The sequence below is a fragment of the Desulfuromonas thiophila genome (assembly GCF_900101955.1).
Classification (GTDB): domain Bacteria; phylum Desulfobacterota; class Desulfuromonadia; order Desulfuromonadales; family Desulfuromonadaceae; genus Pseudodesulfuromonas; species Pseudodesulfuromonas thiophila.
On sequence record NZ_FNAQ01000003.1, the window covers coordinates 1 to 57,477 of the forward strand.

A 57,477-nucleotide genomic window follows, 5' to 3' on the forward strand; every position below is an offset into this window, starting at 1 on the left:
CAGACCACTGTGGTCCGCGCGCCCGGCCGTCGAGGCAGCAAGAGCAGAGGAAGCCGAAGCCAGCGGCAGCACAGCGGTAAGGATCAGGGCTTTAAGGGCAGAGGATTTCATGGGGTTTCTCCGGGGGCTAAAGGCTGCCGCCGGTTCGCCGGCGGCAGCGGTTGTGTTATGGGGTCGCTTCAAGGGTTGGAGTTGTTGCTGACGGTGCCGTGCGATCAGGCCTTGCCGCTGACTTCCTTCGGGCTGGCCACCGCCTTGACGATGCCGAACATCACCAGAACCGCCGGGACCAGCTGGGCCACCAGGATCAGGCCACAGAAACCGAGGAACAACCAGACCAAAAGGCCACTGTGGTCAGCGCGCTGCGTGGCAGCGAACACCGGCGAGGCAAGCAGCAACGAGGTCAACGAGAGCAGGGTGGTTTTAAAGGTAGTTTTCATGGCGCCCTCCTGTGGTGAAACGTTTATGGGGGTTGAATCCTGAGGATTCGGAAATCCTGCGTTGTTCTTACCCAGATGCTATTGCGCAAGGCGTGCCAACCAGTGCCAATAAACACAGCCATCACGAACGAGTCCGCTCAAGCACCTGAAACAAAAAAGAAAATATCACAGGGAAAAATATCCGGCGCACGCCGGGGCAGCGTCTGCAGGCTGGCGTGGCAGCAAAAGCGGCCGCGAGCGGCGCAAACGTATGCTGGGGTTATACGATGAGAGGGGAAACCTGATCGGCAGAACCGACGGCAGCGCGAGGAATGGTTGGTTATCATCCTGAAATAACAAGGTTTAGCTGGCTGTATGCGGAGAATATCACCCGCGAAGGCTGGCTGCCTGCTGCGGACAGGCAGGGCTGAAGAGGAATGATGGCAAGACTTGGCGTAACACTTCTTGGAAGCAAAACAAAAAAGGCCCAGTCGCTAGACCGGGCCTTTATCTTTTTTTGGAGCGGGAAACGAGATTCGAACTCGCGACTTCAACCTTGGCAAGGTTGCACTCTACCACTGAGTTATTCCCGCATGTCGCGCCGGTTGATGCCCTGACGCGGAGCCTGTTGTAACAAAGGCGGCAGTCGAAGTCAACGGCTTTTTTTGCCTCCGTTATAAAGAAAGGGGCGTCGGACGCTGGTCAGTGTGTTTGTGGATCGGGATCGCTGCCGGCGCTGATCTTGACGAAGGCGGTTCGGCTGCGGGCCATGATCTGGCTGATCTGTTGAGCTTCATCGTTCTGGTAACTGTGCAGCAACTCGCGGTGGTATTCCAGCAGCAGGTTGTTGACGATGTCGACATCCGCGTCGTCCAGGGCGCTGAAGTGAACCTGCGCGCCCCATGCCAGCCGCTGACGCAGGGCCTCCTGGGTCAGGCCCAGGGCCGGATCCGTGTGGCAGTAGATGGTTCCGCCGGTCATGCCGGAACAGATCCACGGGCCGGGATCACCCAGCACCACCACGCGGCCGGCGGTCATGTATTCGAAGGCAAAGCCCTTGAGGTTGGCGCGAGTGGCCAGACCATCGCGGCGCTGTGACAGGGGTGTTTGCAGGCGGGCGCCGAGGACGACATCGGCGCCGGAAAGGCGGATGCAGGCGCGGCTGTCGGCGTTGCCCTGCACCAGGAACAGTCCGCCCTGGGCACCGTAGGCCAGCCCCTTGCCGACGCTGCCGCCGACGCGCTGGCCGCTGGCGGTTTCACCCTTGAGGATGACGATGCGACCACCTCGGGCGCTTTTGCCGACGCCATCCTGGGCGCCGCCTTCGACACAGATGCTGATGCCGTCGCTGTTGAAGGCGCCCAGGCCATTACCGGCGATGGCATCGCGGCCGAAATGCAGCAGTGCCTGAGGAGGGTGCGGATAACGGCCCTCCTGCCGTGCCTGACAGAGAGCTCCCGCCAGCCGGGTGCCGATGGCACGGTCGCAGCTGCCGATGCGGTCGTCGGAAAAACGGACGCGTTCGTCGCCCTGATCGAAGGCATCGGTTACCAGGGTTGACAGTTGGGCGGTCAGGTAATTGAGCGGCCGGCGCAGCTGGCGGGTGCGCAGGGGCGGTGCCGGCTGGCGTTCGCAGGCTTCCACCTGCAGCAGGGCAGTCAGGTCGAGCTGTTCGTGGCACTGGATCTGTTGCAGCAGGTTGGCCTGTCCGACCAGATCCTGGGTGCGGCTGAAGCCGAGTTTGGCAGTGAGCAGGCGGATCTCTTCGCCCAGAGCGCGGAAGAAGGTGGTTTCGTAAAGAATGCCATGCTCCAGCACGCGTGGCACGAAGCGCTTGAGACCTTTTTGCCGCGCTTCCTCCGTGTTTTCAATCTGACAGGCGATGCCGACATGGCAGGTGCCCAGATGGCAGTTGCGGCAGGCGGTGCAGCCAATGACGATCATCGGCAAGGTACCGAAGCCGACTCGGTTGGCGCCGAGCAGCATCAGCTTCACCAGGTCGCGACCGCTGCGGGCACCGCCGTCGGCCCAGAGCTCAACCCGCTCGCGCAGGCCGCTGCAGGCCAGTGCGCGGTGAGCTTCACGAACGCCGATTTCCGCTGGCAGGCCGACGAACTTGATGGCATGCTTGCGCGCCGCGCCGGTGCCGCCGTCGTAGCCGCTGATGGTGATGATGTCGGCGCCGGCCTTGGCGATGCCCATGGCGATGGTGCCGATGCCGGCCACTGCCGGCACCTTGACACCGATGCGGGCACGTGGGTTGGCGGTGCGCAGCTCCTCGATGATCTGGGCCAGATCCTCGATGGAATAGATGTCGTGGTTGTTTGAGGGCGAAATCAGGCTGACGCCGGGGCTGGCATTACGCGCGGCGGCGATCTTGGCGGTGACCTTGAAGCCCGGCAGATGGCCGCCCTCGCCGGGTTTGGCGCCCTGGCCGACCTTGATTTCGAGCACATCGGCAGAGTTGAGCAGATCAATGTGGACGCCGAAGCGGCCGGAAGCGATCTGCTGGCCGCGATGGGCGCGATACTGTCCCAGCATGTCAGGAATCTCGCCGCCTTCGCCGTTCATGCACAGGATGTTAAGTTTACGCGCCGCTTCGGCGTAGATGCGAAAGGCGGTTTCGCTTTGCGAGCCAAAACTCATGGCCGAGAACAGAAACGGATAGTCGTGCGTGCCGACGCGGGTGTCGACACTGTCGGGATCGATCCGCAGCTCACCGGGAAAGCGGAAATCGAGCAGGTGACGGATGGCCAGCGGGTGTTCGCGCTCGAATTCGCCGATGCGGCGTGACAGGTCGGGGTAGCTTTGCTCCATGCGGGCAACGGCGCTGACATCCTTCCAGATGCGGGGATACAGGCGGAACTGGACCGGAACCGGCTCGGCCTTGCGCCGCCGGGCGCTGGCGCGTCGCTGCCGCAACTGTTGTTCAAGTTGTGTCAGACTCAGACCGCCGGCAGTGCTGCCGCAGAAGTTGGCCATGGAAAATTGCCTGGCCAGATCGTCGGCCAGGCCGATGGCGGCGAAGAAGCGGCCGTAACCGCCGATTTCGTGGGTGCCCATGGTTGACAGCACGGTTTCGATGCCCTGGATCAGTACCGGCAGCAGGTTGGCCAGGCCATCAGGTTGTTCGGCGGAAAGCTCCCACAGCAGATAGGGGCAGAGGGCATCGGTGCCCAGGGCCAGGTGAAAGACCAGATCGTGCAGGTTGCGCAATGCCCCGCTGCGCAACACCAGACTGGTCTGGCGCCGCAGGGCGCTGCCATCACTGAGGGTTTCATGACACAGGGCCTGATGAATGGCGTTGACTGCCAGGGCCGGGTCGAGAAAATCCCAGCCGGAGCTGAAGGCGGCGCTGTCATCGAGCAGCAGTAGCGGGCAGCCGCTTTGGGCGGCGGTCAGGGCGCCAGTACACAGGCGCTGGAGGGCTTGTGGCAGGGTTTCATCGCGCCGCAGGGCACAGTCGAGCAGGCGGTAGCGCCGTCGCTGACCGGTGCGGAAGTGGCCCAGCAGTTGTTCAAGGGTACACAGGCCGTGGCGGCGGGCCTGTTCCTGTGGGTAGGTGCCGGTGTCACCCGTGCGCTGGCCACCGCAGAGCAGCGGGGCGGCCAGCGTCAGGCCGAGGGGCGGACGGCCGCGCCAGCCGGGCTTGGCGCCGAGGAATACCCGGGTTGAAAAATGCGCCTTTTCCCGTTCGTGATCAATCGCCGGGTTGGTGACCACCGCCACCTGCTCCTTGAAATAGTCGGCCAGATTCTGATGCGAGCGGGCCAATGCCGCCAGCGGACCATCGTAGCCCAGCGAGGCGATGGGCTCACGGCCGGTTTTGAGAATATCCTTGAGATTGAGCAGGTCGCTGCGTTTCCAGGCAAAGGCATCGAGCAGGTTATCGCGCTGTAGCTTGCGGCTGCGGCCGAAGTGGCGGCTTTCATCAGCGGGCGACGCCGTGCTGGCGGCGCCGTCGGTCAGCTGGCTGGCCAGGCGCTTGAGCGCTACGCGCCGGCCCAGCCGCTGGCCAACGCACTGGCGCAGGCTGTCCTGGTCGAGCAGGCGCAAGCCTTCGCCGGGCAGCAGTTCCAGGGCCAGCTTTTCGCCGGGGGCCAACACCTTCGGGTCGCTGAGTAGATCCTCCTGTGGCACGACCGCTACCTCCGACGAGACAAAACAGAACTTGTTGGTTTCGCCGAACCACAGGGGGCGCAGACCCATGGCGTCGACACTGAAGACACATTCATTGTGCCAGCGGCTGATGATGGCGGCCGGTCCCTGGGCGCTGGCCGGAAAAAAGCGGCGAATGAAGCTGTAGAGCGGTTGCAGTTGTGCCGGCAGCAGGTCCACTTCGCTGAAAATGGGTGGGAAGCAGATTTCCATGGCTTCGAACAGGCTCAGGCCGTGGCGGCAGATAAGGCCTTCGAGGGTGCGGTTGAGATCCTGCGAATCGCTGCCACCGCGGCTGAGGGGCAGGCCAAGCAAGCGGGCTTCCTCGCGCAGGCGCTCGATGGTGTTGATCTCGCCATTGTGGCCCAGTAGGCTGAAGGGTTGCGCTCGCAGCACCGTCGGCAGGGTGTTGGTGGAAAAGCGGCTGTGGCCGATGGTGTTGGCCGAGGTGAACTCCTTGCGCTTGAGCTCGGGATAATACAGCGTCAGCAGCTCCGGTGCGCCGTGAACCTTGTAGGCTGTCACTTGGTTAGACAGTGATGCAACATGGACATCAAATGTTTGTTCAATTTCTACAGCCAGTTCAAACAAAATGGAATCACGGTTTTCTCTGGGACACTCAAGGGCCAGTTGCCAGAACAACGGCTCACTGCTGCGCGCCAGAGCCGACAGGGTTTCGCTGCGCACCTGGCCGGGCCGCTGCAACAGGATACGGCAGCCGCGCTGGCCGATCAGGTTCTGAATGCGGGTAAGTAACTGGTCATCGCTGGCCAGGATCTGTTGGGGTACCAGCAGGTGGCCGACACTGAATGCCGGGCTGTCGGCCAGGGTCGGGGGCAGGCCCAGCTGTTGCAGGCTTTCCTGCCACAGCTGGCGCGGAATGTCGGTGAGGATGCCGCAGCCATCGCCTTCGCCGGCAATCTCGCCGGCACGATGGCCCATCTTGATCAGGCCTTCCAGGCTGCGCTGAACGTTCCCGTGGCTGGGGCGGCCGTTGGTGTTGAACATGCCGATAATGGCGCAGGCGTCCCGTTCTTCGGGCCAGCTGCTGGCGGTTTGTGGCTGCGGTTGCAGGGGGGCTGTGGTCATAGACTTCTCCCGGTCAAGCGGTGGGTATGGAGCGGGGCTGGTCAGAAATTTTATGGCTTCGTTGTTCTGTTCTCATTGTAAGATCTCGGCCGGCTGCGGGATGCATTCAGCGGTCGTGCCATGTTTTTGGTGTTTTTGCCGGGCGGGAACCTGTTTTTTGCAATGGCTTCAAGCATACGTCGGCCAGGGCTGCTGGCAAGGGGTAGCACTGTCCCTCAGGCTGAAAAGCAAAAAAAAGGCCCACCGCGCAAATTGCGGTGGGCGTTGGTTGTGGTTGCCAAACGGCGGGCAGGGTGATCCCCTGGGCTGTCAGCGCCGTTGTGTCAAAGCATGCCGATCAGGGTCTGGATGGTTTTGTCGATGCCCCTGGCAGCTTCGGTAATGGAACGGGCCAGCATGTAGGCGGGCGTGGTCACCAGTTTCAGTTGCGTATCCACCACGCAGTCGTCCACAGGGCAGGGGACATGTTCAGCGCCCATGGCGATCAGGGCGGCAGCGGTGGTGCTGTCGCTGCCGATGGTCAGACGTGGTTTGCGGCCGTCGCTGCCGAGGATGCGGGCCAGCAGAACCGGCGCGATGCAGATGGCGGCAATGGGTTTGCCGGCGGCGACCAGCGCGCGGACCAGCGCGGCGACCTCTTCATCGACATCGCAATCAGCACCCTTGATGGCAAAGTTGCACAGATTTTTGGCAGCGCCGAAGCCGCCGGGCAGCACCAAGGCGTCGAAGTCTTCGGCGCGGACGCGGCCCAGCGGCAGCACGTTGCCGCGGGCAATGCGGGCGGCTTCCACCAGTATCTGGCGACTTTCGCCCTCGGCGACATCGCCACTCTGGTGGTTGACCACATGCATCTGGGCCTTGTCCGGCGCCAGACACTGTACCTTGACGCCGGCTCGGTCGAGGGCCAGCAGCGCCAGCACCGCTTCATGGATTTCGCTGCCGTCGTAGACGCCGCAGCCGGCAAGAATCACACCAACAGTTGCCATGCTCTCCTCCTTCAGGTCGTGGTTGACTGCCCGCGGTCAGGGGGCGGGTCAGCTTTTCGAGTACAGAACGGCCAGGGCTCGCGGACGGATGTTGCCGATGGCGATGTAGCCGTGGGGTTCGCTCGAATCGTAGTAGACCGAATCGCCCGGCCGCAGGTGATAGGTCTGGTCGCCGTAGCGGAATTCCACCTCACCTTCGAGCAGATAGAGGAACTCCTCGCCTTCATGGCGCACCAGCAGGTCATCGTGCCACTGGCGGGCAAGAAACTCCACATCGAAGGGTTCCATATGGTGGCGGGTTTTGCCGTAGGCGCGTGAATGATAGGTGTACGGCTGCGGCCGGTGGCTGTGGGAAGGGCGCAGCTGGCGGCTGTGTTGCTGGCCGGCGCGGATGAGGATGCATTTGTTTTCGTCGCGCTCGTCCTCGAAAAAACAGTTGAGGGTGATGCCGAAGGCCTTGGCGATGCGCAACAGCGTGGCCAGGGGCGGAATCACCTGGTTGTTTTCGATCTGGGACAGCAGCGGCTTGGACAAGCCGGTGCGGTCGGCCACATCCTGCAGGGTCAGGCGCCGGTCCTGCCGCAGGTTGCGGATTTTCATGCCGATCTGCAGTTCCTTGACTTCGTCGCGCATGGGATCTGTTTCCTGTAACGGTCGGGTTGCCGCGTTGCTAGAGGTTCACGCCCAGCACCAGCCGTGCCAGATAGCCAAGCACGAAACTCAGGACAGCAACCCCGAGACTTAAGGTGACCATTTCGCGGAAACGGGCGGTGAAATCGAGATCCTGCGCTACGCACAGGTAGTAATTGAATCCGGCGATGATGGCGATCGCCATCAGCAGGCTTGCCAGCAGGCACAACAGGTAATGGCCCAGCAGGAAGAAGGGCGCCACCAGCAGAATCACGGTGACAATGTAGGCGCAGCCGGTGTAGAGCGCCGCCGTGCGGGGCTGACCATCCTGGCCCGGATCGTTTTTGGTTGAGAGATACTCCGAGCAGGCCATGGAAAGGGCGGCGCTGATGCCGGTGATCAGCCCGGTAAGGGCGATCAGGCGGGTATTCTGCAGGGCCAGGGTCAGGCCGGCCAGCACACCGGTGAGTTCCACCAGGGCATCGTTGAGGCCGAGGACAATGGAGCCGGTGTAGCGCAGGCGTTCTTCATCGAGCAGGTCGAGCACCTGACGTTCGTGGTTTTTTTCATCTAGGGCGATTTCGGTGGCTTCCGGAATCTGGGCAGCAAGGGACTCATAACGGCGGCGGGCGCGATCCTCGCCGCGTTCCATGTGCTTGAGGGTGAAGGTCAGACCGAACAGCAGCGCCAGGCTGCAGTACAGCCACACCCGCCAGCGTTGTGGCGCCACCTCGACCCCGGTGTGGCGGCGCAGGATGCTGTAATGACGCTGTTCCTCAGCTGCCATGCGTTCGAGGATGGTCCGGTTGTTGGCGTCCTTGAGGCGGCGCGCCAGATGCTGATAGATCTGCTGTTCGGTGATTTCGCCGCGTTGCAGGGTAAGCAGGTCATTGCGGAGGCTGGCGTCCATGGCGGGTTCCGATGTGCTCTAGAGGTTGTGGGTCGGGGACAGGGGATGGTCATTATACCCATCTGACCGGCTGGAGAAAAGGTTGAAAGGTCCGCCGCGCCGCCGCCGGCGCCAACTGCCTGTCGTTCGGTCTCTTTTGGCGGCGATTGCCGAAATCGGAATTGACAGGGCCCCGGCCTTCGCGGTAGAAGAGTGTGCTGGTCGTTCCCATTGAATTGTTATGGTTTTCCCGAGACAAGGAGTGAGGTGGATGAAAAATCTGTTGTTTGCGGTGCTGGCCGTGGTTGTCGCGTTTGTTCCGGTGTTCCTGGCCCAGCAGGATGGCACCAGTGCCCCCATCGTCAAGGTGGAGGTGCTGCCCGAGGGTGTCTACAAGTACAAGGGTGCCACCAAGGGCGATGTCAAGTTTGATCACAACATGCACATCGAAGCCGCCGAGAGCGACTGTAGTCTCTGTCATGAGGGTGAGCCGGCCAAGATCGATGTTTCCGACATGTCCGCTGGTCATGCCCTGTGCGGAACCTGCCATACCCAGGTTGAGGACATGAGCGCCTGTAATAAGTGTCACAGTAAATAGCCCCGGCACCGGCGGCCTGTTCCGGGCGGTCGGTTCCCTGTGTGGCCGAAACAGAGGCAGCTGCCGCGCGTGGCTGCCTCTTTTTGTGTCTGCTGTCGCTAAAGAGGCGCCACTTCGAGCAGTTGGCTATCGTTTGACGGTTTGACAAGCCTTTTGTTTTTCAGGTAGGCTCTGCACGATGCTGTTCGCGGTGGGCGCTTGCCGCTGCCCCTGCGTTTCCCTTCGTCCACAGGCTGCGGCCGGGAGAAACAAGGTTATGGCGAGACAGGTAGAGGATCCGGACCTGGCGTTCCGGCTGGCGCGGGCGATTGTGTCCGATATTGCGCTGTATAATCCGGAAAAGGTCGCCGAGGGCATCCGTAACGACAATATTTTTGATCTGCTGGCCGAAGAACTGCAGGAGGGGCGGGAACATTTTCACGAGCGGGTCAGTGCCGCCATTGCCGGCCGCGATGCCCTGTATGATCGGGCTATCGTTGATGTGATGATCAAGCAGGCCGGTAAAATTGAGAGCTCTATCTGGTAGATGAGCGATATCCGCGAATTTGTTTGTGAAAATAGTGCTGAGCGTCTCGATCAGCTGCTGGCGCGGCTGTGCCCGGATCTAAGCCGTTCCCAGATCAAGCGTCTGGTCGAGCGGCAGCGCGTGCGTGTCGATGGCCAGGTGGTCAAGGCCGGTTCGCGCCTTAAAGCGGGTCAGCGCATCTGTCTGCAACCGGAGGCGCCGGAGCCCTGTGAGGCCCGGCCGCAGGCCTTGCCGCTGGAAATCCTTTATGAGGATGACGCGCTGGTGGTGGTAAACAAAGCGGCTGGCATGGTGGTGCATCCGGCCTGCGGTCACGGTAGTGGCACCCTGGTTAATGCGCTGCTGCATCATTGTGGTGATCTGTCAGGTATTGGCGGTGTGCAGCGGCCCGGTATCGTCCACCGGCTTGACAAGGATACCTCCGGTATTCTGGTGGTGACCAAGGACGATGCCAGTCATCAGCATCTGGCGGCTCAGTTCAAGGACCATACGGTCAATCGCCGCTATCTGACCCTGGTGCATGGCATTGTCCAGCAGAGTGAGGGTAGCATCCGTTCGGCCATCGGTCGTCATCCACAGGACCGCAAGAAGATGAGCGGCCGGGTGCGCGAAGGCCGGCTGGCGGTGAGTCACTGGCAGGTGGTGCGGCGCTACGATCAACCGCGTCTGACCCTGCTGCGGATGCGGCTGGAAACCGGGCGGACGCACCAGATTCGTGTGCATCTGGCCGAAATGAATCTGCCGGTGGTCGGCGATCCGGTCTACGGCAATCCCGGTCGCGCCGCCGCTATTGGCGATACCGCCGTGCGGGCGCTGGTGCAGGGGCTGAAACGCCAGGCCCTGCATGCCTGTCTGCTGGGATTTATCCATCCGCGCACCGGCGCCTATCTGGAGTTTCACAGCCCGCTGCCGGCTGACATGGCGGCGCTGGTGGCACTGCTGGAGGAAAAATACGGCGAAACGTCGGCCGAGCCTGTGTTCTGACGACGCTTACGCCAGCTTTTTAACTATCTGCACGCCCGGAGGAAACCGTTCTCCGGGCGTTTCACTCGAATGCACGAGGGCTTTCCATGGAACTGGTTCGACAGGGCAAGATCAGCTATCTGCAGGCCGCCTGGGCCAAGCCGCCCCAGCTGTTTGCCGGGGTGACCACCCGCAATGGCGGTGTCAGCCGGCCGCCGTATAATTCGCTTAATCTTGGCAGCAATACCGACGACGCGCCCTACAATGTTGAAGGCAACCGTTCGACGTTGGCGCACAGTTTCGATATCGCGCTGCATGAGTTGCTGCTGGTCAAGCAGGTGCATGGCAACGACATCCTGCTGGTCGACGATGACAACCACGATGTCAGTCATTTCCAGAACGTCGAGGCCGATGCCATCATTACCGCCCGGCCTGGGCTGATGATCGGTGTCACGGTGGCGGACTGCTATCCGCTGTTGTTGGCCGATCCGCGCCGGCGGGTGGCGGCGGTGGCCCATCTGGGCTGGCGCGGCATGGCTGCGGGCCTGATCGGCAAGACCGTTGCCGCCATGGTCGAGGAATTCGGTTGTCAGCGCAGCCAGCTGCTGGCGGCCCTTGGACCGGGCATCAGCGCCCGCCATTATCGCGTTGGCAAGGAGGTGCGTGACGCCTTTCGCGCCAATCCGCTGGCTGGCGACTGGAGTGCCCTGGCCACGGAGGTTGCCTTGGGGCAGTGGCAGTTGGACCTGCAGAAAAGTGCCCTGCTGCAGCTGGCGGCTGCCGGCATCGACGGGCCGCGCTGTGATGCCAGCGACCTGTGCAGTTATCGCAACAAGGACATGCTGTTTTCCTATCGCCGCGATCAGGGGCAGACCGGCCGGCAGATGGGTTTTGTTCTGCTGCGCTGACAGGGGCTACAGGCCGCATTTGGTGGCAAACAGGCCGGTGGGCGCGCTCAGCGGCGCCAGAACGAGGGCAGCAGCAGCACCAGCACGGTGAACAGCTCCAGCCGGCCCAGCAGCATACACAGGATCAGCACCATCTTGCCGAGTGGCGCCACGTGGCCGAAGTTGTCCACCGGGCCAACGCTGCCCAGCCCCGGGCCGATGTTGCCGAGGGTGGCGATGACGGCGGCGCCGGCCGAGACCAGGTCGAGGCCGCAGGCTGCCAGCAGAAAGGATGCGACGACGAATACGCCCATGAACAGGGCGAAGAAGCCGAGAATGCCTTGCAGCACCTCGGCGGGCACCGGCTGGTTGCCGAGCTTGACCAGATAGACCCGTCGCGGGTGGATCAGGTGGTGCAACTGGCCGAAGCTCTGTTTGAGCAGCAGCAGAATGCGGGCGACCTTGATGCCGCCACCGGTGGAGCCGGCACAGCCGCCGATGAACATCAGAAACACCAGCAGGTATTGGCTCAACACCGGCCAGCCCTCGAAATCGGCAGTACCGAAACCGGTGGTGGTCATGATTGATGCCACCTGGAACAGGCTGTAGCGCAGATTGTCGGCCAGGCTGGTGTAGACCGCGCCCTGATTGAACAGCATGATCAGCAGCGTGGCGCCGCCGGTCAGCAGCAGGTAGAAGCGGAATTCCTCATTACGGAAATAGCTGTCGATGCGGCCGCGCAGAGCATAGTAGTGCAGGGAGAAGTTGACCCCGGCAAGGAACATGAACAGGGTGATGACCGCGTCGATATAGGCACTGTCATAGGCGGCGACCGATGCGTCACGGGTGGAAAAACCGCCGGTGGCGAGGGTGGCGAAGGCGTGACAGACGGCGTCGAAGGTGTTCATGCCTCCCGCCATCAGCAGCACCACCTCGGCGGCGGTGAGCAGCACATAAACCCCCCATAGCAGCTTGGCGGTGTCCTGGATGCGTGGTTTAAGGCGGTCGGCGGTTGGGCCAGGCACCTCGGCCTGAAACAGTTGCATGCCGCCAACACCGAGCAGAGGCAGGATGGCAAGGCTCAGCACGATGATGCCCATGCCGCCGAGCCAGTGGGTCAGGGCGCGCCAGAACAGCACGCTGTGGGGCAGGGGTTCGATGCGGCTGAGAATGGTTGAGCCGGTGGTGGTGAAGCCACTCATGGTCTCGAATATCGCGTCCACCGGTGCCGGAATGGCGTCGCTGAGCAGATAGGGCAGGGCGCCGAACAGGGCGTAGAGCAGCCAGCCGAAGCTGACCACGGCAAACCCTTCCCGCAGGCCCAGCTCCCGGCCGCCGGCAAAGCCCTTGAGCAGTGCCAGCCCGGCCAACAGGCTGATCAGGGCCGACTGCAAAAAGGCGCCGGCAGCGCCGTCGTCGAACCACAGGGCCACGGGCAGCGGCAGCAGCAGCGCTCCGGCCAGAAACAGCAGCAGGCCACCGAGGATGTGCAGAACGTCGGTGGCGCGCATCAGGCGAAGAACCTGTCAACGCGGGACTGGGCCTCGGGCAGGGCGAAGACGACCACCCGGTCGCCGGCTCTGAGCACCGAATCGCCGCTGGCGATTTCGTAGTGATCGCCACGGACGATGGCACCGATGATGGCATTGGCGGGAAAATCGAGTTTTTTAAGCGGAACCTCGCAGTGGCGGTTGCCTTCCCGTACGACGATCTCCATGGCTTCGGCGTTGCTGCCCTCAATGGTGGCCAGCGATACCACACCGCCGCGGCGGACGTATTTGAGAATGGCACCGGCCGCTGCCAGGCGGGGCGAGATGCAGGCGTCGATACCCAGACTCGGTGCCAGCGTCAGCAGCTCGGGCTTGTTGACCAGCGCCAGTGCGCGGCCCTGACAGTGTTGTTTATAGAGCAGGGCGCAGAGAATGTTGGTTTCATCGCGTTCGGTGGTGGTGATGAGCACGTCGGCCTGTTCCAGGCCTTCTTCCAGCAGGGCGTGGATGTCCGTGCCACTGGCCTGGAGCACGATGGTTTTTTTCAGCCGTGCCGCCAATTGCTGGCAGCGCAGCGGATCGCGGTCGATCAGGCGGATGTCGCAGCCCTGCTCTTCCAGCTGCAAGGCCACCCGCTGACCGACCTGGCCGCCACCGAGGACGAACACGCGTGGCCCGCGCCGGCTGCGGCTGGTCTTGCCCTGCAACAGGTACTGGATGGCCGGCAGATCCTGTTCGTGAGCGAAGAGATATAGATCATCACCGGCTTCGATGCCATCGTCACCGCGCGGGATGATGGTCTTGTCGCGCCGGCCGATAGCGGCGACGACGAAGCGGTACATGCCGCGCAGTTCGCCCAGTTCACGCAGGGTCAGGCCGCATAGCGGGCTGTCCTTGGTCATGTGGTAGCCGAGGAACTGGATCTTGCCCTCGACGAATTCGGCCACGTCAAAGGCGCCGCTGCGGCTGGCGATCTTGACCATTTCGTCGGCCACCTCGTCGGCCGGGTTGATCAGCAGATCAATGCCGAGCTTTTCCTTCGACAGCACCGCGCCGTGGCTGCGGTACTCAATGCTGCGGACACGGGCGATGCGGGTTCTGACCTCGTACTCGCGTGCCAGCAGGCAGGCGAGGATGTTGACCTCGTCGAGATCGGTGACGGCGATGAAGATGTCGGTCTGGCGGATGTTGGCCTGCTCAAGAATTTCAGCGCTGGCGCCGTTGCCGAGCAGGCCGAGCACATTAAGGCGATCCTGGGCGCGGCGCAGATGGGTTTCGTCGCGGTCGATGAGAACGACCTCGTGCCCTTCATGGCTGAGCCGCTCACACAGGAAGTAGCCGACCTGGCCGGCACCGACAATGAGGATTTTCATGGCGAATCCATGGCAAGGCAAACAAAAAGTGGGCCGCCGGCTGGCCTGCTGGCCCACAATTTCCACTGCGGCGTTGCCATTGATGCCACAGTTGCCGGCAATCTGCAATGCCGTGCGCGACCGGGTGGAAAGGATGCAAGAAGATGGAAGGGATAGAGGTGGCGCCGGAGCAGTTGCGGCGCGAGCGTGACAAGGCCCGCGAATTGCGTAAAAGCGCCTGGTGGAAAAACCGCATTGCCAGTGGCCGCTGTCATTATTGCGGCGCCCAGGTGCCGCCGGCAGAGCTGACGCTGGATCACATTGTGCCGCTGGTGCGCGGCGGTCGCAGTACGCGCGGCAACTGTGTGCCGGCCTGTAAGGCCTGCAACAGCAAAAAACAGGATCTGCTGCCCTGTGAATGGCAGGATTATCTCGATCGGCTGGCCGGCAACTAAAATAGCCGGTCGGCTTTGGCCTCCCTTGTCCAGGATCGTCCCAGCCGATGACCAAGCCCTACCGCCTGTACTCCGAAGCCCTCAAGCAGCAGTTCGGTTGCCGGGTACACAAGATTTCCATCGACGCCGGCTTTGCCTGCCCCAATCGCGGCGGCAGCCGCCAGCAGCCGGGCTGCCTGTTTTGTGACCCGCAGGGCTCGGGCGCCAGTGGTATCGCCCGGCGCCTGTCGATTGCCGGTCAACTCGAACAGGGCAAGGAGGTGATGCGGCGCAAGTACCGCGCCAGCCGCTTTATTGCCTATTTCCAGCCATTCAGTAACACCTTCGGTCCGGTTGAGAGGCTGCGTCACTGCTATGAGGAGGCTCTGGCGGTGGCCGATGTGGTTGGTCTGGCCATCGGTACCCGGCCCGATTGCGTGGCTGAGCCGGTGCTGGCGCTGTTGGCCGAACTGCAGCGGCGCACCGACCTGTGGCTGGAACTGGGTTTGCAAAGCTGTCATGACCGGACGCTGGCGTTTTTGCGGCGTGGCCACGATTATGGCTGTTTTCTCGATGCTGTGGCGCGCGTCCGCCGCTATGGCGTGCGGCTGTGCGTGCATGTGATTCTGGGGCTGCCGGGGGAGAGTCGGGACGAGATGCTGCAGCTGGCCGATGAAATGGCCCGATTGCATGTCGATGGCATCAAGATTCATCTGCTGCATGTGCTGCGCGGCACAGCGCTGGGTGATCTGTATGAGCAGGGTGCGATCCGGGTGCTGGAACAGGAGGCCTATGTGCAGCTGGCGGTGGATTTTCTGGAACGGCTGCAGCCGGATACGCTGATTCAGCGCCTGACCGGCGATGGCCCGCGCGAGACGCTGCTGGCACCGTTGTGGTCGCTGAACAAGTGGGAGGTGCTCAATGCCATCGAGCAGGAGATGGCCCGCCGTGGCAGCCTGCAGGGCTGCCGCTGCCGTTACCGCTGAACGGTGCTGGCCGGGGTCGCCGGGCCGCTGTCGGCGGTGCCTTCCCAGGAGACAAACACCAGGGAGGCCCACAGTAGACTGATCATGAGAAGAAGGACGCGAGACATGGCGGCGAAGATACTGCAAGACGGTAAAACAATGCAAGAGGCGATCTGTTGGTCGGAAAGATATTTCTGGCCTCGGTTGAACGTTGTGAGCCATGCCGCTTAATCCGCAGCAGCAGCAGGCCGTCGCGCATCGGCAAGGCGCTCTGCTGGTGCTGGCCGGCGCTGGCAGCGGCAAGACCCGCGTCATCACCCGCCGTATTGCCGCTCTGCTGCGCGACGTGCCGGCCGAGCAGATTGTGGCCCTGACCTTCACCAACAAGGCGGCACGCGAGATGCGCGAGCGGGTGATCGATCAGGTGGGCCGCGCGGCGGCCAAGGGGCTGATTGTCGCCACCTTCCATTCCCTGGGAGTACGCATCCTGCGCCAGCACATCGACCGGCTGGGCTACAAGACCAATTTCTCCATTTTCGCCACCGGAGACCAGCTGCGGCTGGTACGCGATCTGCTGGCGCGGCACCAGCCGGGCTGCTCCGCCAGCATTGCTGAACAGGTGCTGGCACGCATCGGCCGGGCCAAGAACGAGCTGCAGCGGCCGGCCCAGTTTCAACCCCGGATCGATGATCCCGTTGATGCCCTGACGGCGCAGCTCTATCCGCGCTACCAACAGGCCCTCAAGGCCTGTAATGTCATCGATTTCGACGATATCCTGCTGCTGACGCTGCAGCTGTTCGAGCAGGCGGCGGACGTGGCGCGCCATTACCGGCAGCAGCTGCGCTATGTGCTGGTTGACGAATACCAGGACACCAATGCCGTGCAGTACCGCCTGTTGCGCGAACTCTGTGCCGAACACGGCAATCTGTGCGTGGTGGGCGACGATGATCAGTCGATCTACGGCTGGCGCGGTGCCGTGGCCGGAAACATTCTTGATTTCGGTCGTGATTTTCCCGGTGCCTGTATCATCAAGCTGGAACAGAACTACCGCTCCAGCGGCCGGATTCTGGCGGTGGCCAACGCCTTGATCCGCCACAATCCTGACCGTCACGACAAGCGGCTGTGGAGTGCCGGCGCGCCTGGGGCGCCGGTGGTTTACCGGTTGTGTGATGATGGCGAGGACGAGGCCATGGCGGTGGTCGAGACCATTCACCAGGAACGCTACGCCCGCCAGCGGGCCTATCGCGATTTTGCGATTCTGTATCGCACCAATGGTCAGTCGCGGGCCTTCGAGGAGCAGCTGCGCTATGAAAATATTCCCTATGTGCTGATCGGCGGCCAGCAGTTCTTTGACCGCAAGGAGGTACGCGACGCCCTGGCCTATTTCAAGGTATTGGCCAACCCCCTCGACGAGATCAATTTGCTGCGCATTCTCAACTATCCCCGGCGGGGCATCGGCGAGCAGAGCGCCGAAAAACTGATTGCGCTGTCCCTTGAATGGCAGCAGTCTCTCTGGCAGGTGCTGCAGCGGCCGGATTTGCCTGACCACCTGGGTGACAAGGTGGCACAGGCGGTGCATGATTTTGTCAGCCTGCTGCAGCGGTACCGGCGCCTGCTTGGCCGGGGCGGCCAACTGGTGCCTGATGCCCAGGCCCTGTTTGCAGAAATCGGCTTCGAGGATGAGCTGTGCCGCCAGGCCGAAGATCCGAAACAGGCGCGCCGCCGCATCGACAACCTGCACGAGGTGTTCAACGCCCTGTCGGCCTATGTCGAGCGCGAGGGCGTGGCCACCCTGGAGGGTTTTCTTGAAAAGGTTTCCCTGCTCGACCGCGATGAACCGGTGCGCGGCAGCAAGGAGGAGAAGCTCAAGCAGGATGCCGTGGTGCTGATGAGTCTGCATTCGAGCAAGGGGCTGGAGTTTCCCTGCGTTTTTCTGGTGGGGCTCGAAGAGGGCAGTCTGCCTCATGGCAAGGTGCTGGAGGAGGGGGGCGATGTGCGCGAGGAGCGCCGCCTGTGTTATGTTGGTATCACCCGCGCGCGCGAGCGTCTGCTGCTGCTGGGGGCAGCGCGGCGGCGCCGTTACGGCCGACTGCAGCCCCAGGTGCCTAGCCGTTTTCTGGCGGAAATTCCGCCGGAGCTGCTCGAAAATCAGGCAGCGGAGCCTGCGCCGGTCGATCCACAGCAGCAGGCGGTGCGGGCGGCGGATTTCTTCAGCCGGATTCAGACCCTGCTCAAGACCGATAACGGGTAATTTTTTGTTTTCGCGCTTGAAAAATGTCGCTTCGCTGTTTTAATGATGCGTCCTGTTGCATGGTTTCATGAGGGCCGAGCCGTGTCTTCTGTCCAGCGCTCGGGTGGTGGCGAGCGTTAACGGGCAGCGAGGGAGGTCATTCTGCGATTTCTGAAACGTCGAGGAAGGCACGGCCGCCACGTTCTGGGCCTGAGCCTGATGGCCGATGGTGTGGCTCTGGCCTGTGTGGAACAAACGCCGGCAGGGGCACGTCTGTGTTGGTTGGAGGCGCTGGCGGGGCCGCCTGAACAGCAGGGCGCGTTGCTGTGCGCCTGTGTCGAACGGCGACAGGCGGCCGGCTTGCCGACGGTGCTACTGTTGGCGCGGGGCAGCTATAACCTGATTCAGACCGAACGTCCCGAGGTGCCCGATAATGAGCTGTCCGAGGCGTTGCGCTGGCAGCTGCGCGATCTGTTCGATTTTCCGGCCGAACAGGCCATCATCGAGGCAGTGACCTTCGACCAGGCCGCCGCCGGCCAGCCCCTCACCTTCGCCGTGGCGGCTTCGAGTGCCCGTTTGCGGCCGTTGGTGGCGCAGGTGCGTGATCAGGCCGGACTGGATCTGCGGGTCATCGATATTCCCGAACTGGTGCTGCGCGAACTGTTGCGCGATGAACAATCGAGTCAGCGCGGCGTGGCGTTGTTGTGCCTGTGGCCCGGCAGCGGTCTGGTGCTGGTCAGCCGTGCCGGCGAGCTGTGCATGGCGCGGCGTTTCAATATCGGTCTCGATGAACTGACCGCCCTGGCCGAACCGGTGACCGACGGCATTGAAATCTCTGCCGCCCAGCAGGAGATGCTCGATGCTTTGGTGCTGGAGGTGCAACGCAGTCTCGATTATTATGAAAGCCATATCACCCGCCAGCCGGTCAGCCGGGTGCTGGTGGCGCCCCTGCGTCAGCCGCTGCCAGGCCTGATCGACTATCTCAACAGCTATCTCACGCCCGAAACCCTGTTTATTCCCTTGCAATCCTATCTGGCCGATCTGCCCGAGGATGAGGCCCTGTGCGCCTTTGGTTTCACCGCTCTGGCGGCGGCCTTGCGCGCTCTGCGGGAGACGTCATGAGTGAGACGCCCTACCGCCAGATCAATCTCTACCACCCGTCGCTGCGACCACGCCGCCGGTCGCTGGTGTTGCGGCTGGCGCGCTTGCTGCTGCCGCTTGTGCTGGTGCTGGCATTGCTTGCGCTGGTTGTGCATGGGCGCCAGCAGCGGCTGATGCGGCAGCAGTTGGTGGCCGAACAGCAGCTGCAGCAGCAGCTGCAGGATCAGCTGGAGCGCCTGGGCCTGCAACTGCAGCAGCGTCAGCCCGATGCGGCCCTGCTGCGGAGCCTTGCTGGTCTGCGTCAGCAGTTGCACGACCGCCAGCCGCTGCTGGATCTGCTGGTACGCTTTCGGCAGCAGCACCCACCGCTGGCGCCCGTGCTGGAGGCCCTGGCACGGCAGCCGCTGCCACAGCTGTGGCTGACCCGCCTGCAGCTGGGTGAGGGGGGGCAGCGGCTCGAACTCGAGGGGGTGGCGGCCACAGCGGCGGCGGTAACGGAGATGGTCAGCCTGCTGACCCGCCAGCCGGAACTGGCTGGCCGTCATTTCAATCATCTGCAGCTGCAGCGGCAGGACGATGGCCGTTATCGCTTCGTGCTGGCCAGCCAGGCTGGCGAGGAGGCGCCATGAAATGGACCGCCGTTGGCGCGCGTCTGACCGACTGGTATGGCCAGCTGAGCCGGCGTGAGCAGGTACTGGTGGCGACAGCGGTCCTGCTGGTGCCGCTGGTGCTGCTGGCGCAACTGCTGGTAGTGCCGGCGCTGCAGCGGCAGCGGTTGCTGCAGGGCCAGCTGACGCAGCTGCGAGCGGCCAACGGCGAAATCCGCCAGCAGCTGGCGGCCATTGAGGCTCAGCTCGGGCAAGATCCCGATGCCGCGTCGCGCGCTGAACTGCAGCGCCTGCAGCGGCAGTTGCAACAGATCGACAGCCGCTTTGACGGCCAGCTGGCCGGGCTGGTCGAACCGGCACAGATGCCGGCATTGGTGCGGCAGCTGTTGGCGCAGCGACCCGATCTGCATTTGCGGCAGCTGGTTACCCGGCCGGTCGCGCCGCTGCAGCTGCCCGCCGCGCCGGCAGAGGGCAGCCAGGAGCTTTTGTACCGTCATCCCCTGCAGCTTCAGATGTGCGGGGATTATCTGGCGCTGCTGGCCTATGTGCGCCAGCTCGAAGCCCTGCCGCAGCAGGTGCTGATCGAACAGGTGCGCTTTGTCCGCGAGATTGCGGCCGCGCCGGACGCGACGCAGCCGGCCTGCCCGGCGGGTGCGCTGCAGGCCGAGCTGCAGCTGGTGACCCTGAGCCTGACGCCGGAGTGGCTGCTGTTGGCCGCACCGGCCATGGAGGAGCGACCATGAGTGGCGTGACCGGGCGGTGGTTTGGTGCCAGCCTGCTGATTTTGCTGCTGGCACCGGCGGGCACCCTGGCGGCATCGCTGTATGATCCGATGCGGCCGCCGCCGCAGAGTGCTCCGCCGTCAGCGACACCGGCCGTCGAGGCGCTGCCGCAACTGCGGGCACTGCTGCATTCGCCACGTGGCCGGCTGGCCCTGTTTGATGGCGGGCCGGTGGCGGTTGGTGCTTCTGTCGCTGGCTACCAGCTTGAACGGATTGACCAGAACGGGGTCTGGCTGCGGCGCGAGGGTCGCCGCTGGTGGCTGCGTCTGCATCCCGAAACCGTAACCCGGCCAAGCGGCCGCCCGATAAAGGAAAAGTGAACGCCATGCATCCAGCTTGCCCTGTCGTTTCCGATCGTCAGCGCCGTGGCCGGTGGCGCGTTCTTGGCCTGTTGCTCGTGCTGTTGGGGCTGACCGCCTGCACCCCGGCCTGGCGTGAACAGCCCCAGCGCCAGACGCTGCTGGAGCAGAGTCTGGCCGAAGATCCGGCCGCGACCGCCGAGGCCGCGCCGGCGGCCTTGCCGGAGGCGGTGCGCCAGGCTTTGCTGCCGCCCTTGCCCCAGGCCGAGGCCCTGGCTGCTCCGCGGTTTGACGTGGCCGCCGAGCAGGTGCCGGCGCGCAGCTTCTTTGCTGCCCTGGCCGCCGACACGGGCGCCAACATGGTGGTACATCCGGCACTGGAGGGCGATATCAGCCTGCATCTGCAGCAGGTGACCCTGGAGGAGGCCCTTGAGCTGGTCAGTCAGCTCTATGGTTATGAATACCGACCGATTCCCGGTGGCTACCAGGTTCTGCCCGACCGGCCGCAGACGCGCATCTTCCAGATCGACTATCTGACCCTCCGGCGAATCGGAAAATCCTTGACGCGGGTTAGTTCTGGACAGGTGAGTGAGGACTCACGCCGGAGCGATAATGCCAGCGACAGTGGCAGCGACCCCTATAACAGCCAGAAGACGAGCCAAAGTGGCAGTTGGATAGAAACCAACAGTGATGCCGATTTCTGGCCGGTGCTGCAGCAGACCCTGGAGGCGTTGCTGGCCGGCGAGGACGGCGCCTCGGTGGTGGTGCAGCCCCATGCCGGACTGGTGGTGGTGCGGGCGCGCCCGCGTCAGCTGGCACTGGTGGCCGATTATCTGCAGCAGACCCAGGGCAGCCTGCAGCGCCAGGTGATTCTGGAGGCCAAGATTCTGGAGGTCGAACTCAGCGAAGGCTACCAGACCGGCATCAACTGGGGTTCGCTGGTTCACAACGGCCAGAATCTGGCCCGCATCGGTCAGGTGGGCGGTGGTACCAGCCTGGCCAAAGGCCAGAGCGAGATTGCCGGTGCGCCGGTAATCTTTGCGCCACAGACCAATCCCGAGGGGTTGCCCGTCGATGGTCTGGTCAGTTCGGCCTTTGGTGGCGTGTTCAGTGCCGTGCTCAGTTTCGATGATTTCGAGGCCTTTATCGAGGCGGTGCGCAGCCAGGGCGACGTGCAGGTGCTCTCCAGCCCGCGGGTGGCCACGGTCAATAACCAGAAGGCGGTGATCAAGGTTGGCACCGACGAGTTTTTTGTCACCGATGTTTCGAGCGATACCGTGACCGGCACCACCACCACGACCACGCCGGATATCACCCTGACGCCGTTTTTCTCCGGCATCGCGCTGGATGTTACCCCGCAGATCGGTGCCAGCGGCAGCGTTACCCTGCATGTTCATCCCACCGTCAGCGAGGTGGTTGATCAGACCAAGGTCATTACCGTGGCCGGGCAGGAACAGACCCTGCCACTGGCCTTCAGCAGTGTGCGGGAATCCGACACCATCGTCCACGCCCGCAGCGGCCAGGTGGTGGTGATCGGTGGCCTGATGAAAAACCGGCTGGTGCAAAATCGGGCCGGTGTACCCTTTCTGGCCGAGGTGCCCCTGTTGGGCCACCTGTTCCGCCACCAGAAGGAAGAACTGGTCAAAAGCGAACTGGTGATTTTGTTGCGGCCTCAGGTGGTTGAAGATGCCCGGGGCTGGCATGACGATCTGCAGGACAGCCGCGTTCGCCTGCAGCGGTTGCTGCCCGGAGCGCGTTGATGGCGCAGGCAGCGGCCGCCCGCCTGTGTTATGGCGACCATTTCGGGCTGCGTGAAGCGCCCTTTGCCCTGACACCCGACACCGGATTCTATTACCAGACCCTGTCGAGTCAGGAAGCACTGAACGTGCTGCTGGTGGCCTTGTCCCATGACGAGGGTCTGGTCAAGATCAGCGGTGAGGTGGGGACCGGCAAGACCCTGCTGTGCCGCAAGCTGCTGGCCGAGCTGGAGGCCGACGGCCGCGTGACGACCGCCTATCTGCCCAATCCGCTGCTGACCCCGGCGCAACTCTATGCCAGCGTGGCCAGCGAACTTGGCCTGCCGGCCGGCGACGGTCAGGCCGCCGGGCTGGTCGAGGCTTTGCAGCAGCACCTGATCGCCCTGCGGGCGGCGGGTCAGAGGGTGGTGGTCTGTGTCGACGAGGCCCAGTCGATGCCGGACGCCAGTCTCGAAGCCTTGCGGCTGCTGAGCAATGTCGAAACCGAAAAACGCAAGCTGCTGCAGATTGTGCTGTTCGCCCAGCCGGAACTGGACGAACGCCTGGCGGGCAAGGCCCTGCGCCAGTTGCGCCAGCGTATCGGGTTTTCCTACGTTCTGCAGCCGATGGATTATCCCACCTTCTGTGGCTATGTGCGGCACCGGCTGCATCTGGCCGGGCAGCGGGGCGCGGCCCTGTTTCGTCCCGCTGCTCTGCGGCTGCTGTTCCGTGCCAGTGGCGGCGTACCGCGCTTGGTCAACATTCTGGCCCACAAGGCGTTGCTGGCCAGCTACGGTGCCGGCCTGACACAGGTTGGCAGGCGTCAGGCCCTGGCCGCGATTGTCGATACCGAGGGGGTGCGCCGGCCGCTGCCGCTGTGGCAGTGCCTGGTGCTGCTTTTGGCGGTGGTGCTGCTCTGTGGTCTGTGTTTCTGGGCTGGTCAGTGCCTGCGGGGGTCGCTGTGAGTCTGATCAACCAGATGCTGCGCGATCTGGAGGCACGGCGACCGGCCCAGCCGGTAAGCGCCGCTTCACAGTCAGGGCGGCGCCGGCCCTGGCGGTCGGTCGGGTGGGCACTGGTTCTGGTGCTGCTGGGGTTGGCTGGCGGCCTGTTGCTGGGTCTTGGGTTGCGGCCGCAGCCGCAGCCGCCGGCGTCATCTCAGGTGCTGACCCAGAAGGTGTCGCACAGACCCGCGGTTTCCGCAGCACAGGGTGCGGATGCGCCGGATGGCGTGGCGGAAGTTGCCCCGTCAAGGGCGACCGGGTCGCCAGCGCCGCTGCCGGTCGAGCCCAGGCCCGAGCCGGCAGAGGCTTATCCCGTCGCAATGCCGCAGGTCGCTGTGGTGGCTGCCGTGCCGGTTGCGGCAACAGCGCCGGCCCCGGCTCCTGCGCCGACCGCTCCGGCCCGGCCCTTGACGGCGGCGCCCGTGGCCAGTTCGACGCTTGCGCCGCGACAGATTCAGCCGCCGGCCGGGGCGACGACCACGGCTACATGGCTCTATCGGGCCCGTCAGGCCTGGCAGCAGGGTGAGCTGGCGGCGGCCAGCCATTTGCTGGATCAGGCGCTGAATCAGGCACCGACGGATCTGCGGCTGTTGCAGACGTTGGTGGCGCTGCAGACGGCCCGTCAGCAGCCGCTGACAGCGTTGCCCGCGCTGCAGCGGGCCACGGCGCTGGCACCACAGGAGGTGGCGCTGCATCTGCTGCAGGCGCGCCTGTTGGCCGATGTTGGCCAGCCGGCGGCGGCACAGGCCGTGCTGGCCCGGCTGCGGCCGCCAGCGCTGGAGCAGCAAGCCGATTTTTACGCCCTGCAGGCGGCGCTGGCCCAGCAACTGGGGCAAAGCGCCGCGGCCAGCGCCCTTTACCGTCAGCTGTGCGCCTTTGACGGTGAGCGCGGTGACTGGTGGCTGGGCTTGGCCATCAGCCAGCAGCAGCAGGGTGAGCTGTCGGCGGCCCGTCACAGCTATGGGCAGGCTCTGGCCTGGCGTCAGCTGCCGGCGGCTGCGGCCGCCTATGCTCGGCAGCAGCTGAGGGTGCTGGCGCCGGTGGAGGACGTGGGTGGCCGGTAAGGTGTTTCCGGCCGGGGTTCTGCGCAGAACCATAATTTTTTGCCGGCTGCTTTTGGCTCAGGTGGAATGATGGCCATTTTAAAGAAAATCCGAATCGGCGATCTGCTGGTGTCCGAGGGCATCATCAGCGATGACCAGTTGCAGCTGGCCCTGCAGGCCCAGAAAGCCACCGGCCACAAGCTGGGCCATACCCTGGTGGAGATGCAGCTGATCAGCGAGGATGAGCTGCTGGCTTTTCTGTCGCGTCAGCTGGGCATTCCCTTTGTCGATCTGAGTCATTTCCAGTTCGATCCCGATCTGGTGAAAATCGTGCCGGAAACCCTGGCGCGCCGTTTCCGCGTACTGGCGCTGACGCGCAACGCCGACGGCCTGTTGCTGGGCATGGCCGATCCGACGGACATTTTCGCGCTCGACAAGCTGGTCAGCCGCATCCAGGAAAATATCCGCCCGGCGGTGGTGCGCGAGGCCGAGCTGCTGCGTGCTCTCGACAGTGTTTATCGCCGCACCGACGAGATCAAGACCATCGCCGAGGAACTGGGCGAGGAGCTGGCCCAGACCGATTTCGATCTGGCCGATCTGTTGCCCGACAGCCAGCTGGAAGACGCGCCGGTGGTGCGGTTGCTGCAGACCCTGTTCGAGGATGCGGTGCAGGTGGGCGCCTCGGACATCCATATCGAGCCGGACGAAGCGGTGCTGCGTCTGCGTCAGCGTATCGACGGCGTGTTGCACGAGCAGGTGATGAAGGAGAAGCGCATTGCCGGCGCGCTGGTCTCGCGGCTGAAGCTGATGAGCGGCCTCGATATCTCCGAGCGGCGCCTGCCGCAGGATGGCCGCTTCAATATCCGCGTCAAGAACAAGAGCATCGACGTGCGTCTGTCGACCATGCCGCTGCAGTATGGCGAATCGGTGGTCATGCGTCTGCTCGATCAGTCCGGCGGCCTGCTCAGTCTTGATCAGATCGGCATGCCTGCCGCGTTGCTGGGCCGTTTCCGGCGCTATATTCAGCATCCTCATGGGCTGATTCTGGTGACCGGTCCCACCGGCAGCGGCAAGACCACCACCCTGTACGGTGCCCTCAACGAACTCAACACGGCACAGAAGAAGATCATCACCGTTGAAGATCCGGTGGAATACCGCCTGCCGCGCATCAATCAGGTGCAGGTCAATCTCAAGGTCGGTCTGACCTTTGCCAGCGTACTGCGCACCGCCCTGCGCCAAGACCCCGATATCGTGATGGTGGGTGAGATGCGCGACAAGGAAACGGCTGAAATCGGTCTGCGGGCCGCCATGACCGGTCACCTGGTGTTGTCGACCCTGCACACCAACGATGCCGTCAGCACCGCTTTGCGTCTGCTTGACATGGGCGCCGCGGGTTATGTGGTGGCCAGTTCGCTGCGGGCCGTGCTGGCCCAGCGGCTGGTGCGGCGGATCTGCGGCAGTTGCAGCGAACCGGCCGAGCCCGACGCTCAGCAGCTCAGCTGGTTGCAGGGCCAGGGCATTGACCCTGCGACGGTCAGCGGCCTGCGCCATGGCCGCGGTTGCAGCCAGTGCAATAATACCGGCTACCATGGCCGCATTGGCGTCTTTGAACTGCTGGAGATCGGTTATGAACTGGCCGACGCCCTGCGGCGCGGCGACAGTGCCGCCTTCGCTGGCGCCGCACGGCAGCAGAAGGCCTTCGTGCCCCTGGCTCATTGTGCTCTGGGCTACGCCCGCCAGGGGCTTACCAGTCTGGCCGAGGTGATTCGGATTGCCGGTCAGGTGGAGGAGAACTGAGCATGCCGCTGTACCATTACAGCGCCCGTCGGGCCGGTCAGCTGGTGCAGGGGGAGATCGAACTGGCCAGTCCGGCGGCGGTGGCGGCCCAACTGGTGGAAAACGGTCTGACACCGGTACGCATTGCCGAAGCCGCAAGTCGTGCCGGCCGGACCGAACGCAGTGCCACGGGCGGGCTGTTCCAGCGGCGCGTCCGCAGCGAGGATCTGATTCTATTCTGCCGTCAGATGTACGCCCTCACCCGCGCCGGCGTGCCCATGCTGCGGGCGTTGCGCGGCCTGATGGAATCGAGCCGCAACCCGCGTCTGCGCCAGGCCCTGCAGGGGGTGATCGACGGTCTTGAATCCGGCCGTGAACTTTCCAGCGCCCTGGCGGCCTTTCCCGAGGTGTTTCCGCCGCTGCTGACCCGCATGGTGCAGGTGGGCGAAAACAGTGGTAATCTGGAGCAGGCCTTCGAGCAGCTGGCGCAGTATCTGGAGTTTGAAAAACAGACCCGCGAACAGATCAAGGCGGCGCTGCGTTACCCGACCTTTGTCATTGTCGCCATCGCCATCGCCATCAGCATTCTCACCCTGTTCGTGATTCCGGCGTTTGAGAAGGTGTTCGCCAGCTTCGGCGCCCAGCTGCCTCTGGCCACGCGCATCATCATGGCGGTGTCGCACTTTGCCCGCGACTGGTGGCCATATATCGCCGGCGGGCTGCTGCTGGGATCGTTGCTGCTGCGCCGCTACCTGCGCACCGTCAGCGGTGAGCGTCTGTGGGACCGGCTCAAACTGCGCCTGCCGCTGGTGGGCTCGATTCTGCGCCGTGCCACCCTGGCGCGTTTTGCCCGCGCCTTCGCCATGGGCTACGGCAGTGGCGTGCCGCTGGTGCAGGCGCTGGCCTATACCGCCCGTGCCATTGACAACCGCTATCTGGGTGAAAAACTCGAAGGCATGCGCAACCAGCTCGAACGCGGCGAAACCCTGACCCGCAGCGCCGCCGCCAGCGCCATCTTCACCCCGCTGGTGCTGCAGATGCTGGCGGTGGGCGAGGAATCGGGCTCGGTGGACAGCATGCTGCTGGAGGTGGCCGGTTTTTACGAACGCGAGGTGGCCTACGAACTGAAAAACCTCACCAGCGCCATTGAGCCGGTGCTGATCATCATCATCGGTGCCATGGTGCTGGTGCTGGCCCTGGGCGTGTTCCTGCCCATGTGGAATCTCAGCAGCGCCATGCGCGGTTGAGGGTCAAGTTTTCGGCGTTTTCGGCCGATAAGAATCCAGTGTTGTCTCAGAGCAGACTCAACCCCAATCCCACAGGAGAACACAATGAACAACCAGAAAGGCTTTACCCTGATCGAGCTGATCGTCGTGATCGTGATTCTGGGAATACTCGCTGCGGTGGCAGTGCCGAAGTTTGTGGATATGCAGGGAGAAGCGAAGAGAGGAGTTCTTAATGGTATTCGTGGATCATTGAAATCCGCTGTGATGATGGCGCATGGAAAGTATCTGGCTGGTGGCGGTACGGCCACTTCAATAACAGTCGATGGTGCGACTGTTGAGCTGGCTTTTGGTTATCCTGAGGCAAGCACTGCAAATTTAACGGATCTGGTTGATCTGGATAATCTCACAATTCTTGCCACCGATGCGGATGACTTCTCGGCAACATCGACAGAAACGGTGCTTACTGTTACCTATGGAGCCTATAGTTTTACGTATACTGAAGCAGCTGATGCTGATACTCCGCCGATTGTTTCAGCCGTTGCCCCCTAATTGTGTCAGGTTTTAACTATGCGTAACGCCAAGGGTTTCACCCTGATCGAACTGGTTGTGGTGCTGGTGGTGTTGTCCCTGCTGGCGGCGGTGGCGGTGCCCAAGTTCATCGAGGTCACCAAGCAGGCCGAGGCCTCGGCGGTGAAGGGCGTGCTGGGCAGTTTGCGCAGCGCCCTGTCGTTGCGCATGGCCCAGGGCTTGAGCACCGGGGCCGATCTGTCCCTGTGGGCCTCGACGGGCGGCACCGCTGGCGAGCGGCTCTACCCGATGGACGATCTGCTGCTGGAGAAGCCCGAAACCTATCTGGGCATTATCGCCGGCAGCGAACAGCGCGGTTACTGGTACGATGACGCCGACAACCACGAAGTGGTGTATGTGTTCAAAAACGATGATGTCATCAGCGGTGGCAGTGGTGCCACGCCGAAGAAGCTGCGCTTTCGCATCGCCCGGGTGGATAACGACGGGGTGGTCGATGGCCCCGGCCCGACGGCGGGCCTGATGCTGGCGGCGGCGCAGACCTACAGCTGGAATTTCTGATCCGACCCGGCCGGCAGTCTTCGCAACCTGCCGGCCTTTTTTACGATGACTGCACATGACGTCATCAGCGCGACTTGATCTTTTATGGAATCTTCCCATGGGTTGCAGTCGACAGCAGGCAAACGGGTTTACCCTGGTGGAACTGGTGGTGGTCCTGGTACTGCTGGGCATTCTGGCCGCCGTGGCCGCGCCGCGTTTTTTCGAGCTGCAGGATTATGAAGAAATCGCCTTCAGGGACGAACTGGTTAGCGCCCTGCGCTATGCCCACAAACGGGCCGTGGCGAGTGGCACCGCTGTCGAGCTGGTGATTGACGCCGACGGGTTCAGCCTCCAGTACGCCGATGGCACCCCGCTAGCGCACCCGGCGGGCGGCAACTTTTCCAACAGCGAAACGTCCCCGGTTGCGCTCACACCCCAAACCCTTCGTTTCGACGCTCTTGGTCGCGCGGCAGTCTCCGGTGCCGATCCCGCTCTGCAGCGCTTTGACAACATCGGCCATGGCGGTTTTCATATCCACATCTGGCGCGAAACCGGCTGCCTGGAGGTGAATTGATGCGCGTCTGGCGCTCCAGCGCGGGTGTGACCCTGGTGGAACTCATTGTCGCCATGGTCATCATCAGCATCGCTCTGCTCGGTGTGCTTGCGGTGATGCATTTCACCACCAGCCGCAGCGCCGATCCCATGATTCAGCATCAGGCGCTTGCCATTGCCGAGGCGTATCTTGAAGAGATTCTGCTGCAGTCCTTTGACGATCCTGGCGGTGCCACAGAAGCTGGCCGCGCTGACTTTGATGATGTGAATGATTACCACGGCCTTGACGATGGCGGCGCGCGCGACCGGCAGGGCGTTGCCCTTGTCGGTCTGACGGATTACCGCGTGCGGGTGAGCGTGGCCAATGAAAATCTCGGTCCGTCCGGCAGTGAGGTTCCCGCCAGAAAAATCCGCGTACGGGTCAGCCATTCCGCCATGGGGGATTTGACCCTGGTGGGTTACCGAACGGCGTATTGATCCCCTGTAGGGGCGACCTGTGGTCGCCCCCTGATGGCCGGTTGCCCCTGATAGTGGAACAGGGCGACCGCAGGTCGCCCCTACGGTGATGAAATCATGGTGGCGTACACATGACCTATAACCCTGAAATTCATCATCGAAAATCGAACCGTTTGCCGGGGTATGATTATACGCAAAAGGGACTGTATTTTGTGACCCTCTGCACCAGCGGGCGCGAGTGCCTGTTTGGTGATGTGGACAACGGCCAGATGATCATGAACGGCATGGGAAAGGTTGTCGCAAAAGAATGGATCAAAACCGGTGAAATTCGCGCCAACGTAGAATTGGACGAATGGGTGATTATGCCGAATCATTTTCACGCCATTGTGGGGATAACCGACGGTGTGTGCCCTCATCGTAGGGGCGACCTGCGGTCGCTTTTGTTGGCCCCGACGGGACCGTTGTCAAAATCAATTGGAGCCATCATGGCGGGGTTCAAATCCGCTGTAACCAGGCAGGTGAATGTTATGCGCCAAACACCGGGGTTGCCGGTGTGGCAACGCAATTATTGGGATCATGTCATTCGCGACGAAGAGGATTTCAATCGTATTCGCGAATACATTCAAACAAACCCCTTACGTTGGGAATTGGATGCATTGCATCGGGAATCAACATGAATACGGAATCATTTCGACCCTCCCGTCGCGGTGACCTGCGGTCGTTCCTGTCGGCATACAAAGAATATGGGGCAAAATACGGTGGAAACATTGGGTCGTAGAAGGCGACCGCAGGTCGCCCCTACGGGCTTGATTTGTCAAACAGCGAGGACAGATATCGGCTTTACCCTGGTGGAACTGGTGGTGACATTGGTCATCATCGGCATTCTGGCGGCAATGGGCGGCCTGTTCATCAGCCGGCCCATCGAAGGCTATGTCGATTTGCGCCGCCGCGCCGAACTGGTTGATCAGGCCGAGATGGCTCTGCGCCGCATGCAGCGCGATATCCGCGCCGCTCTGCCCAACAGCGTGCGTGTCTTTGACACAGGGCGCGGGATTGAAATGCTTCATGTGGTCGATGGTGGACGCTATCGGCGTTTGCCTGCCGCCGATGGTACGGGCGATGTGCTGGATTTCACGACGCTGGACGACCGCTTCGATGTGGTGGGTGGCCTGCAGCATTTCGGCGACCTGCGTGACGGACAGCTGGTGGTGTTGTACAACCTTACGCCGACCGGGGCGCAAGCCAACGCCTATACTGGCGACAACGTCGCCCCACTCGATCTGGCCGCCTCCGATAGCCGTCACCTGGTTCTGCAAGCGCCGCATCAGTATCCTCTTTCTTCCCCCTACCAGCGTTTTTTCATTGTGGATGAAGTGGTCAGTTACCGTTTCGAGGCCGGCCAGCTGCGGCGCTACGCCGGCTATGCTGTTGATAACAGCCCTGGTCCGCCGAACGCGGTTACCGGCGTGTTGGTGGCACAGAAAATGGAAAACATTCATTTTACCTACGATGCCGGCTTGTCCAGCCGCGCCGGATTGGTGACGGTCGAGCTGGTGCTGCAAGAGGACGGCGAGCGCATCCGCTTGTTGCAGCAGACCCATGTGGATAACGCGCCATGAACAGGAGCCGTCAACGGATCGGTGTTGAAACCAACCAGCGGGGCTTCACCCTGGTGCAGGCCATCTTCGTGCTGGTGGTGCTGGGGTTGCTTGGCGCTTACATGGTGACTCTCGGCACGGTGCAGCAGGCTACCAGCACCCAGGCGCTGCTGCAGGCGCGCGCCTACCAGGCGGCGCGGGCGGGGCTGGAGTGGGGCATTGCGCGAGTGGCCGCCGGCGTGGCCGTTGGCGCCACCTTTGCCGTGGCCGACACGGGCTGCGGTGTTGTGGTGTCCATTGATGAACCTGGCGACAGCCCGTACAGCGAAGGGGTGCAAGCGGTGCGCATTTACCACATTACCGCGACGGCCTCCCCGGTTGGACTGACAGTGGCCAACCCCGACTATGTGTCGCGCGAGTTGAAGGTGACGGTGGAGGAGGTGGAGGAGGTGGAGGAGGTGGAGGAGGATGCTGTTGAGTAACCGCATGTTGTTGCTGTGGCTGCTGGTCGGCCTGACGGTTTTGTTGCCGGGGTGCAAGACGGTTATGGAATATCATCTGGATGAGTGCAACAGGAGCGAGGTGTTGGCAGATAGCAGCGCTACGGCCAACCATGCCACCCGCCTCCATGCGGCGGGTAACAGTGATGGTTTGTACGCCGCCTATGTGTTTGACCCCGCCAGTTATGTTGTCTGTGCGGGGCGGCGTTTCCGGGGCGAAGGCTATAATGCCGACCCCAACAATGCCTGGTATGGGGCGCGCTATTATCTCGAAGCACCCGATCATCCGGATATCTCTCCGTTGAGTAAGGTGTCACTGTTTAGCGATGGGAAGATGACCTTGACGGGTTGGTTCAAGACCAGCGGAAACGGGACATTGTTGTGCAAGGCCGGGGATTCCAGTGATTCGTGCGAATATCGCGTGTTTGTTGAGGGGGGTGCTCTGAAGGTTTCCATCTGGAATCGCTATGGTGGTGCCTCGACCTTTACCGTGGCCGCCGGTGTTGCCAATGGGCAGTGGCATGCGTTCGCGATTACGGCTAGAAATTCCTTCAGTGGGACACTTCAGGTCTCAATGTACTTCGACGGGGCCGCCACAGGCACTTCGTCAGTAACCAACTATGCCGGATACTGTGAAAAAACAACGGGCCCCCTTGTCATCGGTGCAATGAACTGGGGCAATGGTAACATTACCAACTTTTTTGATGGCGTTATCGATGAAATCGCCATGACGGACGATGTTGAGAGTTCGGCTGATTTGTCGAAGGCTTATAACAATCAAAGGCAGCACAAAAACGCTGATGGCTCTTCGCGGAGTTGCCCATCCTGCGTTACCGGGCCAGACCATTTCGAGTTCATTCACGATGGACAGGGTCTGACCTGCGCCAGCGAAACGGTTACGCTGCGAGCCTGCGGCAATGCGGATTGCAGTCAGCGCTTCAGTGGGACGGTGCAGGTGACATTGCCGGATCTGGGCTGGCTGAACGGCCGGATTCAAACGCTGGTCTTTCCAGCGTCTGGTGAAGTGCAATTGAAACTTAAGCACACCACAGCTGAAACGGTGCAATTGGGGCTGGTGAATTCGGCTCCGGAGGTTGTTGGGGCAACGCGGTGTTTTATCGGAGCGACGCAAAGTTGCGCCCTTTTTTTTGCTGATGCCGGCTTTGTGCTGGAGTTCGACAGCTTAACCGGTAACGGGCCGCCTTCTGGTCGTTCCTGCACCGCCGTGGCGGGCCTGCTGCGGGCTGTGCGTAAAAATGATGATGCCAGCGTTTGTGTGGGCGATGACAGTTTTGCCGATGTGACACGCAATGTCCGCTTCTGGAGTGGCTATGCCGAACCGGCAACGGGGACGCGTTCTCTTGCCCTCAATGGCCAGACCTTGTCGACGGCCAGCCCCGGGACGGCGCTTGCGCTGTCTTTCAATGCTCAGGCCGCCGCGCCCCTGTCGCTACGTTACGCCGATGCCGGCTCGGTTCATCTGTATGCCCGATACGACGGACAGGAGGCCAGCCAGGACGCCGGACTGCTGATGACGGGCAGCACGGCCGCGCCGGTGGTATTTGCGCCCGATCATTTCGTGGTCACCAGCCCGCTAAACAACGCCACTGCGGCCGGCGCCCCCAAGCTGGCGGCCGGACTGCCCTTTGAGGTGACAGTGACGGCGGTTTGCGGCGATGGCACGGTGACACCCAATTTTGCCTGGCCGACCCAGCTGAGTGTGGCGGATGTTCAGCCGAGCGGCGGGCGCGCCGGTGTTCTGGCGCCGACCAGTTTGACCGCCGCCGATTTTACTGCCGGCCGCGCCACGCCGGATCTGACGTACAGCGAGGTGGGTAACGTTACCCTGCAGGCACAGGCAACCAACTATCTTGGCAGCGGCCGGGAGATCAGTGGCAGTGGCCAGCTCGGGCGCTTTATGCCGCACCATTTTCGTCTGACGCGGGGCAGTCTGACCAATCGGGTCGACAGTGGCTGTGTGCCGGCGGCGACCTTTACCTATCTGGATGAACCCCTGGCGCTGACCTTCACTCTGGAGGCCGAGAATGCGGCCAATGACAGGACGCAGAACTACGTTGGCGCTTACGCGAAGTTTTCCGGTGATGAGGACGAGGCCGCGCCAGCCGGTGAAGTCTATCTGCTGACGGCGGTGGATGCGCCGGGCGGCAGCGCCACGTCGCTGGGCGGTCGCCTGCTGGTTGATGGACGGCAGCGCGACAGTGGCTGGGCGGCGGGCAGCGCCGATTTCTCCCTGCGGTTGCGGCTGGCGCGGGCCGCGCTTCCCTTGCCGCCCGATGGTCCGTTCAATGATGTACGCTTTGGTGTTGTCTTGCAGGATGCCGATGGTGTCGCCATTGCGGCGCTGGATCTCGACAGCGATGGCGATGGCGCTGCCGACTCGGCCCAGGCTGCCGGGGCGGTCGTGCTGCGCCAGGGTCGCTTGCGGCTGGTGAACGCGCATGGTTCGGAGTTGCTGCCGCTGGCACTGCCGGTGCTGGCGGAGTATTATAACGGCACGTCTTTTGTGCCCCACGGAGCGGATTCCTGCACGGCGCTGGCGCTGACCGATTTCAGCTTTGTCGCCGATCCGGCTGGATTGCCCGGCGCCAATGCCTTCACGCCCCTTGCTGCCGGCGCCGGTACACTGAACTGGACCAGCGGGCCAGGCAGTCCGGGAGCGGTGGCTGTGACGGCGCAGCTGGCGGCGCTGCCCTGGTTGCAGTTCGACTGGGACGCGGATGCCAGCTACGACAACCCCACCGCCCGCGCCACCTTCGGGATTTATAAAGGCAGCGAGCGCATCATCTATCTGCGCGAAACCACTTGGCGCTGAGGGTTGGTTGTGTTCGACGGCACGAGGTCAGCGGGCTTTGTGAAAAACAATTTTGCTTATTTTGCGTGGTTTTTGGCGTAGAGTTTTGCGCAGGAAATGCAGGGCCTGTGGTCTTTGCCCTGCTCAATGAAAAAGAGTTTTTTTGTTAGATGGCTCATGGAGGAGAGTGATGCAGGATGTTTTTATCGGGCGACAACCGATTTTTGATCGCCGGATACAGGTTTATGCCTACGAACTGCTGTATCGCGATGGTTATGTCGGCTATGCCCGCATCAATGACGTGGATCAGGCTTCCTGTGATGTGCTGGCCAATGTGCTGCTGGAAATCGGCCTGGAAAACATCGTTGGGCCGCACAAGGCTTTTTGTAACTTTTCTCAGGGGTTTTTGCTGCAGAAACCGGATCTGTCGTTCGCCGCCCAGCAACTGGTGGTGGAAATTCTGGAGACGGTGCAGCCGACAGCCGAGGTGCTGACGGCCATCGACCGTTTCCGCGCGGCCGGCCATCTGATCGCGCTGGATGACTTTGTTTATGATGCCGGCCTGCAACCGCTGGTCGAGCGGGCCGATATTATCAAGCTCGAAGTCCTCGATGTTGATTTCGACGTGCTGCGCCAGCGAATCGATCAGCTGCGCGGGCTCAAGCCGAGGTTGATTTTTCTGGCGGAAAAGGTTGAAACCAATGAGGTGTTTCAGGCCTGTCGTGATCTGGGCTTCGACTATTTTCAGGGTTATTTCTTCAGCAAGCCGAAGATCGTCACGGGCAAGAAACTGCCCCCTTCACGCCTGGCGCTGCTGCAACTGGTGGCTGAACTGCAGCGGCCCGATGTGGTGCTGGAGCGGGTGGAGCAAATCATTCAGTCCGATGTCAATCTCAGTGTCAAGCTGCTGCGCCAGATCAACTCCAGCTATTATTCACTGATTCATCCGGTATCGTCGATTCGGCAGGCCATCGTGCGTTTTGGTCTCGATCATATCCGGACCTGGACCTGTGTGCTGCTGTTGGGTGGGGTGAGCGAGAAGCCTCTGGAATTGATGGGCATGGCGCTGATCCGGGGCCGCATGTGTGCTCTGCTGGCGCAGCAGTCGCAGCCTCAAGGGGTACAGACCTGCTTTACGGTGGGATTGTTTTCCCTGCTCGACAGCATTCTCGATGCGCCCATGGAGCAGATTCTCTCCAGTCTGCCGCTGTCGCAGGAAATCAAGACGGCATTGCTGGAACATGGTGGCCCCTGTGGCGCCATTCTCGATCAGGTCAAAACCTATGAGGCTTCCGCCCTGATGCAGCAGAATGGCGCTGTCGGCGAGAATCCGGCACTACGTACGGCTTACTGGGAGGCGGTCAAGTGGGCGGATCATATTCGGGCGGGTCTGTGCTGAGGCCCCGCTGGCAAGAGAAGAATCGCAGGGGAGCCCTCCGTCATGGAAAGGCTCCCCTTTTTGCTCAGCTGCGGTAATAGGTGTAACCGGCCAGCCGGTCGGCGAAGGTGGTGAGGAACTGCTGGCGTTCGGCGATGCTGAAACGGCCGCTGCGCACGGCTTGTTCGGCGGCGCGGCGCATCTGTTCGAACAGCTGCTGGGGCTGGTATTCGACATAGCTGAGCACCTCGCCGATGCTGTCACCGCTGATTTCGCGCAGCACGTCGAAGCCGCCCTCGGCATTGAGGCGCACACTGACCACATGGGTATCGCCGAACAGGTTGTGCAGATCGCCCAGGGTTTCCTGATAGGCACCCATCAGAAATACGCCCAGATAATAGGGTTCGCCGGTTCTGAGCCCGTGCAGCGGCAGGGTGGTCTGCTGGCGGCCGGCGACGATGAAACGATCAAGCTTGCCGTCGCAATCGCAGGTCAGATCGGAAATAATGGCCTGGCGGTCGGGCTGTTCATTGTGGCGGTGCAACGGCACCACCGGGAACAGCTGGCCGATGGCCCAGGTGTCAGGCAGCGACTGGAAGACGCTGAAGTTGCCGTAATAGATATCCGACAGGCTCTGGGGCAGCTCGGCCAGATCCTCCTGCAGGGTGACGCCGGGCAGGTTGAGGATGCGCCGCGCCAGAGCGAGGAACAGGGTTTCGCCGTGGCTGCGCTGGCGCAGGTCGAGCTGACCGAGCTGGAACTTCTGCCGGATGACGTCGCGCGCCGCCTGGGCCTGACGATAACAGACGGCCGCTACCGGCGGGCTGATGGGCTGGTGGCAGAGCTGCTGCAGCAGTGCCAGATCGGCATCGGCGACGTTTTGCGCTGCCGGACAGTCGAGGTCGAAACGCTGCACGTCGAGAATGTCGAACAGCAGCATGGAGGCATAGGCCACGGTGGCGCGGCCCGATTCGGTGATGATCTGCGGCAGGGCGATGCCTTGCGGCGTCAGACACTGCTGCACGCCGCCGATCAGGGCATCACAGTAGTCCTGCAGCTGGTAGTCGCGCGAGTAGACATGGCCGCTGCGGCCGCCGCTGTAGTCCACCGCCAGGCCGCCGCCGAAGTCGAGATGGCCCATGGGCGCACCCTCGGCCACCAGGGCGGCATAGTAGCGGCTGGCCTCGGCAACGCCGGCGCGGATGTCCTGCAAATGGGGAATCTGTGAACCCAGGTGGCAGTGCAGCAGCTGCAGGCAGTCGAGCAGATCGTGCTGCTTGAGGGTTTCCACCAGATCGAGCAACTGGCTGCAACTCAGGCCGAAACTGCTGCGGTCGCCACTGGTCTCGGTCCACAGGCCGCCGACCTTGGCGGAAATCTTGACGCGGGCGCCGATGCGCGGTCGCAGGTTGAACAGTTTGGCGCGCAGCAGCAGCAGGTCAAGTTCCGCCGGTGATTCAATGACAAAGAAGCAGCAGTGGCCAAGCTTGTGCGCCCACAGCCCCAGATCGATGAATTCCTGATCCTTGTAACCGTTGAGCACCAGCAGGCCGCCGGGCGGCAGGCTGGCCAGGGCCAGCACCAGTTCGGCCTTGCTGCCGGCTTCCAGGCCGTGACCGTAGGGGGCGCCGGCGCGGACGATTTCCTCAATGACCTGACATTGCTGGTTGACCTTGACGGGAAACACGCCGCGGTAGCGGTTGCTGTAGCCGAAGCGTTCGATGGCGCGATTGAAGCCGTCGTAGAGAAAGGCCAGCCGGGCGTCGAGCAGGTTCTCGACGCGCAGCAGCAGCGGCAGGTCGTGGCCCCGCTGGCGCAGGCCAGCGAGGATGTCCACCAGCGATACCTCAAGCGCGGGTGCTGTGGGCAGCTTGAGCACGATCTCGCCGGCGCTGTTGAGGCCGAAGAAGCCCCGTCCCCACTGTTCCAGGCCGTAGAGGGCGGCGGAATCGGCCAGCGTCCAGGTGCTGGCGGCAGTGCTGTTCATGGCAACCTCCTTGAAAGAGGGTTACGGCGCGATATTTTCGCGGGCGAAGGTCGGCAGCATGAAGGCACCCAGGTGGAGGTCCTCGTTGTAGTAGCGCGTGTGGAACGGCCGGGCGGCGGCGCGGGCTTTATCGAAGTCGCGCACCGGATGGTACTGCTTGCTGGCGAAGGCGAAGCTCCACAGCCCGCTGGGATAGGTCGGAATGAAGGCCTGGTACATCTCGACGATGGGGAACACGTTGCGCAGGTTGCGGTACATGTTTTTCTGAATTTCGGCATGGTAGAAGGGTGATTCGCTCTGCGCCACCATGATGCCATCTTTTTTCAGCGCGCCATGCACCAACCGGTAGAAATCCTCCTCGAACAGGCCGACAGCTGGCCCGATGGGGTCGGTGGAATCGACCAGAATCAGGTCGAAGGCGTCCTGATGCTCGCGGATGTAGGCCAGGCCGTCATCGACATGCAGGGTGACGCGCGGGTTGCTGCCGTCGATATCACAGGCCATGGAAGGCAGCAGCTCGATGGATTTTTCGATGACCAGGCCATCGATTTCGCACAACACCGCTTCTTCCACGGTCGCGTGTTTCATGATCTCACGGATGCTGCCGCCATCGCCGCCGCCGATGACCAGTACCCGCTTGGGGCAGGGATGGGTGAACAGCGCCGGGTGGCTGATCATGTCGTGATAGACAAATTCGTCGCGCTCGGTCACCATCACCAGGCCGTCGAGCAGCATCATGCGGCCGTATTCGAGGGTTTCGATGATGTCAAGCTGCTGGAACGGGCTCTTGCCGGAGAACAGGGTGCGGGTCGCCTTGAGGGTGATGCCGACATTTTCCGAATGTTTTTCCGTGTACCACAGGTCCATGGGTCAGATTTCCCCTTTGATGCTTTTGGCTAGTGAATAGAAAAAGGCCGCCGCCGTCGATTGGTGTTACGGCCTGGGAATGTAGCACAAACGGCAGCGGCTGGCTTGACTTTTGCGCCGCTTTGGTCGAAGGTCGCGCCGAATACGGTGCTTTTAACCCATCCTGAACAGGATGACAGAAGAGGCGGCAGAGGGAGGTAAGATGGTGCAGGCACTCGGACAGATGCGGATAGGTTTTATTGGTGGCGGCAACATGGCCGAGGCGCTGATACGCGGCCTGCTGGCCGCAGGCGCGGCACCGGCCAACCTGCTGGTGGCTGAATTGCTTGACAGTCGCCGCGAGCAGTTGCGCCAGCGCTATGGCGTGCAGGCCCTGACGCAGAGCAGCGCGCTGCTGGAGCAGGCCGATATCATCGTGCTGGCGGTCAAGCCGCAGGCGGCGGAAGCGGCGCTGGCGCCGATCAGTGATCTGTTCGAGCCCCATCACTGCCTGATTTCGATCCTGGCCGGGGTGTCGACGGCGCGGCTGGAAAAACTGCTCGGAGGCACGCCGCGGGTAATACGGGTGATGCCCAATACCCCTGCACTGATCGGTGCCGGAGCGGCGGGGATCAGCCGGGGGCGCAATGCCACCGACGCGGACGAACAGCGGGCCTGCGCCCTGTTCCGCTCGGTTGGCCAGGTGCAGGTGGTCAAGGAGGCGCTGCTCGACGCGGTGACCGGCCTGTCCGGTTCCGGCCCGGCCTATGCCTATCTGCTGATCGAGGCCATGGCGGATGGTGGTGTGCTCGAAGGACTGCCGCGCGACGTTGCCTTGCAACTGGCGGCACAGACGGTGGCCGGCGCGGCCCAGATGGTGCTGCAGGAGGGGGAACATCCCGCGCTGCTGCGTGACCGGGTGTGCAGCCCGGCCGGCACCACCATTGCCGCCCTGCGCTGTCTGGAAGCCGCCGGTCTGCGCAGCGCGGTGATCGAAGCGGTCGCCTGCGCCGCGCAGCGCTCGCGCGAGCTGGCCGGCTAGGGAACCCTGCTGCCCTGTTGCAGGCTGTCGTCGGCATTGGGATCGGCGGCGGGCTCCTGCGGTTCCATGTCGTCGGCATTGATGGTCAGGGGCGAATATTCGTTGAAACTGAGCAGACCGCGGACCGGGTCGGCGATGATCGATAAGGGGCCAAACTGCTCGAAACGCAGCTCGTCGCTGACGGTGCCCAGCTGGATGCGGACCTGCTCCTTGATCAGCCGCTGAACGTTGATTTTAGCGTTGCCGGGATGCTCGCCGAAGGTGAACTGGCTCAGCTCGCGTTTGATGTCCGCTTCCATCTTGTCGATCAGCACCAGCCGGTCACGCAGAATCTGCAGCCGTTTTTCCAATGCGCCGGGCGTTTCGCCGGCCTGGGTCACCTGTTTTTCCAGCGGTCCGAGGCAGTGGTGGATGAACTTGCGCTGCAGTGTCAGGCTTTTCTGCTGGCTTTTGAGAAATGCCAACCGATCGTTTTCGGGGAAGTAGACGCCGGCGCACAGCCGGGTGGGCACGCCGGCGGTGGCGCCGATGATCTTGGCCTCGATGCCCTTGAGGGCGACGGTTTCACCGCCACTGATCTGGCCGCCGGGCAGCAGCACGGCGCCGCCACTTTTGACCACCGAGTTGCGGATTTCGTTGTCGACGACGACATCACCGAGGCATTCGATATAGACGCTGTTGAGATAACGCGCCTTGAGATTGCCGCCGCATTTGACCAGGCCTTCGTTCTTGCCGGCCATGCTGCCCAGGCTGACGTCGCCATCGATGATGAGGTGACAGGCGCCGACATTGCCCACCACCGTCAGGTTTTTACCGCAACGGATATCGAAATCATCAAGTACGTCACCGCGCACGAACACGTTGCCGGGAAAGCGGATATTGCCAACGCTCAGATCGACATCGCCGTGGATGACGTAATCCTCGCTGACGGCGAGAACCTGCTCGCTCCATTCGACCCGCCCGGCCAGATCGGCGACGAAACGGTCGCCATCGCGGTGCAGGCCGCTGCCCAATCGGACCTCAGCCTCGGCACCGGACTCAGCCGGCAGCAGCTTGCCGGTGACGGTGAAGGACGAGACGCCTTCTTCCGGCGGATGCAGCACGGCAATTTCCTGTCCCGGTTCGACACAGGTGAACAGGTTGAGGGTGTAGAGATCGACCTGGCCTTTTTCGTTTTCGACAAAGCCGCCTTCGTTTGCCGAGCCTGCCAGCCGGACCTTCAGCTCCAGCCAGCCATCCTTGCCCTTCTGTGGCGCCTCCGTCGCTGCCAGCACCACCTGTCGCTGATTTTCGCCTTTGCAGGCCTTCTGGCAGAAGTCCCTGATCGCCTCCAGCCGGACGCCGTCGCAGATACCGCCCTGTTCCAGATCGCGCAGCAGACGCTGCTCGTCCAGCAGATCGCTGGCCGCCCGTGTCGGCACAATGCTGGCCAGACAGCGGCGCTCGTCGGAGCTGATGACCAGTTGCAGGCTGTAATCGTCCTCGTGGCGTTCCAGCACCACCTGGCCGTTGGCCGGTGCGAACGGCGACGCCGGATCGGCCGGCGCTTTGGGGTCAGGGCTCATGGGCAGGGGGTTCCGCTAAACGAGACAAAAAGACCATCCGTGGTACTCATCGGGTATCGGCAGACATTTCTTTACTCGGCCGGCGAAAAAACCGCCTGACGCAGCAGCGCGCCAAAGTCGGCGGCGCTCACCGGCGGGCTGAACAGATAGCCCTGACCGAAATGGCAACGGTGTTGCAGCAGAAAATCGCGCTGGGGAGCGGTTTCAATGCCTTCGGCAATCACCTCCAGGCCCAGTTCGTGTGCCAGCACAATGATGGAGCGGGCGATGGTGCTGTCCTGCTGGGCGATGCTCTGGACGAAGCTGCGGTCGACCTTGAGCCGGTCGAGGGGAAAACGGTGCAGGTGATTGAGCGAGGAGTAGCCGGTGCCGAAGTCGTCGATGGCCAGACGGATGCCGGCCTGACTCAGGCGTTGCATCTGCTCGACGGCGGTTTGGACATCACTCATCAGCAGACTTTCGGTCAGTTCCAACTCCAGTGCCGCGGCGGCCAGGCCGGTGTCGCGCAGCACAGCCAGCACCTCCTCGACCAACTGCAGATTCTGAAACTGGCGCGCCGACAGGTTGACGGCCACCGCCAGATCGGCAAAGCCCTGCTGTTGCCAGAGCCGGTTCTGCAGACAGGCTTCGTGCAGCACCCAGCGGCCGATATCACTGATCAGGCCGGTCTGTTCGGCCAGCGGAATGAACAGGTCGGGGCCGAGCAGACCACGTTGGGGATGCTGCCAGCGCACCAGCGCCTCGCTGCCGACGATGGCGCCGCTGCGCAGATCAATCTGGGGCTGATAGTGCAGCAGCAGCTGATTTTGCTGCAGGGCCTTGCGCAGGTCGTTTTCCAGCTCCAGCCGCTGCTGCAGGCGCAGGTTCATGTCGCTGGTGAAGAACTGGAAGTTGTTGCGGCCACGTTCCTTGGCCTGATACATGGCGGTGTCGGCGAAACGGATCAACTGCTCGGCGCTGGTGCTGTCGTCGGGAGCGATGCTGATGCCGATGCTGGTGGTGACACAGAGTTCGCGCCCTTCAATGGTCAGTGGCTGGGCAACGGTGTCCGCCAGCTTGTTGGCAACCAGAACGATATCGGCCAGTTCCTGAATGTCCTCGATCAGCACCAGAAACTCGTCACCGCCGAAGCGGCCGATGTTGTCTTTTTCCCGCAGGACGGAACGCATGCGGCGGGCCAGGGCGCGCAGCAGGGCATCGCCGGTGGCGTGGCCGAGACTGTCATTGATGTTCTTGAACAGATCCAGGTCAAGAAACAACAGCGCCACCTGATTATGGCTGCGCTGAGCCCGCAGGATGGCGTGGCGCAGCTGTTCACTGATCTGGGTGCGGTTGGGCAGGCCGGTAAGGGCGTCGTGGCGGGCCTGGTGGTGCAGGCGTTCTTCAGCCTCCTTGCGTTCGGAGATGTCGCGGATGATGGCCTGCAGCAGACGTTGCCCTTCCTGCTCAATCCAGCGGGCGCTGACCTCCACCGGGAAGTTGCTGCCGTCCTTGCGCCGCTGCAGGCAGTCGAGCCGCACCGCCGGCTGCAGACTGAGCTGCTGCCACAGCAGAGCCGCTTCGCTTTCTTCCAGATCGCACAATTGCAGCAGACTGCGTTGCCGGAGCTCCTCCAGCGACAGGTCGTAGCTCTCCAGCGCTCGTTCGTTACCGTCAAGAATGGCGCCCTGCGGATCGCACAGCAGAATGATGTCGTTGGCGTGGCGGCTGAGATCGTCGATGCGGCTTGCCAGCAGACGGTTGCGCAGCTCGGCCTGGTGGAAGTCGGCCAGATAGCGGGCCTGCTGCTGCCGCCACCAGAGCAGCAGGATGAATCCCAGACCGGTGAGGCTGGCCAGCGCCAGCAGACTGGTGCGCCAGAGGCTGTGGCGCAGCGGCCTGAGCGCCTCCTGCCGGTCGATCTTGGCGGCCAGCAGCCAGGGGCTGCCGGGTACGGCTTCAATCTGGGCGAAAACCGGCGTCAGGCGGTAGTCGAGGGCGCGGATGAAGCCGGTTCGGCCATCCAGCATGGCGCGGCCAAGGGTCAGCTCGCCGGGGGGTGGTGTGGCCTTGGTCAGAGGCGCGCAGTTGTCGCCAAAGCGTGTTGGTGTCAGGCGCAGGATCTGATCCTGCAGCTGCCGTACCAGAATGATTTCGGCACTGTCGCTGGGCACCGGCCAGTCGTGCAGCAGCGGTATCAGCACCTTCAGCGGGTCGAGAAAAACCACCAGCGCGCCGCCAGCCGCGGCCGGCAGCGGCACAATCAGGTTCATGTGGGGCGGCACCGGTGGCAGGGACTGGCCGGCGCTGTCGGGGCAGTCTTGGGTGATGCGGCTGAACAGCGGTTGTGCCAGGGCCAGGCTGCGGCGGGCATCGGCGGGGTCGAAGTGGGCGGTCCAGGCGGGGTTATCACTCAGCAGCAACAGCAGCTGCCCGTCAGCGTCGCACAGGCCGAGGGCATGAATTTCGCTGCGGCGGAACAGCGGTTGCAGCCGTTCGCGCAGGGCCGCGGCGGCGCCGGGCTCCTGACGTTGCAGCAGCGCACCGGCCAGATCGACGAAGCGGCGATCCTGACTCAGCAGTTCGGCGGCGCCGATCTGCTGCTGGCGCCAGAAGCTCAGTTGTCGGGCGTAAAGCTGGCCAAGCAGGCGCAGCTGGGTGGCGCAGGCTTGCTCGGTTTGACGCGCCTGATGGACGAAAAAGGTCGCGACAGCAATACCCAGCAGCAGACTGATCAGCCCGAAGCACAGCAGCAACAGGCGGCGAAAGGTGCGCAGACTGGCGCTGATGTCGACCGGTGCGGCCATGGCGGTCCTCGGTGGAAGAAACGGTGGCGGTGCGACCCGTGATGCCGGACTGGTCGGGAAGGTCGCAGCGCGTCAGAGGAGAGAACGTAGCATTAATAAAATAATCAGTCGATATTAAAGACCGGTCGGAATCGCCATTATTGCTCTCAGCGGCTGGCCGGGACGATGGCGGCGCCGGCCCGACGCCAGCGCAGAAACAGGGCCTCGGCGCATTCGCTGCTGATCAGCAGGAAAATGGCCAGCAGGATTCCTGGTATTCCGGGGGGCAGCAGCAAGCTGCCGAGCCAGCATAGCAGCAGATAGGTAAACTTCAACAGCGTCGCCTGACTCAGCACCAGGGTCTGATGACTGGCGGTAAAATGGGCCCGCAACAGATTGGTGGCGCCGTAAAACAGTGGAAAGATCGCGCACAGGCAGAAGGGCAGTACCAAGTACAGGCGCAGATCATCGGCCAGACCGAGCACCGAGCCGAGAATCAGCGGGTTGAATGGCAGCGCGATGGCCAGGGTCAGTGCTGCCATGCCAAGGCTGACAGAGAAGAAGAAGCGCAGCAGCACGCGGTAGTCCGCATCCGTTTCCACCAGGGTCAGATAGGCCTGCTGCAGGTTGCGCATGGGACCGGAGAGCAGAAACAGCAGGGCGCGGATGACGCCGAAGGCCGCCAGGGCCAGGGCGGCATCGGGCAGGCGGCTGATGATGGCGCTGATGACCACCGGGATGGTCTGTTGCAGGCCGGAGGAAAAGGCCACCGGCAGGGCGAAACGGAGGATTTCGAGCGGGGTTTTTTCCACGGCGCCGCTGGTCCCGATGCCGCAGCGCCAGGCGAACCAGGCCATCAGGGCCGTTTCGCAGATGATGCAGCCCAGCAGGGCGGCGGCACCGAGCTGGGCGCCGGCAAACCAGGGCCGACCGAGATGGAGCAGCAGCAACAGGGCGCCGACCCGCACCCCGGTGGCCAGACTGACCAGATGGGTGAGGCGGGCGCGGATCACCAGTCCCTGGAACAGACCGCGAAAGCCGGTGAAAAAGGGCAGCAGGCACATGGGCGCCAGCGCCTGACGAGCGGCGGCGGCGATTTCGGGCGTCACGCCGAGGATGCGGCGCAGCAACAGATCGCCCAGCGGCGTGAAGGCGATCAGCCCCAGCATCAGGGACACATAGGTGGCAATCAGGCAGACGCACAGCACCATGCCGCGCAGGGACCGCCGGCCACGGACGATGGCGATGGTGATGGTGTGGTTCTGGTACGACGGCGAGGCGAACAGCAGATGCACCACCATGGCGACGGAGAAGGCCGCCAGCGCCAGGATGTAGTCCTCCAGCCGCGCCAGGGCAGCGTTGATGATGGCGTGGGATACACTCATCAGCTGCACATTGAGCAGCAGCGGAAAGAAGAACAGGCTGAGGGTGCGCAGGGTCAGGCGCTGGGCGCAGAGGCTGTCAGGCATGGGGGTGGGTCAATCCAGATAGGCCAGCAGATCGAGGGGCGCGTCCAGTTCGCCGGCACAGGGCTGGCCGCGTCGTTCACCAAAGCCATAACGGCAGAACAATGCCGGTACGCCGGCGGCTGCCGCCGCGCCCAGATCGGTGCAATGATCACCGATCATCCAGCTGGCGGCCGCCCGGCCCTGCAGCCGGGCAAGGGCGCTGTGCAGCGGCAGCGGCGAAGGTTTCTTTTCCGCCAGGCTGTCGCCGCCAATCACCAGGGCAAAGTGCGGCAGCAGCTTAAGCCCGTCGAGCAGGCAGAGCGCCAGCCCGAGGGGCTTGTTGGTGACCACGGCCAGCGGCCGGTCGGCCAGTTGCTCCAGCAGCCTGATGATGCCGGGATAGGGGCGGCTGTGGTCCAGCAGGTGGGCGCGGTAGATGGCCAGGTAGCGCTGCAGGTGCTCGGGTCGATAGGCCGCGTCAAGGGCGCGTTGCACCAGGCGGGTGGCGCCATCACCGACATAGCTCAGGGCCGTGGCCGGCGGCAGCGGGGCCAGGTCCAGTTCCTGCCGCAGCCGGTTGACACTGTCGGCTAGATCGCGGGCCGAATCGACCAGCGTGCCATCGAGATCGAACAGCAGGCAGCCTGTGGTCATGCCAGCCCCAGAAGGCGCCGCAGCACCTGCCACAGGCCGGCTTGAATGGCCTTGTTGACCAGAATGACCGTCACTGCCAGGGGGGCCACATAGCGGATCAGGCCGTGCCACAAGGGGTAGAGGCCACCGCAGCCGCCCTGGATCAGTTCCGCCTTTTCCGCCTCGCCGCGCCAGAACCAGCCGACATAGAGGGCGATCAGTAGCCCGGCCAGCGGCAGCAGATAGCTTGATGCCAGCAGATCGGCGCTGTCAAAGAAGGTGCGCTCGCCGATCAGGTGCCAGTTCTTCAGCAGGTTGCCGGACAGGGCCGTGGGAATGCCGACGGTAAAGGCGGCGCCGGCGACACAGACACTGGCCCGCCGGCGTGACCAGCCGCGTTCGTCAATGAGATAGGCAATCTGGGCTTCGAGCAGCGAGATGTTGCTGGTCAGGGCGGCAAAGGCCAGCAGGACGAAGAACAACGGTGCCAGCAGGGCGCCGCCCTCGATCTGGCTGAACACTACCGGCAGGGTCTGGAAGATCAGTCCCGGCCCGGATGCGGCTTCGAGACCGGCGGCGAACACGATGGGAAAGATGGCGATCCCGGCCATCAGGGCAATAAGGGTGTCGAGGCCGGCGACCCGCAGGCTGACGCCGAACAGATTTTCGTCAGGCTTGAGGTAGGAGCCGTAGGTGATCATGGCGGCCATGCCCAGTGACAGGGTAAAAAAGGAGTGGCCGAGGGCTTCGAGCCAGGCGTCGGCGCTTAAACGGCCGAAATCGGGGGCGAACAGAAATCGTAACGCTTCCTCCAGACCATCGCTGCGCAAGCCGTTGACGAACAGCAGCATCAGCAGGGCCAGCAGGGCCGGCATGAGGATGCGGCTCCAGCGTTCGATCCCACGTTGTACGCCGCCGATGACCACGGCCAGGCACAAGAACATGAACAACAGATGCCACAGCCCCTGGCGCAGGCCATTTTCCAGCAGGGTGCCAAACTGGCTTTCAATGACGCTGGGGGCCAGGGCGCCGAAGCCGTCGTGCAGCGAGCGCCAGACATAATCCAGCGTCCAGCCGGCCACGACCGAATAGTAAGAGCTGATGATGAAGGCCGCCGCCACGCTGATCCAGCCGGCACCGTGCCACCAGCGCCGGCCGGGTTCCAGCGCGGCAAAGGCGCCGATGGCGTCCTTGCGGGTGTGGCGGCCGATCATCAGTTCGGCCATCATGATCGGCACGCCGACCAGGGCGATACACAGCAGGTAGACCAGCACAAAGGCGCCGCCACCATTGACACCGGCGATGTAGGGGAATTTCCAGACATTGCCCAGTCCAACGGCGCTGCCGGCCGCCGCCAGCACGAAGCCGAGGCGGTTGCTCCACAGCGGCCGCTGCGCTGCGTGGCCAGAAGCCTGGTCGTCCGGCCTGGCCATGGCCTAGTCGCGCTCGCCGAACAGGGCGGTGCCGACACGGATCAGGGTGGCACCCTCCTCAATGGCGACCTCGAAGTCGTGGCTCATCCCCATGGATAGCACCTCAAGCTGCAATGTCGCGGCCAGCTGGCGCAGCTGGCGGAACCAGGGCCGCACCTGCTCTGGATCGGCGGCATAGGGTGGCAGGCACATCAGGCCCTCAAGTCGCACATGCGCCAGCGTGCTGATCTGACTGGCCAACTCGCTCAGCTGGTCCGGCGCGACGCCGGCCTTGCTGGTTTCGCCAGCCAGATTGACCTGCAGCAGAATGCGGGCCCGCTGGCCGATCCGGCCCCACTGGCGGTCGATTTCCTGCGCCAGACTCCAGCGGTCGACGGAGTGAATCAGGGCCGTGCGGCCGCGCAGGTATTTGACCTTGTTGCTTTGCAGCGCGCCGATGAAATGCCATTCCAGGGGCAGATCCAGTTGCTGCTGTTTGTCGATGAATTCCTGCACATAGCTTTCGCCAAAAAGCTGCTGACCGGCGGCCGCAGCGGCGGCCATGGCTGCGACGGGCTGTTTTTTCGATACGGCGATCAGCTGGACGGATTCCGGCGCCCGGCCGCAGCGGCGGCAGGCAGCCTCCAGCCGCTGACGGATGGCGCTCAGGCGGGTGGCGATGGCAGAGGCGGGCACAGGTGGCATCGGTGTTCCTCCAAACAACAAACAAGCGGACAGCCAGAGGTCGTCGTGGCCGCCCGCTGAGGCTGAACGGGACGGGCGGTGAACCTGGCGCGGCGCGGGGCGGAGGGGCTGGGGAGCCTCAGGGGGCGGGTGCGAACAGCTGCCAGACGCCCAGCTGCTGCAGGTCGTCAAGCAGTTCGCACAGGGGCAGGCCGACGACGCTGGTGTAGCTGCCTTCGATGGCGCGGACCATGAAGGCGCCCAGGCCCTGAATGGCGTAGGCCCCGGCCTTGTCGGTCGGTTCACCGCTGGCAATGTACCCCGCGATTTCTGCCGCTGTCAATGGACGCAGCGCCACCCGGGTAATGACACAACGCTGGCGGCACTGGCCGGTCAGACGGTCGAAAAGGGCATAGGCTGACAACACCCGGTGCCAGCGGCCCGACAGCTGCTGCAGCATGGCGCTGGCCTCGGCGGCGTCGCGTGGTTTGCCAAACAGCTGCGTGTCACACTGCACGGCGGTATCGCAGCCAATATACCAGCGTCCGGCCTCTGGCCGGCGGCGGGCGACCTCTTCGGCTTTTTCACGGCTGATGCGCAGCACGAAGGCCTCGGCCTCCTCCTGTGGCAGCTGCTCCTCGGCGATGGCGCTGGCGATCACCTGCAGGGGGATGCCGAAGCGTTGCAGCATCTCCAGGCGGCGTGGCGAGGCCGATGCCAGCACGATGCCGCTGGTGGCCGGTTGGCTGGTCACGCGCTCACCTGCGGCAGTTGCTGTTCAATGCCGGCCAGCCAGGCGTCGAACTGGCGCAGGGCGCGCTCGGCCAGCGCCAGCCGCCGGTCGGCGCGTTTCATGCGGCCGTTTTCCAGTGGTGGGAACAGGCCGTAATTGACGTTCTGTGGCTGAAAATCGCTCGTGAGGTGACTCAGATGGCCGAGCAGGGCGCCGCAGGCGGTGACCGCCGGTGGCAGTTCAAGGGGGCGCTCCAGCAGGTCGGCACTGGCGATCAGTCCGGCCAGAAAGCCGCAGGCGGCCGATTCGACATAGCCTTCCACGCCGGTGATCTGGCCGGCAAAATACAGCCGCGGCTCGCTGTTGAGCTGCAGCCGGCCATTGAGGCAGCGCGGTGCGTTGATGTAGGTGTTGCGGTGGACGCTGCCGAGTCGTTCAAACTGCGCCTGCTCCAGGCCGGGGAGGGTGCGGAAGATGCGGCGTTGTTCAGGGTAGGTGAGCTTGGTCTGAAAGCCGACCAGGTTGTAGCTGGTGGCGTGGTGGTTGTCCTGGCGCAGCTGCACGACGGCATAGGGCATGCGGCCGGTGTGTGGGTCGATCAGGCCCACCGGTTTCATCGGCCCGAAGGCCAGGGTTTGAGGTCCACGGGCCGCCATCTCTTCAATGGGCATGCAGCCTTCAAAGTGGCGCATGGTTTCGAAGTTGCGCGCCGGTACCTTGTCGGCCTGCAGCAGGGCCGTCACGAAGGCCTGATACTGGGCCTCGTCCAGCGGGCAATTGATGTAGTCGGCTTCGCCCTTGTCGTAGCGCGAGGCACGCCAGGCTTTGCTGAAGTCGATGGAATCGGCGCTGACAATGGGCGCGATGGCGTCGTAGAAATACAGATCCTCGCTGCTGGTCAGGTTGGCGATCTGCTGTGCCAGGGCGTCGGAGGTCAGTGGTCCGGTGGCGATGATGACCGCACCCGCCGCCGGCAGGCGGGTGATTTCCTCGCGTCGCAGCTCGATGGCGGGATGCTGGCCGATGCGCTGGCTGATCAGGGCGCTGAAGGCTGCGCGATCGACGGCCAGAGCGCCGCCGGCCGGCACTGTCGTGGCGTCGGCGGCCTGTAAAAACAGGCTGCGGGCACGCCGCAGTTCCTCTTTCAGACAGCCAACGGCGTTGTTCATGCCACGGCCACGCAGGCTGTTGGAGCAGACCAGTTCGGCCAGATCGGCACTCTGGTGGGCGGCGGAGAACCGCTGCGGCTTCATCTCGTAGAGGGTCACCGTCAAACCGCGGTTGGCGGCCTGCCAGGCGGCTTCACAGCCGGCCAGGCCGCCGCCGATGATGGTCAGCTGAGGTCGGGCGGGTGTCAGGGGGCTGGAGCTCATGCTTCCGCTTCCGTCTCGGCGGCTTTCTTGCGGCTGCCGCTCTTGGCGGGTGAGGTGGCCTTTTGGGTGGCGGTTTTGCGCGGCGCGCTGGCTTTTTTCGTGGCCGCGCTGCTGCCACTGGCCTTTTTGACCGGTTTGTCGGCCGCCGGTTTTTTCTCCGGCGCCACCAGCACTTCCTTGAAGTCACACTCCGGCTGGGGGCACTTGCGCAGGGTGCCTTCGCGCTTGGTGGTTTTTTCCACCGTCAGCGGGAAATGGCATTTGGGGCAGGGTTGCGCCAACGGCAGATCCCATAGCGCGTAGGTGCAGCGCGGGTACTGGTTGCAGGAGTAGAAAATCTTGCCGTAGCGGCTTTTCTTCTCCATCAGCTCACCGCTGTCGCAGTTGGGGCAGGCAATGCCCAGAGCCTTGGGCTTGACCAGCGGCTGGATGTTCTTGCACTGCGGGTAGGCGCTGCAGGCGAGAAACTTGCCATAGCGACCGTTCTTGACCAGCATGGGCGCGCCGCATTTATCGCATTTCTGATCCGACACCTCCGGTTCCTCGCGCTCGGCGCCTTCGAGGGGTTCGGTGTGGCGGCAGTCGGGAAAACCGCTGCAGGCAAGAAACTTGCCGGCCCGGCCGAGCTTGACCACCAGCGGCTTGCCACATTGGGGGCAGGTCTTGTCGGTTTCCTCGGTGGTCAGATCGCCCTTGCTGATTTCGGCGTCCTTCTGGCGCAGCAGGGCGACAAAGGGTTCCCAGTATTCCTTGAGCAGTGGCTTCCACTGCTTTTCGCCGCGGGCTACGGCATCGAGTTGTTCCTCGAACTGGGCGGTGAAATCGTAGTCGACGTAGCGGCTGAAATGGTTCGACAGCAGCTCGTTGACCACCAGGCCGATATCCTCGGCGAAAAAGGCGCGTTTTTCCAGCCGGACATAGCGGCGGGTAACCAGGGTGTTCATGATCGAGGCGTAGGTCGAAGGCCGGCCGATGCCGTATTCCTCCAGGGTCTTGACCAGGCTGGCCTCGGTGTAGCGAGGCGGTGGCTGGGTGAAATGCTGGTTGGCCGCGAGGTCTTGCCACAGCACCGGCTCCTGGGGCTGCAGGGCCGGCAGCAGTCCTTCGGCGCTGCCATCGCCCTCATCGGGATTGTCGCTGCCTTCGATGTAGAGTTTCATGAAACCGGGAAAACGGATCACCTGGCCGCTGGCCCGCAGGGCGTAGATGCGACCGTCACCATCGCCAGCTGCGGTCTCAATGGTCACGGTGGTGGCATCGAGCAGTGCCTGAGCCATCTGGCTGGCAACCGTGCGTTGCCAGATCAGCCGATAGAGCTTGTACTGATCCGAGGTCAGGGCGCCCTTGACACGGTCGGGATGGTTGACGATGGCCGTCGGTCGGATGGCCTCGTGGGCCTCCTGGGCATTCTTGGCCCGGCTCTTGAAGACGCGTGGCCGCGCCAGGGCGTAATCGGCACCGAATAGCCGGGTGATTTCCTCACGCGCTTCGCTGGTGGCCAGTTCCGACAGCGCCACCGAATCGGTACGCATGTAGGTGATCAGGCCGACGGCTCCCTCGCCAATGTCGATGCCCTCATAGAGCTTTTGCGCCACCGTCATGGTCTTGCGGGCGGAAAAGCCCAACTTGCGGCTGGCCTCCTGCTGCAGGGTGCTGGTGGTGAAGGGCGGCGCCGGCGTGCGTTTCTTTTCCTTGCATTCCACGCTGGCCACCTGCAGCGGCCGCTGGTGCAGGGCATCGCGTATCGCGCTGGCGGTCGTTTCGTCGGCAATGTCGAATTTTTTCAGCGTCTGGCCGTCAATGGCGTGCAGGTAGGCGCGGAAGGCCTGACCCTGCTGGTTCTGCAGCAGGGCGTCAAGGGACCAGTATTCCTTCGGCTGGAAAGCGCTGATGTCCTTTTCCCGCTCGCAGATCAGCCGCAGGGCCACCGACTGCACCCGCCCGGCCGACAGGCCATAGCGGATCTTCTTCCACAGAAAGGGCGACAGGGTGAAGCCGACCAGATAGTCAAGGATGGCGCGGGCCTGCTGGGCATCGACCAGATTGCGTGATATCTGGTGCGGATTGGCCATGGCGGCCAGGATTGCTGGCTTGGTGATCTCGTGAAAGGTTACCCGCTTGACCCGCGGTTTTTTGCCGGTTTCGGACAGTTTGAGGGCTTCAAGCAGATGCCAGGCGATGGCCTCGCCCTCGCGGTCGAGGTCGGTGGCCAGAATCAGTTCCTCGCAATGGGCCACCTCACGAGCCAGCTGGGTAATATGTTTCTGGCTTTCCGGCAGAATCTGGTAGTTGGGCTCGAAGCCCGCCGCGACATCGACGGAGCCCTGCTTGCTGGGCAGGGCGCGCACATGGCCGTAGGAGGCCATGACCTTGTAATCCTGGCCGAGAAACTTCTCGATGGTTTTGGATTTGGCGGGCGATTCGACGATAACCAGGCAACGTGCCATGAGCGACATTCCTCAGTGCTTGGGTCGGCCAGATAAAAAAAGGCTGCAGAATCTGCAGCCGGCGACCTCGTTTTCAGGGTAAATCAGTGATAGGCGCGCTTGCGGTCGCTGCCGATGATGTGGGCAATGACCGGAGAGTCGCTGCGCTGACTGGTGAACAGGGCCAGTGCCGTAATGGAGCGAACCTCGCTCAGACCCACCTCACCATCACGTTCAAGGCAGGCCCGCAGGATGACCTCTTCCTCGATTTCAGGGGGAAGCAGTCCCTGGCGGCGCAGGCGGATGAGAAAACCGCGCGCCGCCCGGCTGAGACAGCGCATTTCCTCGGGCGCGAACAGGCGCAGGGGATCCTGTCGCAACGGTGGTGGGCTGTCACTGGAAGGCTGCAGACTGATTTGCTCGATCCAGCCAAAAGCCTGACGGATTTCGTCATCGTCAAAGCCGGCTTCCAGCAGTTCATCGACAATCTCCTCGGTGCTGGAAAAGTCGTCCCCGCTCAGAAAGTGTCGCGCGATGATGCCGACCAGAATGAGAATCCGCTCGTTCAAGAGACCCCTGTGAAAAACAGTTAAATCAGGCCCTTAGGCCTTAATATAGCAGCCGCCGGGACAGGCACGGGCCAACCCCTGCAGCTCCAGGTGCAGAACGATAGCGGAAAGCTCCATGGGTGTCAACCCGCATCGGCCGGCCAGTTCGTCGCAGTGGCGCGGCTGGCCATCAAGCAGGCGGAAGACCTGCAGGGCCCTGTCATCAAGGCCGGCTGGGGCGGCAGGGCCAGGGGTGCCGGCTTCGGTCAGCGGTGCTGTGGTGGATGGCGCCAGGGCATAGGCCGCCAGCACATCGTCAGCGCTGGTGACCAGGGTCGCGCCATCCTTAAGGAGCTGCAGGCTGCCGCGGCAGGTCGGGTTGAGCGGTGAGCCTGGTACGGCAAAGACATCGCGTCCGAGTTCAAGGGCGAATTCGGCGGTGATCAGGGAGCCGCTTTTCTCGCCGGCCTCGACGATCAGAATGCCCTGACACAGGGCGCTGATGATGCGGTTGCGGCCGGGGAAGTGGCCGGGACGGGGAGCCGTGCCCGGTGCGTACTCGCTCAGCAGACCGCCCCGTTCGGCCAGTTGCTGATGTAACCGGGCGTGCTCGGGCGGATAGATTCGGTCGATGCCGCCGCCGAGAACGGCAACCGTGTGACCCTGCGCTTCCAGCGCTCCTTGATGGGCGGCGCCATCAATGCCACGGGCCAGGCCGCTGACGATACAAAAGCCTGCCCGGGCCAGATCGCGCCCCAGTTCGAAGGCCAGCCGCAGGCCATCAGCACTGGCGTGGCGCGAACCGACAATGGCCAGCGCCGGTTGTGTCGGCAGGCGACCCTGCAGATAAAGCAGAGCCGGCGGATCGCTGAGTTGCTGCAGCGGTGCGGGATAGTCGCTGGCGCCGCGCCGCAGCAGGCGTACCTGGTTGTGCTGCAGCTGATCGCACAGCTGTAAAAAACACCGATCATCGGCGGCCGGGGTGTCACCCAGTCGCCGGCTCAGACCCGCCTGGCTGTGCCAGCGGTTGCGCGGTTGGGTCAGGGCATTGGCGGCGCTGCCGAAACAGCCCAGCAGGCGTTCCAGGCCGACCCGTCCCAGTCCCGGGGTCTGGTGCAGGCGGAACAGGGCCAACTCCTCCGCAGAGAATTCTGATGTCTGGATCATGGGAAAGTGTTCAGCATGGGGGCGCAAAAAAAGCGGGGCTGCCAGCAGCCCCGCCGCGTGGGGACCGGCCACCGGGGGCGGCGGTCTCAGTCGATTTCGCTGTAGACCAGATCGCCACGATAAACCGGCTCGCTGGCCTTGAGGATCAATGCGACCGCGCTGGCGTCATCGACCCGCACCACCAGGGCGCGGCCGAGCAAGCTGTCAGGCAGGCGCAGATTGCGGTCGGCCTTGGCCCGCTCGGTCGGCTGGCGTGGCCGCACGATGGTGAGCATGTTGCCGACTTCCAGTCCCTCATTGCGGCCCAGATCGATATGACAGACATCGTGCTGGCCAAGGGCGATCTTGCCCGGCGCCGCGGCCACGAGGGTGCCGTGGAGAACCTGACTGGCGCGTTTGAGGTCGATTTCACGGTTGGTTTCAGCGGGTGGCAGCAGCAGACTGCCGCGTTCGATTTCGCGGGCGGCCTGGGTGATGCGGGCACTGTAGACCTGTTCGTGGGCGGCGGTCAGTTCCAGTTCGCCCAGCCAGATCAGCTGATGGCCCAGCTTGCGGTTGGTGGCCGGATGACGTACCAGTTCGCCCAGACTGTAGATGCGGTAGCGGGCGCCGATGCGTGCCTGGGCGTCAGACATCTGCACGAACACCTCGTCACCCTGGGTCATCAGGATGCGGTTGTCGATGGTGTCGACAATGCGACCGCTGCGCTCAAGTCTGTCGGCGCTGATGAAGGTCTGCAGATCGCCGTGGGCCTCGAAGCTGATGGCGTCAACCGGCGTCGGCAGGGGTTCGGCCGTCCGGGTGATTTCCTCGCTGGCCGGCAACAGTTCGATGCGGCCATCGTAGATGGCCAGTTTCTGCCCCGGATAGATCAGGTGGGGATTGCGAATGAGTGGATTGTTGGCCCACAGACTGGGCCAGTACCAGGGATCGCTGATGAAGCGCTGTGAGATGCCCCAGAGGGTATCACCCTTTTTGATGGTGTAGATGGTCGGTGTTTCGGTCGCGCCGGCCAAAAGCGGCACCAGCAGCAGGCAGCTCAGCAGCAGGGTTTTGAAGCAACGCATGGGGCTCTCTCCTTCGGGGGCTTAAGGACCGGGCGCCGGCCGCCGGCGGGCAAGCTGGCGGGCGACATCGCTGTCGGGATAGGTTTGCTGCAACTGCAGCAGCAGCTGGTGTTCCTGCGCCTGATCTCCGCTGGCGGCTGCCAGCTCGGCCAGGCGTTGCAGGGCAAAGGGCGCCTTCTGGGCCTCTGGTGCCAGTTCGAGCAGATCGCGATAGGCGGCTTGGGCCAGCTGGGGCTGATTGAGGGCGCGGTAGGCCTCGCCCTGCCAGTAGCGGGCATTGGCGGCGTAATCATGCGTCGGGTAGGCATTGCAAAAGCGCTCGAACAGTCGTGCCGCCGTGCCATGGTCACCGACGGTGTAGGCGGCGAAACCGAGACGATAAAGCTCTGATGGTGGCTGGGCTGTCTCCTGTGAGGCTGCAGCTGTGGTCGCAGCCGGCTCGGCGACAACGGCCAGCGGCGCAGGATTGACAGCGGCTGTCTGGGGCCGTAGTTCAAGCTGATCGAGCCGCTCGTCCAATGCGGTCAGTCCCTGGTCGAACTGGGCGAGGCGCTGTTCCAGGGCGGTCAAACGCTGCTCTTGATTCTTGAGACTCTGCTCCAAAGGCGAAATCAATGGCTGTGGCGCTGGTGCGGTGGTGGCACAGGCGCTCAGGACGCCGGCCAGGCTCAACAGGGCCAACAGGCGCCGGCAGGGCCGGGCAAAACGGATCGCGACGGGTCGGGTTGTCATGGGGCCTCGTGCTGCCGGCGGGGCCGCAGCCGTGAACGGGGGTGAAAAAAGTGAAAAACATTTTATTTTCTAATGCCTTTACCCCGGCTTGTCAAGTCGGAATGCGGTCTTTTTCTTGCGCTGGCCGGCGGACTGGTCTTGGCCGGTCTTTTGCCGTATGCTGATACGCTGCCCTTCACCGCGCCGCCGGCTGCTGGCCATTTCCAGCCCGCTGGCGCCCGTAACCGATAGAACAAGGAGCTTTCTGATGCCCCGGGTGGAACTGCTGGCTCCGGCCGGCGACCTCGACAAGTTGCAGCTGGCGCTGCTTTATGGCGCCGATGCCGTTTATCTCGGTGGTGAACAGTTTGGCCTGCGTGCCCCGGCCGGGACCTTCTCGCTGCCGCTGCTGCGCCAGGCGCTGGAACTGGCCCACGGGTGCGGCCGCAAGCTGTACCTGACCCTTAACGCCTATCTGCACGCAGGTGAAATGGCGCAACTCGATGCCTATCTTGAAAGCCTGCGGCCGCTGACTCTCGATGCCTACATTGTCTCCGATCCCGGTGTGCTCAGCCGGGTGCGTGCCATCGACCCGCAACGCGAGATCCATTTGTCGACCCAGGCCAACACCCTCAATGGTCCGGCCTGTGAGTTCTGGCGAACCCAGGGCGTGGCACGCGTCAATCTCGGGCGTGAGCTGAGCCTGGCCGATCTGCGTCTGATCCGTTCCCAGACGACGGTGGAACTGGAGGCCTTTGTGCATGGCGCCCTGTGTGTGGCCTATTCCGGTCGTTGTCTGCTGTCCAGTGCCCTTACCGGCCGCAGTGCCAATGCCGGCGCCTGTGCCCAGCCGTGCCGCTGGAATTACGCCGTGGTGGAGGAAACCCGCCCAGGCCGCTATTTTCCCATTGAGGAGGATGCCCGCGGCACCTATCTGTTCAACAGCGAGGATCTGTGCCGACTCGACGCGCTACCGCAGTTGCTGGCCAGTGGCATCGATAGCTGCAAGATCGAGGGTCGCATGAAAACTCTTTACTATGTTGCCGCTGTGACGCGCGTTTATCGCGCCGCCATTGATGCCTGGTGCGCCGATCCCATCGGCTATGTCGCCGACCCCCAGTGGCGGGCCGAGCTTGACAAGGTCAGTCACCGTCCCTATATCAGTGATCTGCCGGCTGGCTCCGCCGCCGTGCACCGGGAAGATTCGCGCTATCGCCAGAGCCATGATTTTCTCGCGATTGTGCGGGCAGTGGCGGCGGACGGCCGGGTGTTGGTGGAGGGTCGCAACCGTTTTGCCGCCGATGAGCAGGTTGAGGTCATCGGTCCGGCCATGCGGACGCTGCCCTGGCCGCTGAGCGGGGCGGAGGACGAAGCCGGTCAGCCCTGTCAGCTGATTCAGCCCAATGCCCGCGTCTGGTTGCGGCCGCCGGCGCCGCTGCAGGTGGGCGATCTGTTGCGGCGTGAGCGGCCTGTTGACGCCGGCTGGCGGCTGGCCGATGGCGCCGGCAAGAAATTGAG

General features: G+C 63.2%; 49 protein-coding genes and 1 tRNA gene (1 of these 50 only partly in view). 27 read left to right on the forward strand and 23 right to left on the reverse strand.

What is annotated here, in order from left to right; translation table 11 throughout:
• Positions 1–215: 215 nt before the first annotated feature.
• The 6 genes from BLR80_RS03895 to BLR80_RS03920 form a co-directional block, all read right to left on the reverse strand.
• Entirely contained in the window at positions 216–440 is a 225-nt protein-coding gene (locus BLR80_RS03895) for a hypothetical protein (RefSeq protein ID WP_092076488.1), read from the reverse strand.
• A gap of 497 nt (positions 441–937) precedes the next feature.
• Positions 938–1,012, reverse strand: a tRNA-Gly gene (locus BLR80_RS03900).
• Positions 1,013–1,121: 109 nt separating this feature from the next.
• Positions 1,122–5,666 carry a glutamate synthase-related protein gene (locus BLR80_RS03905; protein ID WP_092076490.1) on the reverse strand — a complete coding sequence of 1,515 codons (4,545 nt, stop codon included), beginning with the start codon at positions 5,664–5,666 and terminating at the stop codon, positions 1,122–1,124.
• Positions 5,667–5,989: 323 nt separating this feature from the next.
• Positions 5,990–6,652 (reverse strand): isoprenoid biosynthesis glyoxalase ElbB, encoded by a 663-nt coding sequence (gene elbB / locus BLR80_RS03910; RefSeq protein ID WP_092076492.1) that lies wholly within the window; start codon positions 6,650–6,652, stop codon positions 5,990–5,992.
• A gap of 48 nt (positions 6,653–6,700) precedes the next feature.
• Positions 6,701–7,285, reverse strand: a complete 585-nt coding sequence (locus BLR80_RS03915; protein WP_092076494.1) for a helix-turn-helix domain-containing protein — start codon at positions 7,283–7,285, stop codon at positions 6,701–6,703.
• Positions 7,286–7,322: 37 nt separating this feature from the next.
• Positions 7,323–8,192, reverse strand: coding sequence for a VIT1/CCC1 transporter family protein (locus BLR80_RS03920; protein ID WP_092076496.1), 870 nt, complete (start codon positions 8,190–8,192; stop codon positions 7,323–7,325).
• Between the two features lie 250 nt (positions 8,193–8,442).
• On the opposite strand from BLR80_RS03920, the gene BLR80_RS03925 reads away from it, so the two are divergent.
• From BLR80_RS03925 to pgeF, 4 genes are all read left to right on the forward strand, one after another.
• On the forward strand, positions 8,443–8,769 hold the full coding sequence (locus BLR80_RS03925; RefSeq protein WP_092076498.1) for a cytochrome c3 family protein: 327 nt from the start codon (positions 8,443–8,445) through the stop codon (positions 8,767–8,769).
• 256 nt (positions 8,770–9,025) lie between these two features.
• Positions 9,026–9,295 carry a hypothetical protein gene (locus BLR80_RS03930; protein ID WP_092076500.1) on the forward strand — a complete coding sequence of 90 codons (270 nt, stop codon included), beginning with the start codon at positions 9,026–9,028 and terminating at the stop codon, positions 9,293–9,295.
• Positions 9,296–10,279, forward strand: coding sequence for an RluA family pseudouridine synthase (locus tag BLR80_RS03935; protein ID WP_092076502.1), 984 nt, complete (start codon positions 9,296–9,298; stop codon positions 10,277–10,279).
• A gap of 86 nt (positions 10,280–10,365) precedes the next feature.
• Positions 10,366–11,166, forward strand: a complete 801-nt coding sequence (pgeF, locus tag BLR80_RS03940) for a peptidoglycan editing factor PgeF (protein ID WP_092076503.1) — start codon at positions 10,366–10,368, stop codon at positions 11,164–11,166.
• 47 nt (positions 11,167–11,213) lie between these two features.
• Here pgeF and BLR80_RS03945 read toward each other — a convergent pair whose 3' ends face one another.
• Together BLR80_RS03945 and trkA are read right to left on the reverse strand one after the other, a co-directional pair.
• Positions 11,214–12,656, reverse strand: coding sequence for a TrkH family potassium uptake protein (locus BLR80_RS03945; protein WP_092076504.1), 1,443 nt, complete (start codon positions 12,654–12,656; stop codon positions 11,214–11,216).
• A complete protein-coding gene (gene trkA / locus BLR80_RS03950; RefSeq protein WP_143012076.1) occupies positions 12,656–14,008 on the reverse strand; it encodes a Trk system potassium transporter TrkA in 1,353 nt (450 codons plus the stop codon). The genes BLR80_RS03945 and trkA overlap by 1 nt, the downstream gene beginning before the upstream one ends.
• A 143-nt stretch (positions 14,009–14,151) precedes the next feature.
• On the opposite strand from trkA, the gene BLR80_RS03955 reads away from it, so the two are divergent.
• The 21 genes from BLR80_RS03955 to BLR80_RS04055 all read left to right on the forward strand — a co-directional run bounded on the left by BLR80_RS03955 (position 14,152) and on the right by BLR80_RS04055 (position 35,573).
• The gene (locus tag BLR80_RS03955; RefSeq protein WP_092076507.1) at positions 14,152–14,442 is read left to right on the forward strand and encodes an HNH endonuclease; all 291 of its coding nucleotides are present in this window, start codon (positions 14,152–14,154) and stop codon (positions 14,440–14,442) included.
• A gap of 47 nt (positions 14,443–14,489) precedes the next feature.
• Positions 14,490–15,407 carry a tRNA modification radical SAM protein MnmL/YtqA gene (gene mnmL, locus BLR80_RS03960; protein ID WP_092076509.1) on the forward strand — a complete coding sequence of 306 codons (918 nt, stop codon included), beginning with the start codon at positions 14,490–14,492 and terminating at the stop codon, positions 15,405–15,407.
• 199 nt (positions 15,408–15,606) lie between these two features.
• The gene (locus BLR80_RS03965; RefSeq protein ID WP_092076511.1) at positions 15,607–17,637 is read left to right on the forward strand and encodes an ATP-dependent helicase; all 2,031 of its coding nucleotides are present in this window, start codon (positions 15,607–15,609) and stop codon (positions 17,635–17,637) included.
• 198 nt (positions 17,638–17,835) lie between these two features.
• A complete protein-coding gene (locus tag BLR80_RS03970) occupies positions 17,836–18,738 on the forward strand; it encodes a type IV pilus biogenesis protein PilM (protein ID WP_092076513.1) in 903 nt (300 codons plus the stop codon).
• A complete protein-coding gene (locus BLR80_RS03975) occupies positions 18,735–19,346 on the forward strand; it encodes a PilN domain-containing protein (protein ID WP_092076515.1) in 612 nt (203 codons plus the stop codon). Before BLR80_RS03970 ends, BLR80_RS03975 begins: the two co-directional genes overlap by 4 nt.
• Positions 19,343–20,068: a type II secretion system protein GspM gene (gene gspM, locus BLR80_RS03980; RefSeq protein ID WP_092076517.1), complete on the forward strand. Its 726-nt coding sequence runs from the start codon at positions 19,343–19,345 to the stop codon at positions 20,066–20,068. The genes BLR80_RS03975 and gspM overlap by 4 nt, the downstream gene beginning before the upstream one ends.
• The gene (locus BLR80_RS03985) at positions 20,065–20,427 is read left to right on the forward strand and encodes a hypothetical protein (RefSeq protein WP_092076519.1); all 363 of its coding nucleotides are present in this window, start codon (positions 20,065–20,067) and stop codon (positions 20,425–20,427) included. The genes gspM and BLR80_RS03985 overlap by 4 nt, the downstream gene beginning before the upstream one ends.
• Positions 20,428–20,432: 5 nt before the next feature.
• Complete coding sequence (mshL, locus tag BLR80_RS03990) at positions 20,433–22,166, forward strand: pilus (MSHA type) biogenesis protein MshL (RefSeq protein ID WP_092076521.1); 1,734 nt, start codon at positions 20,433–20,435, stop codon at positions 22,164–22,166.
• The gene (locus BLR80_RS03995) at positions 22,166–23,107 is read left to right on the forward strand and encodes an ExeA family protein (RefSeq protein WP_092076523.1); all 942 of its coding nucleotides are present in this window, start codon (positions 22,166–22,168) and stop codon (positions 23,105–23,107) included. The genes mshL and BLR80_RS03995 overlap by 1 nt, the downstream gene beginning before the upstream one ends.
• Entirely contained in the window at positions 23,104–24,210 is a 1,107-nt protein-coding gene (locus BLR80_RS04000) for a tetratricopeptide repeat protein (protein WP_092076525.1), read from the forward strand. The genes BLR80_RS03995 and BLR80_RS04000 overlap by 4 nt, the downstream gene beginning before the upstream one ends.
• 69 nt (positions 24,211–24,279) lie before the next feature.
• On the forward strand, positions 24,280–25,986 hold the full coding sequence (locus tag BLR80_RS04005; protein WP_092076527.1) for a GspE/PulE family protein: 1,707 nt from the start codon (positions 24,280–24,282) through the stop codon (positions 25,984–25,986).
• A 2-nt stretch (positions 25,987–25,988) separates the two neighbouring features.
• Positions 25,989–27,212, forward strand: coding sequence for a type II secretion system F family protein (locus tag BLR80_RS04010; protein ID WP_092076529.1), 1,224 nt, complete (start codon positions 25,989–25,991; stop codon positions 27,210–27,212).
• Between the two features lie 84 nt (positions 27,213–27,296).
• The gene (locus tag BLR80_RS13365; protein ID WP_092076531.1) at positions 27,297–27,740 is read left to right on the forward strand and encodes a type II secretion system protein; all 444 of its coding nucleotides are present in this window, start codon (positions 27,297–27,299) and stop codon (positions 27,738–27,740) included.
• Between the two features lie 18 nt (positions 27,741–27,758).
• Complete coding sequence (locus BLR80_RS04020; protein ID WP_092076533.1) at positions 27,759–28,277, forward strand: prepilin-type N-terminal cleavage/methylation domain-containing protein; 519 nt, start codon at positions 27,759–27,761, stop codon at positions 28,275–28,277.
• A gap of 97 nt (positions 28,278–28,374) precedes the next feature.
• The gene (locus tag BLR80_RS13300) at positions 28,375–28,830 is read left to right on the forward strand and encodes a pilus assembly FimT family protein (protein WP_092076535.1); all 456 of its coding nucleotides are present in this window, start codon (positions 28,375–28,377) and stop codon (positions 28,828–28,830) included.
• The gene (locus tag BLR80_RS04030) at positions 28,830–29,285 is read left to right on the forward strand and encodes a type IV pilus modification PilV family protein (RefSeq protein ID WP_092076537.1); all 456 of its coding nucleotides are present in this window, start codon (positions 28,830–28,832) and stop codon (positions 29,283–29,285) included. Before BLR80_RS13300 ends, BLR80_RS04030 begins: the two co-directional genes overlap by 1 nt.
• A gap of 110 nt (positions 29,286–29,395) precedes the next feature.
• Entirely contained in the window at positions 29,396–29,941 is a 546-nt protein-coding gene (locus tag BLR80_RS04035) for a transposase (protein WP_092076539.1), read from the forward strand.
• Positions 29,942–30,070: 129 nt separating this feature from the next.
• On the forward strand, positions 30,071–30,883 hold the full coding sequence (locus tag BLR80_RS04040; protein ID WP_092076541.1) for a PulJ/GspJ family protein: 813 nt from the start codon (positions 30,071–30,073) through the stop codon (positions 30,881–30,883).
• Entirely contained in the window at positions 30,880–31,344 is a 465-nt protein-coding gene (locus BLR80_RS04045) for a type II secretion system protein (RefSeq protein ID WP_092076543.1), read from the forward strand. Before BLR80_RS04040 ends, BLR80_RS04045 begins: the two co-directional genes overlap by 4 nt.
• Positions 31,331–34,195, forward strand: coding sequence for a LamG domain-containing protein (locus BLR80_RS04050; RefSeq protein WP_092076545.1), 2,865 nt, complete (start codon positions 31,331–31,333; stop codon positions 34,193–34,195). Before BLR80_RS04045 ends, BLR80_RS04050 begins: the two co-directional genes overlap by 14 nt.
• Positions 34,196–34,364: 169 nt before the next feature.
• Complete coding sequence (locus BLR80_RS04055) at positions 34,365–35,573, forward strand: EAL and HDOD domain-containing protein (RefSeq protein ID WP_092076547.1); 1,209 nt, start codon at positions 34,365–34,367, stop codon at positions 35,571–35,573.
• Between the two features lie 64 nt (positions 35,574–35,637).
• Here BLR80_RS04055 and speA read toward each other — a convergent pair whose 3' ends face one another.
• Both speA and speE read right to left on the reverse strand, forming a co-directional pair.
• Positions 35,638–37,539, reverse strand: a complete 1,902-nt coding sequence (speA, locus tag BLR80_RS04060) for a biosynthetic arginine decarboxylase (RefSeq protein WP_092076549.1) — start codon at positions 37,537–37,539, stop codon at positions 35,638–35,640.
• Positions 37,540–37,560: 21 nt separating this feature from the next.
• Positions 37,561–38,406: a polyamine aminopropyltransferase gene (gene speE / locus BLR80_RS04065; protein WP_092076551.1), complete on the reverse strand. Its 846-nt coding sequence runs from the start codon at positions 38,404–38,406 to the stop codon at positions 37,561–37,563.
• A gap of 202 nt (positions 38,407–38,608) precedes the next feature.
• Between speE and proC the strand changes: the two genes are divergently transcribed.
• Positions 38,609–39,427 carry a pyrroline-5-carboxylate reductase gene (gene proC / locus BLR80_RS04070; protein ID WP_092076553.1) on the forward strand — a complete coding sequence of 273 codons (819 nt, stop codon included), beginning with the start codon at positions 38,609–38,611 and terminating at the stop codon, positions 39,425–39,427.
• On the opposite strand, the gene BLR80_RS04075 is transcribed toward proC, so the two are convergent.
• The 13 genes from BLR80_RS04075 to BLR80_RS04135 all read right to left on the reverse strand — a co-directional run bounded on the left by BLR80_RS04075 (position 39,424) and on the right by BLR80_RS04135 (position 55,980).
• Positions 39,424–40,992, reverse strand: coding sequence for a flagellar assembly protein A (locus tag BLR80_RS04075; protein ID WP_092076555.1), 1,569 nt, complete (start codon positions 40,990–40,992; stop codon positions 39,424–39,426). The two genes, proC and BLR80_RS04075, sit on opposite strands and share 4 nt — an antisense overlap.
• 71 nt (positions 40,993–41,063) lie before the next feature.
• Positions 41,064–43,778, reverse strand: coding sequence for a putative bifunctional diguanylate cyclase/phosphodiesterase (locus tag BLR80_RS04080; RefSeq protein WP_092076557.1), 2,715 nt, complete (start codon positions 43,776–43,778; stop codon positions 41,064–41,066).
• A 146-nt stretch (positions 43,779–43,924) separates the two neighbouring features.
• A complete protein-coding gene (locus tag BLR80_RS04085) occupies positions 43,925–45,226 on the reverse strand; it encodes a hypothetical protein (RefSeq protein ID WP_092076559.1) in 1,302 nt (433 codons plus the stop codon).
• Between the two features lie 9 nt (positions 45,227–45,235).
• Positions 45,236–45,859, reverse strand: a complete 624-nt coding sequence (locus tag BLR80_RS04090; protein ID WP_092076561.1) for an HAD-IA family hydrolase — start codon at positions 45,857–45,859, stop codon at positions 45,236–45,238.
• Positions 45,856–47,271: a sodium-dependent transporter gene (locus BLR80_RS04095; protein ID WP_092076563.1), complete on the reverse strand. Its 1,416-nt coding sequence runs from the start codon at positions 47,269–47,271 to the stop codon at positions 45,856–45,858. Before BLR80_RS04095 ends, BLR80_RS04090 begins: the two co-directional genes overlap by 4 nt.
• A gap of 3 nt (positions 47,272–47,274) precedes the next feature.
• Positions 47,275–47,955 carry a YggS family pyridoxal phosphate-dependent enzyme gene (locus tag BLR80_RS04100; RefSeq protein WP_092076565.1) on the reverse strand — a complete coding sequence of 227 codons (681 nt, stop codon included), beginning with the start codon at positions 47,953–47,955 and terminating at the stop codon, positions 47,275–47,277.
• A gap of 118 nt (positions 47,956–48,073) precedes the next feature.
• Positions 48,074–48,688 carry a Maf family protein gene (locus BLR80_RS04105; protein ID WP_281241583.1) on the reverse strand — a complete coding sequence of 205 codons (615 nt, stop codon included), beginning with the start codon at positions 48,686–48,688 and terminating at the stop codon, positions 48,074–48,076.
• On the reverse strand, positions 48,685–50,040 hold the full coding sequence (gene trmFO / locus BLR80_RS04110; protein ID WP_092076567.1) for a methylenetetrahydrofolate--tRNA-(uracil(54)-C(5))-methyltransferase (FADH(2)-oxidizing) TrmFO: 1,356 nt from the start codon (positions 50,038–50,040) through the stop codon (positions 48,685–48,687). The genes BLR80_RS04105 and trmFO overlap by 4 nt, the downstream gene beginning before the upstream one ends.
• The gene (topA, locus tag BLR80_RS04115) at positions 50,037–52,487 is read right to left on the reverse strand and encodes a type I DNA topoisomerase (RefSeq protein ID WP_092076569.1); all 2,451 of its coding nucleotides are present in this window, start codon (positions 52,485–52,487) and stop codon (positions 50,037–50,039) included. The genes trmFO and topA overlap by 4 nt, the downstream gene beginning before the upstream one ends.
• Positions 52,488–52,570: 83 nt before the next feature.
• The gene (locus tag BLR80_RS04120; protein WP_092076571.1) at positions 52,571–53,035 is read right to left on the reverse strand and encodes a DUF494 family protein; all 465 of its coding nucleotides are present in this window, start codon (positions 53,033–53,035) and stop codon (positions 52,571–52,573) included.
• A 33-nt stretch (positions 53,036–53,068) separates the two neighbouring features.
• The gene (dprA, locus tag BLR80_RS04125; protein ID WP_143012077.1) at positions 53,069–54,181 is read right to left on the reverse strand and encodes a DNA-processing protein DprA; all 1,113 of its coding nucleotides are present in this window, start codon (positions 54,179–54,181) and stop codon (positions 53,069–53,071) included.
• An 86-nt stretch (positions 54,182–54,267) separates the two neighbouring features.
• Positions 54,268–55,248, reverse strand: a complete 981-nt coding sequence (locus tag BLR80_RS04130; RefSeq protein WP_092076575.1) for a LysM peptidoglycan-binding domain-containing protein — start codon at positions 55,246–55,248, stop codon at positions 54,268–54,270.
• A gap of 21 nt (positions 55,249–55,269) precedes the next feature.
• Positions 55,270–55,980: a tetratricopeptide repeat protein gene (locus BLR80_RS04135; RefSeq protein ID WP_092076577.1), complete on the reverse strand. Its 711-nt coding sequence runs from the start codon at positions 55,978–55,980 to the stop codon at positions 55,270–55,272.
• A 247-nt stretch (positions 55,981–56,227) separates the two neighbouring features.
• Between BLR80_RS04135 and BLR80_RS04140 the strand changes: the two genes are divergently transcribed.
• Positions 56,228–57,477: the 5' portion of a peptidase U32 family protein gene (locus BLR80_RS04140; protein WP_092076579.1), read on the forward strand. Its footprint extends 10 nt past the window's final position; the window shows 1,250 of its 1,260 coding nt (coding positions 1–1,250); the start codon lies at positions 56,228–56,230; its stop codon lies beyond the right edge, outside the window.

Coding starts and splice junctions, on each gene's coding strand:
- BLR80_RS04090 (WP_092076561.1), bottom strand. CDS start 45,859: ATGACCACAGGCTGCCTGCTGTTCGATCTCGATGGCACGCTGGTCGAT.
- BLR80_RS03905 (WP_092076490.1), bottom strand. CDS start 5,666: ATGACCACAGCCCCCCTGCAACCGCAGCCACAAACCGCCAGCAGCTGG.
- BLR80_RS04045 (WP_092076543.1), top strand. CDS start 30,880: ATGAACAGGAGCCGTCAACGGATCGGTGTTGAAACCAACCAGCGGGGC.
- BLR80_RS04050 (WP_092076545.1), top strand. CDS start 31,331: ATGCTGTTGAGTAACCGCATGTTGTTGCTGTGGCTGCTGGTCGGCCTG.
- BLR80_RS04100 (WP_092076565.1), bottom strand. CDS start 47,955: ATGCCACCTGTGCCCGCCTCTGCCATCGCCACCCGCCTGAGCGCCATC.
- BLR80_RS04055 (WP_092076547.1), top strand. CDS start 34,365: ATGCAGGATGTTTTTATCGGGCGACAACCGATTTTTGATCGCCGGATA.
- trmFO (WP_092076567.1), bottom strand. CDS start 50,040: ATGAGCTCCAGCCCCCTGACACCCGCCCGACCTCAGCTGACCATCATC.
- BLR80_RS03925 (WP_092076498.1), top strand. CDS start 8,443: ATGAAAAATCTGTTGTTTGCGGTGCTGGCCGTGGTTGTCGCGTTTGTT.
- BLR80_RS03995 (WP_092076523.1), top strand. CDS start 22,166: ATGGCGCAGGCAGCGGCCGCCCGCCTGTGTTATGGCGACCATTTCGGG.
- elbB (WP_092076492.1), bottom strand. CDS start 6,652: ATGGCAACTGTTGGTGTGATTCTTGCCGGCTGCGGCGTCTACGACGGC.
- mnmL (WP_092076509.1), top strand. CDS start 14,490: ATGACCAAGCCCTACCGCCTGTACTCCGAAGCCCTCAAGCAGCAGTTC.
- BLR80_RS03915 (WP_092076494.1), bottom strand. CDS start 7,285: ATGCGCGACGAAGTCAAGGAACTGCAGATCGGCATGAAAATCCGCAAC.
- BLR80_RS04030 (WP_092076537.1), top strand. CDS start 28,830: ATGCGCGTCTGGCGCTCCAGCGCGGGTGTGACCCTGGTGGAACTCATT.
- BLR80_RS04010 (WP_092076529.1), top strand. CDS start 25,989: ATGCCGCTGTACCATTACAGCGCCCGTCGGGCCGGTCAGCTGGTGCAG.
- BLR80_RS03955 (WP_092076507.1), top strand. CDS start 14,152: ATGGAAGGGATAGAGGTGGCGCCGGAGCAGTTGCGGCGCGAGCGTGAC.
- BLR80_RS03975 (WP_092076515.1), top strand. CDS start 18,735: ATGAGTGAGACGCCCTACCGCCAGATCAATCTCTACCACCCGTCGCTG.
- dprA (WP_143012077.1), bottom strand. CDS start 54,181: ATGATCCAGACATCAGAATTCTCTGCGGAGGAGTTGGCCCTGTTCCGC.
- BLR80_RS03965 (WP_092076511.1), top strand. CDS start 15,607: ATGCCGCTTAATCCGCAGCAGCAGCAGGCCGTCGCGCATCGGCAAGGC.
- BLR80_RS04005 (WP_092076527.1), top strand. CDS start 24,280: ATGGCCATTTTAAAGAAAATCCGAATCGGCGATCTGCTGGTGTCCGAG.
- BLR80_RS04085 (WP_092076559.1), bottom strand. CDS start 45,226: ATGCCTGACAGCCTCTGCGCCCAGCGCCTGACCCTGCGCACCCTCAGC.
- gspM (WP_092076517.1), top strand. CDS start 19,343: ATGAAATGGACCGCCGTTGGCGCGCGTCTGACCGACTGGTATGGCCAG.
- pgeF (WP_092076503.1), top strand. CDS start 10,366: ATGGAACTGGTTCGACAGGGCAAGATCAGCTATCTGCAGGCCGCCTGG.
- proC (WP_092076553.1), top strand. CDS start 38,609: ATGGTGCAGGCACTCGGACAGATGCGGATAGGTTTTATTGGTGGCGGC.
- BLR80_RS03930 (WP_092076500.1), top strand. CDS start 9,026: ATGGCGAGACAGGTAGAGGATCCGGACCTGGCGTTCCGGCTGGCGCGG.
- BLR80_RS03935 (WP_092076502.1), top strand. CDS start 9,296: ATGAGCGATATCCGCGAATTTGTTTGTGAAAATAGTGCTGAGCGTCTC.
- topA (WP_092076569.1), bottom strand. CDS start 52,487: ATGGCACGTTGCCTGGTTATCGTCGAATCGCCCGCCAAATCCAAAACC.
- BLR80_RS04130 (WP_092076575.1), bottom strand. CDS start 55,248: ATGCGTTGCTTCAAAACCCTGCTGCTGAGCTGCCTGCTGCTGGTGCCG.
- BLR80_RS04135 (WP_092076577.1), bottom strand. CDS start 55,980: ATGACAACCCGACCCGTCGCGATCCGTTTTGCCCGGCCCTGCCGGCGC.
- BLR80_RS03895 (WP_092076488.1), bottom strand. CDS start 440: ATGAAAACTACCTTTAAAACCACCCTGCTCTCGTTGACCTCGTTGCTG.
- BLR80_RS04020 (WP_092076533.1), top strand. CDS start 27,759: ATGCGTAACGCCAAGGGTTTCACCCTGATCGAACTGGTTGTGGTGCTG.
- BLR80_RS04095 (WP_092076563.1), bottom strand. CDS start 47,271: ATGGCCAGGCCGGACGACCAGGCTTCTGGCCACGCAGCGCAGCGGCCG.
- BLR80_RS13300 (WP_092076535.1), top strand. CDS start 28,375: ATGGGTTGCAGTCGACAGCAGGCAAACGGGTTTACCCTGGTGGAACTG.
- trkA (WP_143012076.1), bottom strand. CDS start 14,008: ATGAAAATCCTCATTGTCGGTGCCGGCCAGGTCGGCTACTTCCTGTGT.
- BLR80_RS03945 (WP_092076504.1), bottom strand. CDS start 12,656: ATGCGCGCCACCGACGTTCTGCACATCCTCGGTGGCCTGCTGCTGTTT.
- BLR80_RS03970 (WP_092076513.1), top strand. CDS start 17,836: ATGGCCGATGGTGTGGCTCTGGCCTGTGTGGAACAAACGCCGGCAGGG.
- BLR80_RS03920 (WP_092076496.1), bottom strand. CDS start 8,192: ATGGACGCCAGCCTCCGCAATGACCTGCTTACCCTGCAACGCGGCGAA.
- BLR80_RS04035 (WP_092076539.1), top strand. CDS start 29,396: ATGACCTATAACCCTGAAATTCATCATCGAAAATCGAACCGTTTGCCG.
- speE (WP_092076551.1), bottom strand. CDS start 38,406: ATGGACCTGTGGTACACGGAAAAACATTCGGAAAATGTCGGCATCACC.
- BLR80_RS03985 (WP_092076519.1), top strand. CDS start 20,065: ATGAGTGGCGTGACCGGGCGGTGGTTTGGTGCCAGCCTGCTGATTTTG.
- speA (WP_092076549.1), bottom strand. CDS start 37,539: ATGAACAGCACTGCCGCCAGCACCTGGACGCTGGCCGATTCCGCCGCC.
- BLR80_RS13365 (WP_092076531.1), top strand. CDS start 27,297: ATGAACAACCAGAAAGGCTTTACCCTGATCGAGCTGATCGTCGTGATC.
- BLR80_RS04075 (WP_092076555.1), bottom strand. CDS start 40,992: ATGAGCCCTGACCCCAAAGCGCCGGCCGATCCGGCGTCGCCGTTCGCA.
- mshL (WP_092076521.1), top strand. CDS start 20,433: ATGCATCCAGCTTGCCCTGTCGTTTCCGATCGTCAGCGCCGTGGCCGG.
- BLR80_RS04080 (WP_092076557.1), bottom strand. CDS start 43,778: ATGGCCGCACCGGTCGACATCAGCGCCAGTCTGCGCACCTTTCGCCGC.